Below are 57,671 nucleotides of genomic sequence, written 5' to 3' on the forward strand. Positions count from 1 at the left end.
CGGTTCCCGCATTCCGGCGCGATTCGAGACCGGCTCGCAGACCCCCTCACCCGGCCTTCGGCCACCTTCTCCCCCGCGAGCGGGGGAGAGGGTTGTGAATATTCTCAGGTGCCGGCTTGTACGGTGTTTCCGTCTCCCTCTCCCTGCTCGGGGGAGAGGGCCGGGGTGAGGGGTCCTGGCGTTCGGAGCCGAGTCTGGCGCATCGTCCGAGCCCCCCGTCATCCGGTCTTCGGCCACCCTCTCCCCCGAGAGCGAGCGGGGGCGAGGGAGCGAACGAGAGGAGCCTCGCGGGCCTCGGGATCAACCGTCGGCGCGGGCGGCACTCGGGGTTTCGGCAGAGGCGTCTGCGAGCGAGCGGCCCTGGCCGACGCCCGGCAGGTGCGGCCCCTTTCCGGCCCGACCGGCGCGGATGGTGGCGATCAGCTCGAAGTAGCGGTCGAGGTGGGCGGCCTCCGACCATTCGTTGATCCGCCTCGAAAAGCCGGTGTGCGAGAGCTCCTCGCGCAGATCGTCATCGTGGACGAGTCGGCGGATCGACCAGAGCAGCTCGGCATCGGTCCGGTAGCCGAGCCCGCCGCCACTGCCGACGGCGTTCTCATAGAGGGCGCCGCCCTCGACATCGACGATCACCGGTGTTCGCACCGAGAAGGCTTCCAGCACCACATAGCCGAACGTCTCGGGAAAGAGAGACGGCACGACTACCGCCCTCGCCCCGTGAAAGAGCCGAGCCAGGCCATCGCGACCGAGCAGGCCCTCAAACTTGACGTTCGGGAGGTCCCTGGCCAGGCTTCGCAGACGCGATTCGTACGGCCCGGTTCCCGCGATCCGCAGATCGACCTCGGGCAGATATCGCATCAACGGAATCAGGCGCTGAAATCCTTTCATGCGGACCAGTCGCCCCGCCGCCGCGACGTAGGGTCGCTCGGTCTGGGTTGGCTCCTCGTCCTCGATCCCGCCCGACCAATCATCGGGCAGGAAGTAGGGGAGGTGGACGAGCGGAGCGCCGATCCCCCTGGCTCGGTGTTCCTCCAGGGCGTGCCGACTGGGGAAGACCAGGGCATCGAGCTGCCGAAGCGATCGGTCGATCAGGCCGGTCGAGCGCCACGCCTGCGGAGGTCGTTTGCCGGCGAGGCTACATTTGATGCATTCCTGCTTATCGCAACGCCTGCGGTCGTATTTCCAGAGCAGGTGCATCGGGCAGATGAGCCAGTGCTCATGAGCCGTCATGATGCGAACCGCATGCGATCCCATCTCCAGGACCGCGGGCCCGCCGACGAGCGAGATGTTGTGGAAGTGGACGACATCGGTCTTCACGTCGTCCAGCAAGGTCTTGAGCGGCTCGGCCTTGAAGTAGGGGCGGCCGGTCACCTGGGTGGCGATCGGGGAGAGAATGCCCGCCTTGCTCTTGAGCGGGTGGACCGTGACCCCCGGCGGTGGCTCGAACGGGCGGAGCGGGTGCTTGCCCCGAACCGACTCGAACGCATCGACGCAGTGCGCGACGTGGACCTCGTGCCCCCTCCTCGCCAGCGCTCCGGCCAGACGCTCGACGTATGCCGCGTCGCCGCCGAAGCTGTGGGCGCCGAAGAAGGTGGTGACCATGCAGATCCTCATCGGCGTCCTCCCTGTCACCGGTGCGTGCCCAGGCCCTCCTGGCCCGGATCGAACCGTCGGTTTACCACGGATCGGCCGATCGGGCTACCCCGATTGCTCCGTCGATCGACGCGGGCCGAGGGCCCGTCGTAAGTCGGCCACGTCGGCCTCGGTCGTGCCGCAGCAGCCGCCGAAGTACCGGACGCCGTGATCGAGCAGGCGGGGGATTTCGTCCATCCAGCCGCCCCCTGAAGGACGGAAGATCAGAGGGAGCTTGACGGGGCGTCGAAGCCGATCGGGCAACGTGACGGCCCGCTCGGGCGGGATGCAGTTCCAGCCGATCGCCTGGAGCCCGACCTCGTTCGGATCGACGTCGAGTTCCGGCAACGGATCGTCGTCGGCCACCAGGGCGTAGGTGACGATCATCGGCAGGCCGACGACCGCGTGCAACGCTCGCAGGCGATCGCCGATGGGTTCGGCCGTGGCGTTCGTTTCCAGCAGGAGCGCATCGACCCCCGCGTCGGCGAGCAGCCGGGCCTGTTCGGCCTCGTCCTCGGTGCCGGGGGCGGTCGGGCCGATGCAGCCGAGCACGAGCCGATCGGGGCCGGCGGCCTCGCGGGCGAGGGTCGCGGCCTGGCGGTTGATCGCCGCCACGTCGGCGGCCCGGCCGTAGCGGCTCAGCCATGCTCGGTTTGCGCCGAAGGAGTTGGTTGTCAAGGCATCGGCCCCGGCCTCGACATCGAGCCGGTGGATCGCGGCCACGGCCTCCGGGTGATCGAGGTTCCAGAGGCTCGGGTCGTCTCGGGTCAGGTCGAGCCCCCGGGCGATCAGGCGGGTCCCCATCGCGGCGTCGAGCAAGAGCGGGCCGATCATCACCGATCAGCCCTTCGACCGTGGCCGCTTGCGATACTTCGTGCTGACGCGGGTGAGGAAGCGCTGTTCCTCCGGTGTCAGGGCATCGCGGCCGTGGTCGTGGATCTTGGCCAGGATCTCGTCCATCCGGCGCTCCTCGGCGGCCTCCTTGATCGACTGCCGATGCCGCCGCGCTTCCGAGCGTCGCCGACGCCAGCGGGCCAGGGCGTTCTCGCGGTACGGGCGGACCTTCGGGCCGCTGCCTTCGAGGCTCGTGTAGCCTTCCGAGAAGTCGTAGCCGAACAGGTTGTCCTCGTAGAAGCCCCCGTCTTCGAGCATCCGCATTTCGAAGCGGACCATCAGCTCGATGAGGATCGCCAGGCCGATCAGCTCGACCCCTCCGGCGTTTTCGGAGAAGAACAGCAGGCGGATCACCCCGATGATCGCCAGCAAGACGGCGAACGACCGGGCCATCCACGGCGCGATCAGGCCGTCTCGCGTGGTCGTCAGCGACGGCCCGGCCAGATACGCCCGCAAGACCCGTCCGCCATCGAGCGGCAGGGCCGGAATCAGGTTCGCCAGGAACAAAACCCAGTTGAGGTAGGCGAACCAGCCGACCAGCCAGATCGCGCCGAGCGCCTCGGCCGGCTCTCCGGCGATGGTCGGCGCCCCGCTGCCCGATCCGCCCGATCCGAAGGGGTTGAGGGTCATCCGGGCATCGGCAAAGAGCAGGCCGACGCCGAGGATCGCGGCCACACTGAGACTTGTGAGCGGGCCGGCCAGGGCCACGGCCATCGACTCTCGGGCGCGGGCGATCGACACCGGCTGCGGTCCCTGGAAGTTCCCGAGGGGCCAGAGCCGCACGTCGTCCGGCTCCAGTTCGAGCCGATAGCTGGCCGCCGCGTGCCCCAGTTCATGCACGCCGAGCGCCAGGGCCAGCAAGCCCAGCCAGGCGAGCGTTTCCAGGAGATCGACCTCCCCCTCGCCGTCGAGCAGGGTCGCCCCCAGCAGCTTCACGACCACAAAGACAATCAGCAGGAAATGCAACCGGACCGGGATACCCACCCAACGGCCCAGGCTGATCGACCAGGAGAACGGATCGGACATGGCGGTCCACTCGCGGGGGGAACCGGGCGGGATTCGGTCGATATGATCGCCACTGTCGCTTCTTGCGCACGATTCAGTCTAGCAAGTCATCCCCCGGCCTCGCAACGCAGCCCCCAACCGCCGGGCCCTGAATCGGAAACGTCCCTCACTCTGGTCGTCTCTGGTGGGACCTGGGCCCTCGGGCTCGCTAGAATGAGGATCACGACCGGCCTTCCATCCTCCGGGCAAGAGGGGGAGCGGCCTGCCCGATCCTGACCACCGCATCAGGCCCGACCCCCCTTTTTTTTGGATCTCTGGAGACGGCCCCGAATGATCGTCCCGTGGCTTCTCGTTTCGCTCGTGCTGCCGACCGTCGGCGATGGTGCGTCCGATCCGATCACCGACGACCTCCGCCTGAATCAGGTCCAGGTCATCGGCACTCACAACTCGTACCACCTCGCTCCCAGTCCCGGCGTGATGGCCTCGATCGCCACGCTCAGCCCCCGGCAAGCCGAGGCGCTCGACTACTCGCATCGTCCCCTGGCCGAGCAGTTCGGCAGGCTCCGGATCCGTCAGATCGAGCTGGACGTCTTCGCCGACCCCAATGGCGGCCTCTATGCCCGTCCGATGGCCCGCGCGGCCCTCATCGAACGCGGCGAAGACCCCGGCCCCGACCCGAACCGAAACGGAGTCCTCGACCAACCCGGCCCGAAGGTCCTCCACGTGCAGGACATCGACTACCTGACCACCGCCTCGACCCTGGCCGATGCCCTCGCTCAGGTCCGCGACTGGTCGAAGGCCAATCCCGATCACCTGCCCATCCTCATTCTCATCGAGCTGAAAGACCGCGCCGTGCCGGGTCTTTCCCCGCCGGCCCCGATCGACGCCGAGGCCCTCGACACGATCGAGCAAACCCTCCGATCGGCCTTCGAGCCCGAGCATCTGCTCACCCCCGACAACGTTCGAGGCGAGTTCGACACCCTTCCCGACGCCCTCCAGACCCGAGGCTGGCCCCGGCTGGCCGAGGTCCGCGGCCGGGTGGTCTTCGCGCTCGACAACACCGACGCGATCCGGGACCTCTATCTCGACGAGCACCCGAACCTCGCCGGGCGCGTGATGTTCGCCGACGCCGGAAGCACCGATCACCCCGCCGCCTCCTGGTTCAAGCGGAACGACCCGATCGCGCAGTTCGACGACATCCAGGCACTCGTCCGGGCCGGTTTCCTCGTCCGGACCCGAGCCGATGCCAACACCCGTCAGGCCCGATCGGGCGACACGACCCAGCGTGACCGGGCCTTCGCCAGTGGCGCTCAGTTCGTCAGCACCGATTACCCCGAGCCCGACCCCCGGTTCTCCCCTTACCGCGTCACGCTTCCCGACCAGGCCGAGGCAATTGCGAACCCGGTCGCCCTGGGACGCGGTGCCCGAGATCCAGCCGATCCCTGAGCCTGGCCGATCGATCGCAACCCCTCGCGCCTCCTCTCCCTTGTGCCTCGATTCGGAGCCCTTCATGTCCGAGCCCAGCAGCACGCCTGCCGAACCGTTGCGGATTGCCGTGCTCGGCAACGCCACCAAGCCCGATGTGATCGCGGTGTCGAAAGGACTGGTCGCGGAGGTCGAGGGGCAGCCGGGGCTGACGCTGGCCGTTTTCGATCTGGGAAGCGAGTCCGACCTCTCGGGGCTGGAGGCCGATATTGCCCTGGTTCTCGGCGGAGACGGCACCGTCTTGCACACGGCTCGACGCATGGGGGACCACCCGATCCCGGTGCTCGGCGTCAATCTCGGGCGGCTCGGCTTCCTGGCCGACCTGACCCCGACCGGTCTCCGCGATCGTCTGGGCGACCTCGCCGCGCGGCGCTTCACGGTCGAGAACCTCATGACGCTCGATTGCACCATCCGTCGGCCCGATGGCCAGACCCTCATGTTTCGCGGGCTCAACGATGTCGTCCTGCGGGCCGCGCCTCCCTTTCACCTGATCGAGCTGGGCCTGCGGATCGACGGCGAGAGCGTCATCAGCTACCGAGGGGACGGCCTGATCCTGGCCACGCCGGTCGGCTCGACCGGCCACAGCCTCTCGGCCGGCGGCCCCATCCTGCCGCCGAACGCCCAGATGTTCGTCATCACGCCGATCTGTGCTCACACGCTCACCCAGCGTCCCCTGGTCGATGCCTCGCACAAGTGGTACGAGGTCATCCCGAGGCTGACCGAGGGGCAGGCCGTCACCGCTGTCATCGACGGCCAGGTGCAGCAACCGCTCGCTCCCGGCGATCGCCTCGCCGTCCGTCGCGGCGAAACCCCGTTCCCGATGGTCCGCCTCTCCGGCCATTTGTTCTATCGGACCCTCCGCGACAAACTCGGCTGGGGGACCGACCCCGCCCTCGATCGCCGATCCGGCACCGGGGGCCTCTGAGGGTGGCCCCGTCGGGTGCCGTCGCGTCCTCGAAGACGCACCTCCCCCTCACCTGGCGTTCCCGGCGTGGCCGACGATCCAAAGTGGTTTTGATGTGTGGCTTTCGTCATGCGATCTCTCCTGCTGCTGCTCTCGCTGGTGATCCTCTCGTCCCTGGCCTATGCCTGGCCGGGGCTCTTCGGCGCTGAGGCGTTTGACCCCTTCCTCGCCAGCCGGGGGGCCTTGTGGGCCTTGATCGCGCTGGCGATGTTCGCCATCGGCTGGCGATTGCCGGGGGACGAGGTGGCTCAGGTCGCCTTGCGATGGCCAAGCGTCCTTGGCGGCACGGCGATTCAGTATGTCAGCATGCCGTTATTGGCCGTGGCCACGGCCAGCGTCGCCCGGCTCGATGCCGACGCCACGGTCGGCCTGATGCTCGTCGGCTGCGTGCCGGGGGCGATGGCCTCGAACGTCCTGACCCTGATGGCCCGAGGCAACGTCAGTTACTCCGTCGGCCTGACCACGGCGGCGACCCTCGCCTCGCCGCTGGTTGTTCCCTTGGTGCTCCGCTGGACGCTCGGCGCCGTCTCGGTCGACTTCCCGACGGTCGAGGCCATGCGGCAACTGGCCGTGTTCGTGGTTTTGCCGGTCGGCCTCGGCCACGCGATCGGCCGATCGCTGCCGCGTCGGCATCGGCTCGACGGGCCGATCGCCTCGCTGGTGGCGAACCTGGTGATCTTGTGGATCATCGCCGTCGTCGTGGCCGGTAACCGCGACCGAATTGCCGGGCCGAGTCCCCGGCTGCTGGCCGCCTTGCTCACGGTGAACCTGCTCGGCTATCTGGCCGGGAACCTGGGCGGTCGGTTGCTCCGGATCGACCCGCCGATGCGGCGTGCCCTGACCCTCGAAGTCGGCATGCAGAACGCCGGCCTGGGCACGACGATGGCCCTGACCCTCTTTCCTGACCGCCCCGCCGCGGCTATTCCGTGCGCCCTGTACACCTTCGGCTGCATGTTCACCGGCACGGCCCTGGCCTCGTGGTGGTCGCTCCGCGCCGACCGATTCCCGGCCGACCCGCGCCCGAAGCCCCCCGAGCGGGTATGATCGGATCGCCGAGGAGGTCGCGCTCCGCTCGGTCGCCGACCTGCCTTGCTAGAGCTGTCTCCCTCATCGAAAAGGAACCTTCACATGATCGCTCGGCTGCTGATTCCCGGCCTGGTGGCCATGCTCCTCGCTCCGGGGCTTGCCGGTGCGCAAGATCCGTTCGGAACCTACTCCTACGTCAAGGGCCAACGCGGCGACCAGAAAATCTCCGCCGATGAGCTGAAGGACAACACCGTCAAGATCGAGGACGGGAAGCTCTCCCTGATCGGCGCCGACGGGACCGTTCAGTTCGAGATCCGCTACGTCATCGACGACGAACCCGAAGATGGCACCTACAAGGCCACGATGGAAATCGTCAAGTCCTCGCTGATGGAAGACGCCGTCGGCGCCAAGGCCAAGGCCCTGGCCAAGTCCGACGGCACCGAGGTCACCCTCATCTACGAGTTCGGCGGCACCGACTACCCCGAATCGTTCGAGCCCAAAACCCCATCGCAGCACCTCTTTGTCCTGAAGAAAGCCCCTGTCGGCAACTGATCGACGCGACCCGCTCGCACTCGTGTGACGGTCTGATCCGACCGTGCCGACGGGGCATCTCGCCCCATCGGTACGGATCGATTCTTCCCACCGGTTCAGGGGGCATCCGTCTGCCCCGTCGCTGGGTTCAGCCTGACGGATCGCCCCGTCGTTCCTTCCTCGTTGGCGGTGATCCACGAGCCCTTTCTCGGCAAACGCATCGACAGTTTTCCGGATTTTGAGTGTACGTCTGTTGACAGATTGCCGATGGTGTGGGAGAACGTCACGAATCCGGTCGGCATCTGTTCGTGTGGACAGGTCGGGCCGGGCCCGCGTGTCCGGGAATCGCTTCGTGACGCGCTGAGCGAAGGAGGGATCGATGCAATCGGAACCCAGCCGCGAGCACCGCTGGCTCGATGCGCTCGTTGGGGAATGGTCGTATGAGATGGAGTGTCTCATGGGTCCGGACCAGCCGCCGATGACCACAAGCGGGACCGAGGTGGTCCGGTCGCTCGGGGGCCTCTGGACGGTGGCCGAGATCCAGGGCACGACGCCCGACGGTCAGCCGACGACTTCCATGATGACCCTCGGCTTCGACCCGGCGGCCGGCCGCTTCACTGGCACCTTCGTCGCCTCGGTGATGACGTACCTCTGGTCCTACCAGGGCTCCCTCGACGCCGATTCTCGTATCCTCACGCTCGATGCCGAAGGCCCGAGCTTCTCCGGCGCCGGGCTTTCGAAGTATCAGGACATCATCGAACTCGTCGACGACGATCACCGGATCATGCGATCGCAGCTCCTCTCTGACGATGGCACCTGGATCTCGTTTATGACCATGCGTTACCAGCGCCTTTCCGCCGCTCCGGGGGCCGCGCGCAGCCTGCTCTCCGCCTGAACAAAAGGGGCCGGGCCTGGAGGGATCGCATGTCCCACCCGGCCCGGCCCTTCCGATCGCATCTTAGAGTCGCTTCCACCCAGAACTCACAACACGTCCCAACGCAACAGAATTCCTTTAATACAACGGCCCTGCCGCCGGCATACGCTAAGACCTTTGCCCTCGCCGCGGCAGGAACCGTGGAGACACCGGCGATCGTCAAGCCCGCTACGCTAAGACCTCCTACACCGGCGTCTCAGTACGGGGGGGTGAGCGGGTCAGCTCGGGTTGGCCTGCCGCTGTCGTCGTCGGCGGTGCAGACCGATTCCGGCCAGCGCCACCGAGCCGATTCCGGCCATCGCCAGTGTTGACGGTTCGGGCACGACCGTTGCCGTCACCTGCTGGAACCCGACATTGAACCGCACCGTCTCGTCGCCGCCGGTCAGCAGCTTGGTGCCCGAAATCCTCCCGGTCAGGGTCCAGTCGACATTGGCCAGGTTTACGCTGGAATACAGCCGTTGATTGACAAAGCCCAGCGGATCGCCGCTGCTGGGCGTGACCGTGCCCGACAGGAAGCCGCCATCGACGAGCGACAGACCGGCGCCGGAGAAGCTCAGGTCGTCGAATGCGAACGACGAGCCCGCCTGCGTCGCCCGAGCGCTCAGCACCAGCGAGTTGAAGGCCAACGGGGGCAGCTTGCCATTCAGCGTGGCCTTGTTCGAGCCTCCCGGACTGCTGGTGAACGTGCCCCACGAGACCGTCCGATCGAGCGATCCCGGCCCGTCGAGACTGAAGACGATTCCCTCGCCGGCGCGGTGTTCCAGCAGGAAGTCGAACACCTGGCCGCTGGTCGTGGCCACGTTGCCCAGCGTGGCCGTCACCTGGTCGGCCGCGGTAACAAGGCTGGGAGCATTGTCGATGCTCACATCAAAGCCCGTGTTCGACAGGCGATACTTGGCATTGGCCACGGTGCCGCCGACCGAGTCGATCGTCACCAAGGGAGAGTTGACGTAGATTTGCCCCGCCTGAGCCTGAACGCCCAGCCCTAGCAAGGCCGCCATTCCGAGAACGATGGATCGACGAACCATGAACGTTGGTCACTCCTTCAAGGATCGAGTACCCAGGGGAGGGGCGAAGTCCCCGCAGTTGCCCGATGGGCTCCCGAGAACGCTGCTCGGACGGCGAGTTTCCCCCCGTCGTGGCTTGCGTCGAACCGAACGCCGTGGCGTCGACTCACCGAGAGTCCATCCGGCCCTCGACCTTCTCTACCCCGACCGTGTCGGCGTCGTGTCCTTCCATGCATGAAAACAACGCTGCTCGGTGAATCGAGGCAACACCCCTTGCCGATCCGCTCCCGCCCGGCCTTGCCTTGCGTCTTCGATTCCTCGAAACAAAAAGTGACTGCCGCTCCTCCCAATCACGAGATTCATAGAGAGTGACGAGGGCGCGCTTGAACCTCTCGCTCGATCCTCCGCGGCCTTCCTTTGCCGTCCGTGTTTCCTCCCGAGCCGCGAATCGCGCTCCCCTGTTTCATGCTCCTTGACAATTCGGCACACGTCCCCGATCGCCCACCCCGGCTCGTTCGAAACAAAAGCCAAGCCTCCAACCCTCGTTTCCCGAAACGAACAGCCTGGATCGCGATAACCTCTGTTTTTCAAATGGCTTGCGGCTTTGGTTCCTGGCGCACCGCCAGTGCGTCGTCGGGCGCACCTCGCCCGGCCGTCGCGTTCGAGGCGACTCGTCCGCGAGCCGGGCGCAATTCGGGCGAAGGCTGTCTCCGAATTCCCGAAACAAACGGGCGGAGGAGATGGGAAACGTCTTTCAGGGTATGGAGTTACGCGTGGTTTCGTCTGCCGATTTACGGCGCACCGAGCCGCGCATCCGAGGCGCACCGACGGTCGCCCTTACTGGCCCGAGGCGGTCGGGTCGCTCAGGATCGGCAGGACGCGGGTTTGCAAGCCGCCGGTGACGTGGACCTCACCGCCGGCGTCGATGAAAACATCGACCTCGGAGCGAACCCCGAACTCGGGCAGATAGATCCCCGGCTCGATCGAGAAACAGGTTCGAGGGAGGACCAGGCGCGTTTCGTGGGTTTCGAGGTTGTCCATGTTCGCACCGTTGCCGTGCGTTTCCTCGCCGATGCTGTGGCCGGTCCGGTGGATGAACGCCTCGCCGTAGCCGGCGGCCTCGATCTCGTGGCGAGCGGCGTCATCGACCTCGAAGCCGCGCAAGGGTGTCCTGGTCTGGAAGGCGTTCCGGACGCGGGCAATCGCGGCGTCTCGGGCCCGGGCGACGATCTGGAAAATGGTTTCGAACTGCTCGGGCACCTCGGTCCCGACGAAGCCGACGCGGGTCAGGTCGCTGTAGACGCCCCCCGGCCGGTCGCACTTGCCCCAGAGGTCGATCAGGACGAAATCCCCCTCGCGGATCTCGGCGTCCTGACCGGCCTTCGGCTCATAGTGCGGGTCGCCGCTGTGGGGCCCGACCCCGACGATCGGCGGCGAGTAGGTCGTCAGGTCGTGGCGCTCAAAGTGGTCGAGGATCAGGCGCTGGACCTCGGTCTCCCGGATCGAGCCGCCCCCGGCGGTTCGCTCGGCGATCAGGCCGAAGGCGATGTTGAAGGCCTCGGTCGTGACGCGGGTCGCCTCCTGGTGCATCGCCCATTGCTCGTCGGTCCAAGACGCCTCGAACTGCTGGATCAGGTCGCCCGAGGGCTCGACCTCGACCCCGAACGAGCGGACCAGCTCGATGACCCCGGCGTCGATCCGGGCGATGTACGGGTTTGAGACCCGAGGGGCGTATTCCATCGCCACCCGCTTCGATCCGCCGAGCATCGCCTGGACCCCGGCCTCCAGCTCCTGCCAGCGCAGGTAGACGGTCGCCTCGCCCGGCAGGTGGTCGAGGGCCCCCGGCTCGATCCGATGGACGAGCTTTTTCGGCTCCCCTTGCTTGGGGATGAAGTAGAAGAAGCGCCGCGACCCGGTCGGCCGGTGGGCCAGATCGAGGACCCGCCGGGACAGCACGTTGTTCCCCCGGAAGTCGTACAGGAGCCAGCCGTCGAAGCCGAACTGGCAGAGGGAGTCCTGAATGGCGGGCAGGTCAAACATCGGTCCGGCTCCTTCGGGAGATGACGCACAGTCGAAGAGGATCAGATGATCGTGTCGGGCTCATGGCGCCTGGCTCAGAGGCCCGGCGGCACCCGATCGGTCCAGTGGGTGGCCCCTTGGTATGCAGCCCCGACCCGCAGCAAGGTCGCCTCGTCCCACGGTCGGCCAACGAGTTGCAGGCCGATCGGCAATCCCGAGCGTGAGAACCCGCACGGGACCGACAGGGCCGGCTGGCCGGTCAGGTTAAAGGGCAACGTATGATCAAGGTAAAGTTGAACCAGGGGTGTCATTTGTCCCCCGGCCTCGACCTCTTGCACCCCGATCGGTGTGGCGACGATCGGGCTGGTCGGCGTGGCGAGCACGTCGAACGATCGCCAGAGAGTTCGGTACTCGTCGATGACCACCCGGCGCACCCGCTGACCGTCGAGGTACTGGTTGCCGGTGAAAAAGAGGCCGGCAAGCAGGAGGTTGCGGACCTCATCGCTCAGGCCATTGTTCATGTGCCTTGCGGTCGATTCGTGGGCCGCGGCGGCCTCGGTGAAGATGATCGCCCGGTGGGCCGCTCGGGCGAATTCGGGGGCGGGGAAGGGGACCTCGACGATCGCAGCCCCGAGCCCTCGTAGGACCTCGACCGCATCGCGGACCGAGGCGGCCACCTCCGGCTCGGCCACGTCGAAGAAGAAGCCCGTCGGCACGCCGATGCGAAGCCCTCGCAGGTCGCTGGCCCCGTCCGGCATGATCGGATCGGGGAGCGCCGGGGCGGGCAGGGTGGTCGGGTCCTTCGGGTCGGCCCCGGCCATGACGCTGAGCATCAGGGCCGCGTCATCGACCGTCCGGGTCATTGGGCCGACGGTGTCCATCGACCAGCTCAGGGGAATCCCGCCGTGTCGGCTGACCCGGCCGTACGTCACCTTCAGGCCGACCACTCCGCAGAGGGCCGACGGCTGACGGACCGACCCTCCCGTATCGCCGCCGACGCTCGCCAGGGCCATGCCGGTGGCCAGGGCAATCGCCCCTCCTCCGGTGCTGCCGCCGGGCACGCGAGCGGGGTCCCAGGGGTTGTGGGCGTCGCCGAAGTGGGGGTTCTGGCTGGTAAACCCATAGGCATATTCGTGCATCAAGGTCTTGCCGACCAGCAGGCAACCGGCCTTGCGCAGGCGGGCGACCGATTCGGCGTCGGCCTCGGGCACGAAGTCGAGCAGGGCGTTCGAGCCGTTGGTCGTCCGCACCCCTTCGGTCCAGAAGCCGTCCTTCACGGCCAGGGGGACCCCGGCCAGGGGGAAGGATTGGCCGGCCGCAACGGCGCGATCGACGGCCTCGGCGTCGGCCATCGCCTGCTCGGCGGTCACGGTGATGAAGGCGCGGAGGCGAGCGTTGTGGGCCTCGATCCGGTCGAGCGCGGAACGGGCCACCTCGACGGCCTTCAACTCGCCGGCGTTGACCCGACGGGCGACCTCTCGGGCGTTGGTCTGGGTGAGGTCGATCATCGGGGCCAGCCCTCCGGATCGAGCGCGAAGGCGACATCCGGCTCGATGCCGTCGAGGTCGAGCAGGGTCATCGGGGCAAGTTCCGCGGACAGGCCGTTGACGAGCGACCGCAGGGGCTCCATCTGGTCGTCCTCGATCTCCAGCCGCAGGACCTCGCGGGCGATCAAGCGAAAGGTGTCCGGGCCGAAGGTCTCGGGGACCTCCTGCAGTGAGGAGGGTCGGGGCGAGGGCGGGCGCATGGTCGGTCGCTCCAGTCCGGTCGATCGGGCCGAGGGTTGAGCCTTCGGGCCGATTGTGCATCGGCCTCCCCTGCTTGCACAATAGGCCGGTCAATCCAGGGCTTCCTCTCCCGACTTGAAGGACCATCGCACCCATGACCGACACTCCGCCCGCCCGCATCGGCATCGTGACCGTCTCCGACCGCGCCAGCCGAGGGGAATACGAGGACCGCGGCGGCCCGGCCATCCATCAGTACTTCACCGAGGTTTTGACCTCGGCCTGGGAGCCGGTTCCTCGGCTCGTCTCCGACGATCGCGAGCAGATTGCCGCGACCTTGATGGAGTTGGCCGACCGCGAAGACTGCCCCCTGATCGTCACCACCGGAGGCACCGGACCCGCTCCCCGGGACGTGACTCCTGAAGCCACGATCGACGTGGCCGAGAAGCTGATGCCCGGCTTCGGCGAGCTGATGCGGCAGGTCTCGCTCACCAAGGTGCCGACGGCCATCCTTTCGCGCCAGACGGCCGTCATTCGCGGGCGGTCGCTCATCATCAACCTGCCCGGTCAGCCCCGGGCGATCGCCGAATGCCTCGACGCTGTCATGCCCGCCGTGCCGTACTGCATCGACCTGATCGGCGGCCCCCGGCTGGAGACGAACCCCGACCGCATCGCCGCCTTCCGGCCGAAGAAGTGAGCGGATCGGCCAAGGAGGGGCGCAAACGCCCAGCCCCTCGCTGCGGAGGCTGAGGGCAGAGCTTCATGGTGTCAGAAAAAAACCAATTATCTTGCAAACCGGGTCAGGGGTCTGTTGTGATGTTTCCTCACCTCGCTCGTGAATCAGCTTCTCTTCTGAAGTCGATTGTGATCGTTTCAGGACGAACATCTTTCCCTGACAATACCTTTCAGAAAAGGCTTGTATGATGAAGCGGACGCTGCAACGCATCCCTTGTGCGCTCCTCCTCGGTCTCGGTGCCGGATTGCTGGGGCTACCGGCTCCGGAGGCGTCGGCCCAGGATGCGAAGAAGCCGAATATCGTCATCATCTGGGGCGACGACATCGGCCGCTCCAACGTCAGCGCCTACACGATGGGCCTGATGGGCTACCGCACGCCGAACATCGACCGCGTTGCCCGCGAGGGGATGATCTTCACCGATTACTACGGCGAGCAGAGCTGCACGGCCGGACGCGCTTCGTTCCTGACCGGACAGCACGGCATGCGAACCGGCCTGACCAAGGTCGGCCTCCCCGGCGCGGAGCTGGGGCTGCAGGCCGAAGACCCTTCGATCGCGACCTTGCTGAAGGCGCAGGGTTATGCCACCGGCCAGTTCGGCAAGAACCACCTGGGCGACCGCAATGCGTACCTGCCCACGGTCCACGGTTTCGACGAGTTTTACGGCAACCTCTACCACCTCAACGCCGAGGAAGAGCCCGAGCATCCCGACTACCCGAAGGACCCCGCCTTCCGGGCGAAGTACGGCCCTCGGGGGGTGCTCGACACCAAGGCGACCGATGTTGACGACCCGACGGTTGACCCTCGCTTCGGCCGCGTCGGTAAGCAGGTCATCGAGGACACTGGCCCGTTGACCAAGAAGCGGATGGAGACGATCGACGACGACATCGCCGCCCGCGCCGTGGACTTCATCGAGCGTAAGGCCGAGGGGGACGAGCCGTTCTTCGTCTGGGTCAACTTCACGCACATGCACTTCCGGACCCACCCGAAGCCCGAGAGCGTCGGCCAGGCCGGGCGCTGGATGAGCGAGTATGCCGACGTGATGATCGACCACGACAAGAACGTCGGCCAGGTGCTCGACGCGCTGGACCGCCTGGGCCTCGCCGACGACACGTTCGTGATGTACAGCACCGACAACGGCCCGCACATGAACACCTGGCCCGATGCGGCCATGACCCCGTTCCGCAACGAGAAGAACTCGAACTGGGAAGGGGCCTACCGCGTGCCGGCGATGGTCCGCTGGCCGGGCAAGATCGAGGCCGGCAGCGTCTCGAATGAGATCGTCTCGCACCTCGACTGGCTGCCGACCTTCCTGGCCATGGCCGGCGACCCGGACATCAAGGAGAAGCTCCTGGAGGGCTACGCCGTCGGCGACATGACCTACAAGGTCCACCTCGACGGCTACAACCTGGTGCCCTACCTCACCGGGGCGGAGGAGGAGGGCCCTCGCGAGTCCTTCATCTATTGCAACGACGACCAGCAGGTCACCGCGCTGCGGTTCGATAACTGGAAGATGGTCTTCCTGGAGCAGCGTGCGCCGGGCACGCTCCAGATCTGGGCCGAGCCGTTCGTCAGCCTGCGGGTCCCGAAGATCTTCAACCTGCGGACCGACCCCTACGAGCGGGCCGACATCACCTCGAACACCTACTACGACTGGCTGATCGACCGCGTCTTCCTGCTCGTCCCGGCGCAGGACTACGTGGGCAACTTCCTGAAGACCTTCATCGAGTACCCGCCCCGCCAGAAGGCGGCCAGCTTCAATCTCGACGAGGTGATGCGGAAGCTTCAGGAGGGGGGGCAGAGCAACTAGGACCGCGTCAGGCCCCGCGTGTCGAGTAGGGCTTGCGGGGCGTATTGCGGGCCTCCTGGGCGGTGAAGTGCCCATCGCCCTTCGCCTCGTCGGGGTGGCTGTCGTCATTCTGACCCCAGGGGGTGTTGCGACGGCCACCTTTCGTCTGCTGGGGTCGTACGACCCCAGCCACCCCATCCCGTATGAATTGCTGAGGTCGAAATACGAGAGCAATCGGCCCGACATCGCGGAGCGCCCGCCCAGCTTCCGTCGGAGTGCCGATTGCCGCCTCCAGGACTCGCCAGCCATGACCGCCCCTCGCCCGACCGTGTTGCTTGCGCTCGTCTTCGGTATCGGACTGGCGGCCCCGGCGCAGGCCGACGACCCGTTGCCTTCCTGGAACGATAGCCCGGCCCGAGAGGCAATCATCGCCTTTGTCGAGGCGGTGACGACCGAAGGGTCGCCCGACTTCGTCCCGCCCGGGGATCGGATCGCGGTCTTCGACAACGACGGTGCCCTCTGGTGCGAGCGCCCGGTCTACGTGCAGGCCGCCTTCATCGCCGACCGGGTCGCCGCGATGGTCGAGGATGACCCCACGCTGGCCGAGCGGCCCGGATTCAAGGCCGTCCTCGACCGCGACCTCAAGGCCCTCGCCGACCTCGGTGAGGCCGGGATCGCCGACCTTGTCGCCGCGACCCACGGTGGGATGACCCCCGAGGCGTTTGAGGCGATGGCCCGCGACTGGCTCGCCACCGCTCGGCACCCCCGCTTCGACCGACCGTACACCGAGCTGACCTACCAGCCGATGGTCGAGCTGGTCGACTTCCTGAGAGGTCACGGCTTCTCGACCTTCATCGTCACCGGAGGAGGTGTCGAGTTCGTCCGCACCTTCGCCGAGCCTGCCTACGGGATTCCGACCCAGCAGGTCGTCGGCAGCACCATCGCCCTGCGCTTCGAGATGCAGGGGGATGAGCCGACGATCGTCCGGGAGCCCCGGATCAGCTTCATCGACGACGGGCCGGGCAAGCCCGTCGGCATCCAGTCTCACATCGGCCGCAGGCCGATCCTGGCCGTCGGCAACTCCGACGGCGATTACGAGATGCTGCGCTGGACGACCGCTGGGGCCGGCCCCCGCCTCGGCCTGATCGTCCACCACACCGACGCCGACCGCGAGTATGCCTATGATCGCGAGTCCCCCGTCGGCCGCCTCGACCGGGCCCTCGACGAGGCGCCGGATCGCGGTTGGGTCGTCATCGACATGAAGCGCGACTGGGAGTCGATCTTTCCTGGCAGCTCGCGATGATCCTGAGGCACTCGGGACGCGACTCTGGCCGGTGAGCCCGTCGCCTGGACACTCACCTCGAACGAAAGGGTACCATGCACACGCGAGTTCCATGGATCGCCTTCCCGGTGGTGGCGTTGGCGACGGCCCTTGTCATGGGGGCTGGCCTTCGAGCCCAGGACGACGCCCCACGCCCTGACGGCGGGCAGCTCCCACGGCCCGACCCGGAGTTCGGCGGCAAGATCGGCCGCACGTACGAGGATTCCACTCCTGATTACCCCGAGCCGGTCAAGGCCCCGGAAGGCAGCCCGAATGTGCTGCTGATCCTCCTCGACGACGTCGGCTTCGGGATGTGCTCGACCTTCGGCGGGCCGGTGGACACGCCGAACCTTCAGAAGCTTGCCGACAACGGGATTTCCTTCACCCGGTTCCACACGACGGCCCTGTGTAGCCCGACCCGAGCGGCGCTGCTCGCCGGGCGAAACCACCACACCGTCGGCACCGGCGTCATCATCGAGATGGGCACCGGCTACCCCGGTTACACCGGCATCATCCCCCGGAGCACCGCGCTGGTCTCCGAGACCCTCAGCCAGAACGGATACGCCACCGCCGCGTTCGGCAAGTGGCACAACACCCCCGAGCCGGAGATCAGCCCGGCCGGGCCGTTCGACCGCTGGCCGACCGGCCTGGGGTTCGAGTACTTCTACGGCTTCAACCAGGGAGAGGCCCACCACTTCTACCCGACGCTCTATCGCAACACCGTCCCCGTCGCCCCCCCGAAGACCCCCGAGGAAGGCTATCACCTCACCGAGGACTTAACCGACGAAGCGATCTCCTGGACCCGGAACGTCCGCGCGGCCGACCCCGACAGGCCCTGGTTCGCCTACTTCAGCACCGGTGCTGTCCACGCTCCGCATCATGTCCCGGCCGACTGGCGGGGCAGATTCAAGGGTCAATTCGACCACGGTTGGGACAGGCAGCGCGAGCTGACGCACGCGAAGCAGCTGGAGATGAAGGTCATCCCCGAGGGGACGAAGCTCACCCCCCGACCCGAGGAGCTCCCCGCCTGGGACGAAACCCCCGAGGATGCCCGGCGGGTCTACCTCCGCCTGATGGAAAACTATGCCGAGTTCATGGCCCACACCGACCACGAGATCGGCCGGCTGATCGACAGCCTGGAAGCCTCCGGGGAGCTGGACAACACGCTGACCATCTTCATCGTCGGCGACAATGGGGCCAGCGCCGAGGGTGGGCTCGAAGGCACCTTCAGCGAGCTCGCCAGCCTGATGGGCGTCCAACTCGGCCTGGAGAGCACGATCAACCGGATCGACGAGATCGGCGGGCCGACGAGCGAGCCGCACGTCCCCGTCGGCTGGGCCTGGGCCATGGACGCCCCGTTCCAGTGGACGAAGCAGATCGCCAGCCACTTCGGCGGCACCCGCAACCCGATGGTCGTCCACTGGCCGGCGGGCCTCAAGGCGAAGGGCGAACTCCGCACGCAGTTTCACCATGTGATCGACGTGGTTCCGACGATCCTGGAGGCGTGCGAGATCCGCGAACCGGCCGAGGTCAACGGCATCCCCCAGAGGCCGATCGAGGGCATCAGCATGCTCTACTCCTTCGAAGACGCCGACGCCGAGGGCCGGCGACACACGCAGTACTTCGAGATGCTCGGCAACCGGGGGATTTATCACGACGGCTGGCTCGCCTGCAGCCGGTTCGGAGTCCCCTGGCAGACCGCGGGCCGGGAGGGCGACATCCTCGACACCCCCTGGGAGCTCTACCACATCGACGAGGACTTCAGCCAGGCCATCGACCTCGCCGCGGCCAACCCGGACAAGCTGAAGGAACTCCAGGCGCTGTTCCTCGATGAAGCCAGGAAATACAACGTCCTGCCGCTCGATTCCCGGCTGTCAGAGCGGATGGACCCGAAGCTTCGAGTCGGCGGTGAGCCTCCCACGAGCTGGACGTATTTCGGCAACAACGTCCGGCTCCCCGAGCCCATCGGGCCGCAGCTCTTCCCAAGAGGCCACGCCATCACCGCGGAGCTAACCGTCCCCGAAGGCGGCGTCGAGGGCGTGGTCACCTGCGCCGGTGCGTTCTCGGCGGGCTGGTCGCTCTACGTCAAGGATGGTAAGCCGAACTTTCGCTACACCTTTTTCGACATCGCCGATGTCAACGTCCCCGGCACAGTCGATCTTCCGGAGGGTCAGGTGACCCTCAAGGCGGAGTTCACCCCGGACGGCACCCCAGAGGGTGGCGGTACGTACAGGATGTTCGTCGATGGCCAGCCGGCCGGCGAGGGGAAGGTGGAACGGTCGCTCGTTCGCCACGGCCTGGAACCGTTCGAGGTCGGTCGCGACTCGATCACCCCGATCGACCCGGCCTACAAGGACGAGGGCGACTTCCCGTTTACCGGGACAATCGACAAGGTGATGTTCGAGCTCAAGTGATCCGAGGTCGTGCACGCCACGGCGATCCCCACCCATCATCGACCCCAGCAACATCGACCCCAACAACCACGAGAACGCCCCATGTCCCGACTGTCGACCGCTCGCGTTCCCCTCGCGATCGCCGTCTTGCTGCTGGTCCCGGCCATCGCCCCGTCGCAGGAGGTCTTGCCCCGGCCCGAGGAGCCGTTTCGGGGGAAGATCGGCCTGACGTACAAGGACTCCGAGCCGGTCAAGCCCGAGCTGAAGGTCCCGGCAACGTTCGGTCTGCAAGAGCCGCCGAACATCCTGATTGTGCTGCTCGATGACGTGGGCTACGGCCAGATGGGCACGTTCGGGGGCGGCATTCCGACCCCGACCCTGGACCGCGTCGCGGCCAACGGGCTGCGGTATACCCGGTTCCACACGACGGCCCTCTGCTCGCCGACCCGGGCGGCGCTCTTGACCGGCCGGAATCACCATTCCGTCGGCACGGGTGTCATCGGTGAGGCCGGCACAGGGTTCCCCGGCTATAGCGGGATCATCCCGGCCAGCGCGGCGACCTTCGCGGAGGTCCTGCGCGAGTACGGCTACGCCAATGCCTGGTTCGGCAAGAACCACAACGTCCCCGACTGGGAAACCAGCCTCGTCGGCCCGTTCGACCGTTGGTCCGACGGGCTGGGTTTCGATTACTTCTACGGCTTCGTCGGTGGCGATACCGACCAGTACAGCCCGGCCCTGGTCGAGGGCAGGAAGCGGATGGAGGCCCCGGAGACGAATGAGGACGGCTCGCCGTATCACCTCACCACCGACCTTGCCGATCACGCCATCCGGACCTTCCGGGCCTCCAAGGCCGTGGCACCGCAGCGTCCCGTGTTCCTCTACTTCGCCCCCGGCGCCACCCATGCCCCCCACCAGGCGCCAGAGGATTGGATCGAGAAGTTCAAGGGCCAGTTTGATCTGGGCTGGGATGCCTACCGCGAGCAGACGTTCGCCCGCCAGAAGGCGTTGGGCGTCGTCCCGCAGGACGCGAAGCTCACCCCCCGCCCGGACTCGCTCCCGGCCTGGGACGCGCTCCCCGAGAACGAACGCAAGGTCTACGCCCGCATGATGGAGGTCTTCGCCGCTTTCACCGCGCACGCGGATCACGAGGTCGGCCGGATCGTCGACGCGATTGAGCAGGCCGGGGAACTGGACAACACCCTGATCCTCTACATGGCCGGCGACAACGGCTCCAGCGCCGAGGGGGGCCTGAACGGCCTGCTCAACGAGATGACCTTCTTCAACGGCATCCCCGAGCCGCTGGAGCTGAAGCTCGCCGCCCTCGACACCCTCGGCGGCGACCTGCACTACAATCACTTCCCGGCCGCCTGGGCCTGGGCGATGGACACCCCGTTCCAGTGGACGAAGCAGATCGCCAGCCACTTCGGCGGCACCCGGAACGGCCTGGCCATCTCCTGGCCGAAGGGGATCAAGGCCCGCGGCGAGATCCGAGACCAGTTCCACCACGTCATCGACATCGCGCCGACGATCCTCGAAGTGGTGGGGGTCGAATTCCCCTCGCAGTTCAACGGTGTGGCGCAGAAGCCGATCGAGGGCGTGAGCATGGCCTACACGTTCGACGACGCCGACGCCCCCGATCGTCGAACGACCCAGTATTTCGAGATGCTCGGAAACCAGGGGATCTATCACGATGGCTGGATGGCCAGCGCGATCCGGGCCATTCCCTGGCTGAGCGAGCCCGAACCGGCCGACCTGCTCGACATGCCCTGGGAGCTTTACCACGTCGACGAGGACTTCAGCCAGGCGGTGGACCTCGCCGCCGAACACCCGGAGAAGCTCGACGAGCTGGTCAAGCTCTTCTTCGCTCAGGCGGCGCGATACGACGTTCTGCCGCTCGACGATCGCAGGACCGAACGCCTGAACGTTGCGAACCGACCGAGCCTCACGGAGGGCCGGACCTCGTTCACCTATCCGAACCTGCTCCGCCTGACCGAGGGGGCCTCTCCCGACCTCAAGCACCGGAGCCATACGATCACGGCCCGGGTGGGGATCCCCGAGGGCGGTGCCGAGGGGATGCTCTTCACCCAGGGGGGGCGTTTCGCCGGGTATGGACTGTTCGTCCAGGGCGGGAAGCTTGTCTATCACTACAACCTTGCCGGCGTCGAGCGTTACACGATTGCGTCCGACGAACCGATCCCGACGGGGGACGTCACCCTCAAGGCCGTCTACGAGACCGACGCCGACCAGCCCTTCGCCGGGGCGACCGTCAGCTTGTTTGCCGACGACCGGAAGATCGGCGAGGGCCGCGTCGAGAAGTCGATCCCGAACCGCGTGACACTCGACGAGACGCTCGACATCGGCTTCGATACGGGGACGCCGGTCACCGAGGACTATGCCGTGCCCTTCCGCTTTTCCGGAAGGCTCGACGCCGTGACCATCGAACTGAATTGAAAATGTTCGAGAAGGCCCACCCGGTCGCCTCGCGGAGTGGCAACCCGCGAGGCGACCGGACACCGGCGGAGCCCGGTCCAACCCGAATACGGCTTCTTGTCTGCGGATGGGGCTGACTTTGACGGTCTTGCCGTTTTTCCTCAATTTTGGGGCGAGTCCTCCCGATCTTTCCTGGAGTCAATCCCTCTCGATGCCGGAACGCGGGGGCTGGGGCCATTGGCGCGGCCAGACGCGTGGGGGTGCCGCACCCAATGAGGGCCGACGGGAATCGGGCTTTGCGGTGCCGGTCTGGTCAACGCTCTTCAAGAAAAGGACTCGATCATGGTCCGTTTGAGCGACCTGCGGTGCGTGGCCGTCCTCGTCCTGTTGGCCGTCTGCACGGGCCAAGCCGGGGCTCAGGGGGTGGTTTCTCCGGGGGCAGGGCCGATCAACCGCGCGATGGCCGGTGCCTCGACGGCGGCCCCTGTCGACTTCGGCGCCAGCTACTGGAACCCGGCGACGCTGAGCTTCCTGGAACGGGACGAGGTCCTGTTCGGCTCGGAGTTGATCATCCCGAGCATCCACTATTCGGGGGCCCTCCCGGCGGGATCGATCAACGGTGTCTTCCCGACGACCAGCCGTTTCGGCACCTCACGCAGCGACAGCGGGGTGGCGAGTAACATTGCGGTCGGCGGGTCGTTCCGGCTCCGCCCCGAGTCGCCGTTCACGATGGGCCTCGGGATCTTCGGTCTGGTCGGGGGGAACGTAAACTTCGCCGGGAATTACATGACCCCGCCCCTTGGCCCCCGGCAGCCCCCTGAGTACTTCGGGCTGGGGCCGATCTATGCGAATACGGCGTTGCTCGCGATCAAGCCGATGGCGTCGTACCGGGCGAGCGACCGCCTCTCGGTCGCCCTGGCTCCCGTGATCACGACCGGCACTGTCCAGTTCAGCCCGGCCTTCTTCGCGCCTGGCCCCCCGGACCAGTTCGGTGTCGCGACGTTCCCGCCCGCCACCAATGCCCGGCCCTTCTGGGGAGCCGGCTTTGAGATCGGCCTCTTTTACGAGCTGACCCCCTCGTGGAACGTCGGCTTCTCGTACAAGAGCCCGATCTGGCAGGAGAAATGGTCGTATAACAGCTTCAATCCCGACCTGTCTCCCCGCCGGATCGGCATCCAGGCCGAGGTCCCGGCCATCTACTCGTGGGGCGTTGCCTACAAGGGGATCGATCGGCTCCTGATCGATGTCGACCTGCGCTATTTCGACTACGGTAATGCCGCGCTCTGGGGGGATTCGCTCCAGAGCGGCGGTCTGAACTGGAACAGCATCTTCGCCGTCGCGGTCGGTGGGCAGTATCAGCTTACGGAACGCCTCACGCTCCGCGGCGGCTACCTGTTCAACGAGAATCCGATCAACGAGGTCCAGACGCTGTTCAATGTCCAGGCGCCGGGGTTCCTCCAGCACTCGCTGTCCCTGGGTGCCTCCCTCCGCCTGAACGAGAACATCGTCTTCTCGGCCGGCTGGGTTCATGCGTTCCGCAACGACATTGAAGGGCCAATCGCCCAGATTCCCGGCTCCAGCGCCCGGATGGATGGCCAGGTCGACTCGATCCTCGCCGGCCTGACGATCCAGTACGGGGCGCCGAAGAACCCGGCCCGAAGCGCTGCCGGAGGGGAGGCCGGATCTCCGGTTGCCGCCTCGTACTGACGCGATCAGCGTTCCGGCGCGGTCAGGTCGGCGAGGACGGCGATCAAATCGGCCTCGGTCGGGGCGTCGGTCAGTTCGACATGGCCGAGCGATCGGGGGAGGACATAACGGATGCGGCCGGCGCGGTTCTTCTTGTCGAGGGTCATGGCCTCGCGGAGGGCTGAGGGGTCGAGCCCCGGGGCCCTCGTCGGCAGGCCGAGATGATGCAAGAGGCGGGCGAGCCGATCGGTCAGGTGGGCGTCGATCCAGCCGAGCCGCTCGGCCAGCATCGCCTCGGCGACCATGCCGGCGGCGACGGCCTCGCCGTGCTGAAACTCCTGACCGTAACCGGCGACGGCCTCAATGGCGTGGCCGATGGTGTGGCCGAAGTTCAGGACGGCCCGCAGTCCGGTTTCCTCGCGCTCGTCCTGCGAGACGACCTCGGCCTTCAACTCGCAGCAGCGGGCGACGACCCGTCGGACGGTCTCGGGCTCCTGAAGCATCAGGGCCTCGGCATCGCGCTCGATCGCCTCGAAGAAGGGGAAGTCGAGGATGACGCCGTACTTGACCACCTCGGCCATCCCACAGCGCAGCTCTCGGGGGGGCAGGCTGATCAGTGTCTCGGTGTCGATCCAGACGCCGCTCGGCTGGTGGAAGCTGCCGACGATGTTCTTGGCCGCGGGGCGGTTGACGGCCACCTTGCCGCCGACGGAGCTATCGACCTGCGCCAGGAGGGTCGTCGGCACCATGAGCAACGAGATTCCTCGGGCATAGGTCGCCGCGACAAACCCGGCCAGGTCCCCCACCACGCCGCCACCGATGGCCACGACCGCCGCGTGCCGGTCGGCCCGCATGGCGATGAGGCGATCGAGCAGGGCCGCCGCCTGGTCGAGCGACTTGCTCGCCTCTCCCGGGGGGATGACGGCCGTCTCGGTAGCGATCCCCTGCGCGTTCAGGGCGGCGGCGAAGGGCTCGGCGATCGGCTCGACGTTCGTATCGGTGATGACCAGGGCGACGCGGCACCCCCGGCCCGCTCGGGTCGCCTCCAGGGCGGCTCGGGCGAAGGGGCCGAACCCTTCCGGGGCGCCGGAGACGATCCGGATGTCGTACGATCGCTCGCCCAGGGGAACGTGAACGGTTCGGGGCCTGGGTTCGGGGTCGAGCGGTGGAGGAGAGGGGGCGTCGGTCACGGCGGGGCCTCGAAGCGTTGCGGATCGCGGCGTTGAGTTGAACCGATCCCGCCGCCCGTCCGCCTGACTGTAGCGAGCGGCTCTCGGGGTGGTCAAGCAACTCGTCGGCGAGCGTGCACCGGCGGATTCTTGAGAATGGGGACGGAAAGGAGGTGACCTCGCGCAGGGCGGCAACGACCGTCCCTTTTCCCCGTTGCCATCATCCCCTGACGGACCCGCCGCGCGAGCGATCGAAGCGTTTCCACCGGGGCGCGATTGGGAGGTGGACCGACCGAGGGACGCGAATCCGGGAGAAGTTTGCGGATTGGGTCGAGACTCCGGATGTCTGGGAAGGCTGGGGGGGATTGGTCGGGGAAGATTCCTCCAGGTCAGGTCCCGCTGGCGGGTGGACAATCGAGGCACGAATGCCAACAATGTCCGGAAGCCCGCCGAACTGCGCTCCGGATGGGATCGTCGTTCCGTACAGGCGCTTTAAAGACACCAGGACCGGTCGACCGGCGGGTCGTCCCCTCTCGCTTCAGAACCTTCCGCCCATGAGTAGCCCGAGTACCGCCGTTGACCTCGCCGCGTTCCTGGTGGAGACCCGGCGGCGAGTGGACGAGGCATTGGATCGCTATCTGCCCGAAGACCCCGCGACCAGCGACGCCGAATGCCCCTCTCGGCTCTTGCTGGCCATGCGGCATAGCTTGCTGGGAGGCGGCAAGCGTCTGCGGCCGATCCTCGCCCTGATGGCGGCCGAGGCCGTGGGGGGCGACCCCGATCGGGCGATGCCCGTGGCCTGCGCCCTGGAGATGGTGCATACGTATTCCTTGATCCACGACGACCTGCCCGCGATGGATGACGACGACCTCCGCCGGGGCCGACCGACCTGCCATCGCGCCTTCGACGAAGCCACCGCGATCCTCGCCGGAGACGCCCTGCAGGCGCTCGCCTTCGAGGTCATCGCCCGAGAGATCCAGCCCGGCGAGGCCGCGGCCCGCTGCTGCCTGGAACTGGCCGAAGCCTGCGGGCCTAGCGGCATGGTCGGCGGCCAGATGGCCGACCTGGACGCCGAAGGCCGCTCCGACGCCACCGCCGAGGCCCTGGAAGCCATCCACCGCCGCAAGACCGGTGCCTTGCTTCGGGCCAGCCTTCGCATGGGGGCGATCGCCGCCGGAGCCGATGACGACGAACTGGCCGCGCTCGATCGCTACGGCCGAGGGGTTGGCCTGGCCTTCCAGATCATCGACGACCTGCTCGACGTTCAGGGAGACGAGGTCAAGCTCGGCAAACGGGTCGGCAAAGACTCCGGCCTGGGCAAGTGGACCTACCCCGGCCTGCTGGGCATTGAGGGCAGCCGAAGCCGAGCCCGCCAGGTGGCCGAGGACGCCGTTGCGGCACTGGAGCCGCTGGGCGATCGCGGCACCCGACTGAGGGCTCTGGCCCTGGATTTGCTGGAAAGGGACCGTTGACGATGAGCACCCCCCCGAGTCCGATCCTCCCCCGCATCCAATCGCCGGCCGACCTGCAAGCCTTGTCGGAGTCCGACCTTGAGCGTCTGGCCTCCGAGATGCGCGAGGAGCTGATCGGTGTCGTCGGTCGCCGCTCGGCTCACTTCGCCAGCAATCTCGGCGTCGTCGAACTGTGCCTCGCCCTGCACCTGGCCTTCGACTTCACCAAAGACCGCCTCATCTGGGACACCGGCCACCAGATCTACCCCCACAAGCTCATCACCGGGCGCGCCCATCAGATCCACTCGATCCGCACCAAGGGGGGCTTGATGGGCTACCCCAACCCGAGCGAAAGCCCCTACGACCTGTTCATGACCGGCCACGCCGGCTGCGCTCCTTCGACCGCCCTGGGCCTGCATGCCGGAGACATCGTGACCGGCCACCCGGAACGCTACAGCGTGGCCGTGATCGGCGACGGCGCGTTCCCTTCGGGCGTGGTTTACGAGGCCCTGAACAACGCCGCCGGCCACAGCCACGGCAAGCGTTATATCGTCATCTTGAATGACAACAAGATGTCGATTTGTCCCCGCGTCGGCGGCATTGCCTACTACCTCGATAAGGCCCGCATGGCCCCCGAGTACAACTGGGCCAACAAGGTCGTGCGCAAGGTCTTGCCGAGTATCCCGCTGGTGGGCGACCAGGCCGATCGGATGCTCCAGCAGTTCAAGGATGCGGTGAAGGCCAGCTTCCACGGCGGCATGATCTTCGAGGAACTCGGCTTCACCTACCTCGGCCCGGTCGATGGCCACGACCTGAAGACGCTCCATTCCTACCTTGAGAAGGTCAAGGCGATGGAGGGGCCGATCCTCCTGCACGTCCTGACCGACAAGGGCCGCGGCTTCGAGCCGGCGGAGAAGGACCCCGTCTCCTTCCACGCTCCCGCCCCTTTCCAGCGCTGCGAGGAGGGGATCATTCCCCTGAAAACCTCCTCGACCAAGGCGTACACCAACGCCGTGGCCGACGCGCTGTACAACGCCCTGGAGCGTGACCCGAAGGTCGCCGTCCTGACCGCCGCCATGTGCGAGGGGAACAAGCTCCAGAAGATCCGAGAGACCTTCCCCGATCGTTTCTTCGACACTGGCATTTGCGAGGCCCACGCCGTCACCTTCGCCGCCGGCATGGCCAAGGCCGGCGCCCGGCCGGTGGTGGACATTTACAGCACCTTCCTTCAGCGCGGTTATGACCATATCTTCCAGGAAGTCGCCCTTCAGGACCTTCCGGTCGTCTTCTGCATGGACCGCGCCGGTCTGGTCGGCTCCGACGGGCCGACGCACCACGGATCGTATGATCTTGCCTACATGCGTCCCTTCCCGAACATGGTTGTGATGGCCCCTGGCGATGCCCGGGATGTGGCCCCGATGATCGACTGGGCCCTGGCGCACGATCACCCGGTTTCGATTCGGTATCCGAAGGCCAACCTCGAAGAAGTCGAGCGCGACCCGCAGCCGATCGAGCTGGGCCAGGCCGAGGTGCTCGAATGGGAAACCGACGGCATGTTGCTGGCCCTCGGTGCCCAGGTTCCCGACTGCCTCCGCGCCGCCGAACGGCTCCGGAGCGAGCACGGCCTGCGGATCGGCGTCATCAACGCCCGCTTTGCCAAGCCGCTCGATACGGCGACCGTCTTCAAGGCCCTGGATGAATGCGGCTTTGTCCTCACCGTTGAGGAAGGCTGCCTGATGGGCGGTTTCGGTTCGGCCGTGCTGGAAGCCGCCAACGAGGCCGGGCGGAACACCTCGCACGTCCGCCGCCTCGGCTTGCCCGACCGCTTCGTCATGCACGCCGAGCGCGACGAGCAACTCGCCGAGGTCGGCCTCGACGTTGATGGCATCGTCCGCGCGTGCCTGGACCTTGCCCAGCATCTCGGCATCACTGGCGAGACCGACGAATCGACCGCCGCCCCCGGCCGCTCGGCCGGCTGATTGATCGATCCGGCTGGAGGGTGCTCCGCTCATCCTCCGTCGTCCCAAGGCATCTTCGCCCCGCCAGCCTCAGGCCGGTAGAATGGAGTGGAAGATCCGCGCCAACACAGACCGACCACCGGGGGAACCGCGATCATGGCCACCGCATCGAGTACGACTGCCAGCCATCGCCAGACCGGGGCGTCGGTCCGACCACTCCCCCCTCTGGAGAACGGTGACCGGCTCACCCGCGCCGAGTTCGAACGTCGCTACGAGGCGATGCCCGAGCTGAAGAAGGCGGAACTGATTGAGGGAGTCGTTTACATGGGGTCTCCTGTCCGCGCGCGGAAACACGGCGGCCCGCATGCCGCGATCATTACGTGGCTCGGCTCGTTCTGGGCCGCAACGCCCGGCGTCATGGTGTTCGACAACGCCACCGTCCGGCTCGACCTCGATAACGAGCCTCAACCGGACGTGGCCCTGTTGATCGACCCCGCCCGAGGGGGCCAGGCCCGGATCTCGGACGACGATTACATCGAAGGCGCACCCGAACTGGTCATCGAGATCGCCTCCAGCAGCGTGAGCCTCGATCTGAATGCCAAGCTGAACGTTTATCGTCGCAGCAACGTCCGGGAATACCTCACCTGGCGGGTGCTTGACGGTGCGATTGACTGGCGAGTCCTTCAGGACGACCGCTACGAGCTGATCTCGGCCGACGAGCAGGGCCGACTCCGAAGCGCGGTTTTCCCCGGCCTCTGGCTGGATCCCTCGGCGTTGCTGCGGGGAGACCTGAACGCCGTGCTTGCGGCGCTCGGAGCCGGCCTGGCCAGCCCCGAGCACGCGGCGTTTGTCGATCGCCTCCGCGGCTGACCGGAGTTCTTCTCAGCCCACCGTCTCGCCCGGTTCGGGTGCAAAGACCTCGGTCGAAAGGCCGAGGTGGTCGATTTGGGCTCGCAACTGGTCGGGGGTGCCGATCAGGGGGGGGAAGGTGCCGTAGTGGCACGGGATGACCGCCTTGACGCCGAGCAACCGGCAGGCGAACGCGGCGGCGCGGGGGTCCATGGTGAAGTGGTCGCCGATGGGAAGGATGGCGAGGTCGGGAGCATAAAGTTCCCGGATCAAGGACATATCGCCGAACAAACAGGTGTCTCCGGCGATGTAGATCTTGAACCCGTTGGAGAAGGTGGCCACATAGCCGGCCGCCTCGCCGAGGTAAACGATCGTGCCGTCCTGCTCGGTCCAGGAGGAGGAGTGGCGCGCGTCGGTCATCGTCAGGGCGATGTTCGGCGAGCCGAGGCAGATTGAGCCCCCTTTGTTCATGCCGAGTAGCTTGGCGCTGTCGATCCCTTTCGAGCCGAGCCAGCCGGTCAGGTCGTACATGCCGACGATCTTGCCCGAGCATCGCTTGGCCGCCGAGAAGACGTCGGCCAGGTGGTCGGCGTGGCCGTGGGTGATGGCGATCGCGTCGCAGCTCACGTCGTGGAACGGCTTCGGGCATTTCGGGTTGTTGGCCAGGAAGGGATCAACCAGCAGGGTCTGACCCTCGGGCGAGGTGAGCAGAAAGGTCGAGTGGCCGAGCCAGGTGATGCGGACGCCTTGGAAATCCATTGCTCGATGGTGCTCCTGGGAGTTGCCTGAGCGCGATTGAAGACACGGCCCGCCTCGCCCCCTGAGGCGCTCGGTGGTTCCGGCCCGTCCCGACCTGGTGGCTCCCTTGGGGTTGATCGGGGCAGGGCGGGGAACATGGCCTGGCGGGCTTGTGATCCCAACGGATCGGGAGGTTGAGGGGTGGTTGGTCCTGACGACTGCATTCTGACCGCAAGGGGCGATCGGGGCAACCGGATGCATCCGGCAACCGCGATGATCGGGAGCTGTCTGGAAACGAACAAAATTCCAGCCCATTTCGAGAAAGCCAACAGATTGGGACACCGTTTGCGTACCGGGAAGGGAGGAGAGTGGAGTCGGACTCCGGCCGTGACTCTCACGACCGCTCGTGAACCGTTCGTCACGCCCGGTCGGTTCCGGGACCCACGGCGGTCACGTTCTTCTTTGAGCCTTCGCACCAAGGAGCTGCAACGCGATGTCTACCTTCAAGACCCGACTCGCCTGGATGTCCAGCTTCGCGCTGGGTGGCGCCTTGCTCGTGACGGGTTGCGATGCTGGCCCCGGCGATGATCCCGCGATGGGCACCACGGAGCCCGCCTCGCCCGCCATGCCCGGCGACGACACCGGCGGAATGGACCGCTCCGGCCTGATGCGCGGAATGCCCGGCGACGCCGTCGCAACCCCGGGCGGTTCTTCCACCGCCCCGGCCGACGAACCGGCCCCGGCCGACGAACCGACCACGATTGAGCCGCCCGCCGATGAGCCGGCCCCGCCCGCCGAGGAACCGGCCCCGGCCGAGGAGCCGACGGACGAACCAGCCCCGGTCGAGCCTGAGCCGGCGGATCCGGGGGTCGAAGAGCCGAACTCCTAAGAGTGAGTGGATCGGTTCCGGTGCCCGGTCGGAGGGAACCGCGGGGCGGTCCCCGGTCACGGTGGATCAAGGACGCAGGGCACCGGATCTTCTCAAGAAACTCCGAGCGCTTCCCTGGAACCCTGACGGTGTTTTCAGGCACGCACGTGGGGATTGAAGGCGATTGCGGCGATGATTCACTCGGAATCGATTCAGGTTTCCACCAGAGGTCGGGGCACGGTCGAGTTGACCGACCAAATCCAGGGGATCGTTGCCCAGTCTGGGGTCGATCAGGGGCTTTGCACGGTCTTCGTGCATCATACGAGCGCTTCGCTGATCATCTGCGAGAATGCTGACCCAAGCGTCCGCTCTGACCTGGAACGCTACACGGCCCGATTGGTGCCCGATGGCGATCCGATCTTCCGCCACACACTCGAAGGTCCGGACGACATGCCGGCGCACGTCCGGTCGATTCTGACGCAGACGTCGCTCTCGATCCCCGTTGCCCGAGGCCGCTGCGACCTTGGCACCTGGCAGGGGATCTTCCTCTGGGAGCATCGGACCCATCCGCATCGCCGTCGCGTGACGGTCAGCGTGATGGGCGAACGAGACTGAGCCCTTGGTGCGCGTGGTCCGGCCGGCGCCTCACGTGCCGCACCGACGCCGTCGCATCTTCGATCAGGCCTGGACCTGCGTCGGATATCCTGGATCAACGAGCAGCACAGACAGTTGGGGTGATGCGCCAACGAGCACGGCCCGCGATCCCTCCTCTCGGAACAGGATCGCGGGCCGTTGGAAGGGGCAGCGCGGGGTTCGAACGCGAGTTCCGCGATGCTCGTCGCCTGGCTCACTCGTCCATCCATCTGCTCGCTCCCCGAGCGCGGGGATGAGGGATGGGAGGGAGGAGCCGTGCCCGGCTCGTGAGAATTCCGGTCGGCGTGAGATGACTCAGGTCACGCGGCCTTCTTCGCCCCACAGCACGCCCCGCAGGCCTTGGCCTCGTCGGCCTTGGCCTCGGCGCAGCACGCCTTGGCCTCGGCACAGCAGGTCTTCGCTTCGGCACAGCAGGTCTTCGCTTCGGCACAGCAGGTCTTCGCTTCGGCGCAGCACGCCTTCGACTCGGCGCAGCACGCCTTGGCCTCGGCGCAGCATGCCTTGGCCTCGGCACAGCATGCCTTGGCTTCAGCACAGCATGCCTTGGCTTCAGCAGCCTTCTTTGCGGTATCGCAGCAGGCCGCGCAGGCGTCGGCACAGCAGGCCTTGCAGGCTTCTTGATCCTTGCAGCAAGAGGCATCGCAGGCCTTGGCCTCGTCGGCCTTGGCTTCGGCGCAGCATGCCTTGGCTTCGGCACAGCAGGTCTTCGCTTCGGCGCAGCACGCCTTCGACTCGGCGCAGCACGCCTTGGCCTCGGCGCAGCATGCCTTGGCCTCGGCACAGCACGCCTTGGCCTCGGCGCAGCAGGCCTTGTCGTCAGTGACGGTGGTGGAGGTCAGCGTGACTTTGATCTCGGTGGCGCAACAGGCCTTCTTTGCCCCTTGGCTCAGAGCGCAGGCCGGGGAGGGGGTGTCGGCAGAGACGGGGTTTCCCGCCAGGGTGATCGCAACCAGGCAGGCACCCAGGGCGAACAGGGTCGATCGGCGCGTCATGAAAATCAACTCCTCAAAAACGTTAATGGAATTCGGTTGTGAGCATGGGCTGTGCGTGCTGGACGCTCTCCGACCGCAGACGGGACGCGGGCCGAGCCCTGCCGGGATCAACACACGGATGATCGCACGGCGAACGCGGCGGTTCGTGTCGCGGCGACAACGAGTGGTGCAAGGCGCGCCCGGTCGGGTAGCGCGCAATCACCCGCGATCCGTCAGCGTTGGTTAACGGGGCCGTGGCAGTCGGTCACAACCGCAGGCCATGTCTCACTCCGACCCTCGATCCCTGTCGGAACGACAGAGCCGATCCTGGGGCGGATCGAGAACGCCTGGCAACGGCAACCGCGGCACTGGCCTCAAGAGGCGGAGGGACGCTCCGCTAATTCCGCAACCGAGAGGTCGTGAGAATGAGGGGAACGGAGAAGGGGGCCGGCCTCGGAAGACCGGTTGCAATCAGGAGGGATGCCGAGGGTGAGGAAGGTAGCGTGACCGTCGGCTCAAACGAAAGGCGAGTCCGCGACTGGTCTCGCGAGACGCTGGAACGAACCGACCGCTCACTCACCATCTGCGAGGCGTTCGTCACGCAACAGCAGGAGGAGGTCCGCGTCCGGCAGTGACCGTCCGCCCCCGAGGAGTGAGGTGTGGGAGCCGCCGATCGGGTGGGAAGGGCGTTCAGAGGAGTCGTTTCGGAGAGGCAACACCGGGGCGTGGGTGGCTCCGGGGCATGGAAGGGCTCGCAATGATGCGTCGGGTGCGGCCCGGTGGGCAACGGGCAGGCGTCGACGGCAGGAAAGCCGCCAGCCATCAACCCGAGCAAAATGCCCAGGCCGATCCAGCCGCGTTCGCGTCTCCGGCAGCTTCGAAACATGCGAGTTACCTCGGCCAGGGCAGTGTGCCCCATCGCGTGCCCCTGGCAATACAGGATCCTATCTGTCAAGGTTGTCGGAGTCAACCGAGATCGAACTTGAGTCCCAACCAATCAATGGCCCAGTGAGAGGGGATGCCCGTGTGAGCATTAGGGGCACGATGGTGTGTTTGAGAATTCCTGGGTGGGAGGGGAAGACGGCTCGGTGCCGGTCAGTCAGTCAGTCGGTCGGTCGGGGTTTGCACACTGAGGAGGAGGGTGAAATCAAGAGACGCCGATCCGAAATCTGCCCCGGCCCCGGCGACCGAGACGCCTCGGTGGCAGGCTTCCAGGCGATTTCGTCGAGCGAGAGGCTGCCGCCTGGATCGGGATTTGCTCAGTAGTCTGGAATCACACGTTTCTCGTTGTGGCAGCCATCCTTCGCGGCTCTTGAGCCGGTAGACCTCGACGGCGTAGGCTGAAGGGGTGGTTTTCTCGCAAAAGCTGGTTTGCGAGTCGGCCGCACGGTTCTTTGAGGTCGGGAGGGAGCAGATGAAGGCAATTGTCCTCCGAGAATTTGGATCGATCGATCACTTCCACCTCGAAGATGTGCCCGACCCATCCCCCGGTCCCGGCCAGGTCGTGATCCGGCTCCGGGCCGCGGCGCTGAACCACCGCGATCTCTGGATCTCGCGGAAGATGTACCCGAACGTGAGCCTTCCCGCGATCCTTGGCTCCGACGGTGCGGGGCAGGTCGCGGCGCTGGGAGAAGGGGTCGAGGGGCTCCGGATCGGGCAGGATGTGATCATCAATCCGAGCCTTGATTGGGGCTCGGATCCGCGGGCTCAGGGCGAGCGCTTCCGCATTCTCGGCATGCCCGATCACGGCACCTTTGCCGAGCTGATCGTGGTTCCTGTCGAGAATGTCTTCGCCAAGCCGGCCGGCTTGCACTTCGAGCAGGCCGCCGCGCTGCCCCTGGCCGGTCTGACCGCATACCGGGCGGTGGTGACCAAAGCGCAGGTTCAGCCCGGAGAGGTGGTGCTGGTGACGGGCATCGGAGCCGGTACGGCAATCCATGCCCTGCTGATTGCCCGAGCCCTCGGGGCCCGCGTCTTCGTCACGTCGGGCAGTGACGCGAAACTTGACCGGGCGAAGGAACTCGGGGCCGAGGGAGGCGTCAACTATCGAGACCCGAGCTGGCCCGACAACCTTCGCAAGCTCGGCGGCACGCCCAACGTGGTCATCGACAGCGCGGGGGGAGAAATCTATGCTCATGCCATTGAGCTTCTTCGTCCCGGCGGCCGGCTTGTCAATTTCGGGGCCACGACCGGTCCGGTGCCGTCGCTCAATGTCTTCCAGGTCTTCTGGAAGCAGCTCCAGTTGCTCGGAACCACCATGGGCAGCCCGGCCGAGTTCGCCGCGTTGCTGGAACTCGTGGAAGATCGCGGGATTCAACCTGTCGTTGACCAGACCTACTTCCTCGACGATCTGCCCGACGCGCTCCGCCGCATGGAGCACTCGGAACAGTTCGGGAAGATCGTCATTAAAATTGATTGATGCCGTGATCGGTCGCCGTTGACACCACGCGACCCAGGCCCGTTCCTCGAATCTGAGCGAGGTGAGGAAGGACGGGCCTGGGGCTGGCGAGTCTTCAATCCCCGTCGTCTGAGGTCGTCAGGCCGAAGCGCCGGTCACCGCCTTCATTTTGCGAAGCCCTTCGCGGGCGACGTCGAGCGGATCGCGGGTCCAGTACTCGCGGTTGAACAGTTCGAGCGAGAAGGTGCCGTCGAATCCGATCGCATCGAGGATTTCCCTCAGACGATCGAACGGCGCGATGCCGTCTCCCGGGAAGACGCGGTCGGCATCGCTGATCGATTCCCGAGGAGGCTCGGCCGGGTAATCGTTCAGGTGGAACACGTGGATCGAGGCTCCATTGAGGTGCAAGAGCCCTTCGAGAGATGATCCACCTTTGTACAAATGATACACGTCGGGCAAGATGCAGGCGTCGGGCCGACCGCTCTCGACGGCGACGAACGCCACTTCGCCGAGCCGCTGAAAGGTGCGCGAGAAGCCCCAGACTTCCAGTTGCGGAACGACGCCGAACTCGGCCCCCAGTTCGAGCAGGGTGGCGTAGCGTTCGGCCAGGGTGAGCAAATCACCGTAACGCTGATCGGTCAGGCCGACAGGGGGGGCGGCCAGTCGGGTGCCGCCAATGGTGGAGAGCGTGTCCATGTCGCGTCGCGCTTCATCGAGGCCCGCGGCCCGTTCGGCCGGGTCGTCGACCGCCCAGCGGGCAAAGCCGATGGCGCTGGGCACGGCCAGCCCGACGTCGGCGATCTGCCGCCCGAGATCACGAAGCGATCCGCCCTCATCCTTGAATCGGTTGATGTCGCGGAGCCAGGGCTCGATGGCGTCGTAGCCGGCCTCGGCGGCGATGCGCACCTGATCGACGATGCCAACCTCGGAGTTGGTCCCCCGGATCGTGCTGGTATTCAGGCAGTAGCGAGGACGTTTCGAGGCCGGCGGGTTCTCTGCCCGGAGGCTTCGAGCCACCCCCGGAACCATCGCCGCGCCGGCGATCGCTCCGAGGGTTCCCTGAATCCAATGGCGCCGCGAAAGGGGTTTCGCCCCCGAGTGTGCCGTTGCGTCGTTGCTGGTCATGAGTTCCGGACCTTCTCCGTTGCGGTGCGAGTGCCAGCTCCGGGATTTTGAAACGCATTTTACCCATCCCCTCGCCGAGCCTCCAGCCCCGGGATCACTCCGGTGCATCGGCCAATGAGCGATGCAGCACATACGCTTGTCGGCGTTCGTCGCCCGCTCCGATCCTGACGGTTCCGACCGCCTGGTAGCCTGCGTGGAAGGCCCCTTCGAATGCCTCTCGAACTGCCAGTCGCCAGCGGTTCGCCCGCTCGGGAGCAGTGGCACGGAGCGCTCCCAGGTCGCTGGGAATTTCGAGCAAGACGAGAGGGGCCGTACCCTCGATCGGCCGCGCGGTGGGGCCGTCGGGATCAATCAGCAAGGGAAGCGCCCCGAAAGGGTGTTCCGGGAGCGACGGCCGGGGCGTCTGGTTCGGTTCCCAGACGGCGATCAGCCGATCGGTCGGAATTCCCGCGTTCAGGTCGTCGGTTCGAGGACCGTACATATCGACAAGGTAATGAGATGCCGTGGCCTGCAACGTTTCCAGATTGAACCGCGCATTGCCTGCCTGAAGCGGGTCGAAGGCCCAGGCCACGCAGGCCAGCCCTTCCGCCTCGGCGATCATGAACTGCGCCTGCTTCATCCGGCGGCCGAGCCCCCGCCCCTGGTACTCGGGAACGACGCCGGTCAACTGCGAATAGAGCCCGAGCTTCCCGTCGATCTTTCCCAGGAATGCAAACGACAATCCCGCGGCCGTGCCATCTTCCAGGAAGGCCCCCAGCACCAGTCCGCCGTGCAGGTTCGCCCCGACCAGGGTCGCCACCGGCACCACATACGACTCGTCGACCAGTCCCCACGAACGGCGTTGTGCATCCTGACAGGCGATGTAGTCGGCAGGGCTTTCGGCGCGCCGGATCACGATCGGTTCAATGGTGGGGTCACTCATCCGTCTCGTGCTCCTGAGCGCTCCGGTGAGGTGTGGCAAGGAAACCGCAAGGGGAGACTATAGGGACTGAATCAAGGTTGCGATCAAGGCGGCGCGGACGGGAAGGGAATCAACCTCGATGTGCTCGTGAACGGCGTGGGCACCCGCCCCGAGAGGACCAAGTCCGTCGAGCGTGGGCAGGCCGATGGCCGAGGTAAAGTTGGCGTCGGACCCGCCGCCGGTGGAGCCTTCGGTCAGTGACAGGCCAATCGTTTGTGCGGCCGATCGTGCGCGTTCAAAGAGTGAGGCGGTGGCGTCGGTGCGTTCCATGGGAGGGCGATTGAGACCTCCGGTCAGGGTCAGGGAAGTGCCGTCGAGGGTGGGAGTGAGGCGGTGCAAGGCCCGATCAACCCGCTCGGCCTCGGCCAGGGTCGAGACGCGCACGTCAATCTCGGCCGAGGCGAAGGCGGGAACCACGTTTACGGCCCCTCCGCCCTCGGCGCGGCCAACGGTGAGGGTGGTCCCGATCGAGGGATCGGCAATCGCGTGAATCGCGATGATTTGATGAGCGAGTTCGAGCAGGGCGCTTCGCCCTTTTTCCGGCTCGATGCCAGAATGGGCGGGAATTCCGGTCACCTTCAGGCTGTAGCGGCCCACGCCTTTGCGAGCGGTTTTCAGGCCGCCACCCGGCAAAGGGGGTTCGGGAACCAGGGCATAGGCGGCCTGGCGAGCAGTGTCTTCAATGAGTGTCCGAGAGGTCGGGCTGCCGACTTCCTCGTCGGACGTCAGCAGAAACTCGACGGGACGCGGTGGTGTCAGATTCAGGTCGCGGAGTGTCCTCAATGCGGTCAGCAGGAGAGTCAGTCCGCCCTTCATGTCGAACGTGCCGGGACCGTGGACGCGACCGTCCTCGATCCGAAACGGCATGGTGGCCAGAGTGCCAAGAGGCCACACCGTATCGAAGTGAGCCATCACGAGGGCAGGGCGGGGGGCGTCGGGGCCGGTGTGGCCGAAGGTGAAGCGGGCGTGCAGGTGATCGCCCCCGTCCGGATTGGCGATGCGATCCACCGACGATGCTCCCGCACTGTGCAGGAAGCCGGTCAGGCGATCGGCCAGCGCATCGAGTGCGGTCTTGTCCTTGCTCGGCGATTCATGCTCGACGAGTGTTCGCAGGAGGGCGACGATCTCATCGCGCTGGGAGGTCAGGTAAGGCACGAGGTCGGTGGGTGGCATGGTGTACGGTCCCGAGATGGGGTGCCTGCAATCGTCCTGCGAGTGTGGTGCGGGCCGAAACCGGGCGGGGCTTACAACGCGACCTCGTCGGCATCGAGCGTCACCTCGCGCCGCGTGTTGCCGATGATGAATTCCTCGACGGGTTCGTGACCGAGTCCGGGGCCGTTGGGTACGGGCACCTCGCCGTCGAAGGCAAGGACGGGGGGATCAACAATGTCCTGAAGGTAGTACTTGTCGGAGCCGGACACATCTCCCGGAAAGACAAACCCGGGCAAACTCGACAGCGCGACATTGGCGGCGCGGCCGATGCCGAACTCGTGCATCCCCCCGCACCAGACGGGAACCCCTCGGGTGAAGCAATAATCGTGAATGCGACGGGCCTCCATCAGGCCGCCGACCCGGCTCACCTTGATGTTGATGACCCGGCAGGCGTCGAGTTCCAGCGCCTTGCGAGCATCATCAACCGAGTGAATCGACTCGTCGAGGCAAACGGGCGTGCGCAGAGCGGCCTGAAGTCGCGCGTGGTCGATGATGTCGTCGTGAGCCAGGGGTTGCTCGATGAGCAGGAGATCGAATTCATCGAGCCGTCGCAGCATGTCGATGTCGTTGAGCGTGTACGCGGAGTTGGCATCGACCTGAAGTAAGATTCCCGGATAGACGCGGCGCACTTCTCGGACAACATTGACATCGCGCCCAGGACCGATTTTCAGCTTGATCCGTTTGTAACCGGCCGAGAGGTGCCGTTCGATCGTATCGAGCAGGGCCGTCAGGTCATCCTCGATCCCCAGGCTGACCCCCGACGAAATCTTCGGACGCACACCGCCGATGAACCGAGCCAGGGAGATCCCCTGCGATCGGGCGAGCAGATCGCAACAGGCCATTTCCAAACCGGCCTTGGCGAAGTTGTTCCCCTTCACCAGGCGGTACAGTGCGGTGAGATCGTCGATCGTCTCCCAGTCCTTGCCCAGCACGAGCGGCCCGAGAAAGTCGCGCAGCAGGTGCCAGCACGTCTCGGTGGTTTCGGGGCAGTAGTACGGATCGGACGGGCTGGCACACTCTCCCCAGCCGACGAGTCCATCCTCCGACTCCACGCGCACCAGAAGATGCGCAAGGTGATCCTTCACATGCGAACTGGTCCGGAACGGCCGGACCAGCGGAAGGCGGACAAGCTTCAGGTCGATGCGGCGGAGCTGCATGGTCGGTGCTGGCTCGGGAGAACTGCATGCGGCCATTCCGGCGGATCGAAGGCCAGCAGCAGGGTCCTGGAAGGGGTGGGGTTCACACGATCAACGCGCGTTAATCGTCCTCAAGATCGGTGTCGGTTTCGGTGGAGAGGGAGGAGGGGTCGTCGAAGGGAGCGGTCAGGGCTTCCCCGTCGTCGGAGGTTCCCGTCAGCAGGGCGACCCGACGCTCGGCCGCCTGGAGCGTGGTGCGGCACTGTGCAAGCAGGCGGACCCCGCGTTCATAACGTGCCAACGAGGCGTCGAGATCAAGCGTTCCTCGTTCGAGATCGGAGACAATCCCCTCGATCTGCCCAAGGGCGGCCTCGAACGAGGGGGTATCCTTCTCGGGAGTGTCTGGGGAGGGCTGCGGGGCGTCGGGCATCAGATCAACTCCGTTCGGGATCGGTGCGGAAGGGGCCGGAGCCTCCGGGGGCGAGGCGCTTGCGGGGGCGATCGGTCGGCACGGGGGCCACGGCTCCGGGGGCGGGGCGTCGGTCGCGCCGGGCCGGCCGTTTGGAGTCGGTGGGAGCGACCTCCTGATCGTCCGGAGGGCCTTCCCCGTGGCTCGGACCAACCTCAACCCGGCTGAGAATCGACCCCGAAGCCAGTCGCGTCCGAATCAAGGTGCCTGGCTTCGCGTCGTCGGAAGATCGTACCACGCGAGCGTCCTCGACCCGCTGCGTCAGGCTGTAACCGCGTGACAGGACCGCAAGCGGGCTCAGGGCGTCGAGCTGCCCGGCCAGGGCCGCCAGGCGATCGCGTCGGCGGTCGAGCAATCGCGACATGGCCCGATCGGCCCGATCGGCCAGCGATTCAAGCCGCGAGCGCGCGTCGCTCGCCCGGAGCGACAGGGCGCGGGCCATCCGGCCGGAGAGGGTGTCGAGCCGGTTCAGCACATCCCGAAGGTCGGGTACGGCCAGCTCGGCCGCGCCGCTGGGGGTCGGGCCGCGAAGGTCGGCCACGAGGTCCGTAATCGTCAGGTCCGTCTCGTGTCCGACTCCGGAAACAACCGGAACACGAGACGCAACGATTGCACGCGCCACCACTTCTTCATTGAAAGCCCAGAGGTCCTCCAGGCTGCCACCTCCGCGACCGACGAGGATCAGATCGACCTGGTCGAGCCGGTTGGCCAGTGCGATGGCGGCAGCAACTTCCTCGGCCGCCCCCTGGCCCTGCACCTTGGCCGGGGCGATGAGGATCTCGGCCGACGGCCAGCGCCTCCCGGTGACGGTCAGGATGTCTCGCACCGCCGCGCCGGTCGGGCTGGAGACGACAACGATCCGTTTCGGGAACCTCGGCAAGGGACGCTTGCGAGCCGGGTCGAACAGCCCTTCCAGGCGAAGGCGATCGCAGAGCTGCCGGAAGGCCAGTTCGAGCGGCCCGATTCCCTCCGGCTCGATGGTCCGCACCTGAATCTGATAGGAACCGTGGGGCGGATACAGATCAACGCTGCCCCAGGCTCGTACCGCCAGCCCGTTTTCCAGGTCGAACGGAACCCGAGCGGCCTGACTGCGCCAGAGAACGGCTCGAATTCGGGCTCCCTCGTCCTTGATGTCGAAGTAGACATGGCCCGACTTCGGGCGAGAGAGGTTCGAGATTTCGCCGCAGACCGCCACTTCGGCAAACGCCGATTCGAGCACCTCACGAATCAAGGCGGTCAACTCGGTGACACTCAGCACCGGTGGCCCGCTGGGCAGACCGACCACCCCGGCCGACACCTTTGCATCGAGGTCGTGAGGATCGGGCACGGAATCGAACAGCGACGGACCGGGCATGGCAACGACGATCCCAGACGGGCGGGGCGTTCGAGCCGGCCAGGGCCGGCCCGCTCACTCGACGATCAACGGTGCAATCAGTGTAGCGATTCACCGCGATCCGTCCCAGATCGGTTGATTGGTCCTCCAAGATGGCCTTTGCAGACGAATACGCGTGACGCACGCTGAACGACGATCGGAACCAAGAGGGGCAACGAGCCCATGACCAGCGCGTGGGAACCCTCCCGTGAGACACGGCCCGGACTGCCTCGGAGACCAGGGGGTGCCGGCCACCCCCCGGTTCCGCTCCCGGTTTGCCCGATCGTCAGGCCGCGTACTCGGAGTGTGCCGAGAGCGCCTCGCCGGTTTCCAGTTCCGATTTCGTCGCGGCAATCGAGTAGATGTACAGGCCAAACGCTGCCTTGGCCAGCACGTCGGCAATCGAGTAGCCCACCTGCAAGGCCACCTCTGCGTTCGCTCCCGAGAGGCCGATCATCGGGGCAAGGTAGGCGATCGGGTAGAACGACCAGGTGATCACAATCAAATACCGAGCAAAGCTGATTCGACCCCGAACATCCTCGGGTTGGCGTGCCAGCGAGGTCGACAGCTCGGTAAGCAACACAAACAAGATATACAAGAATGGGAGCATGCTCAGGCCCCAGAAGAGCCATCGCGTTCCGTTGTCGCTCGAAATCTCACCCGGATAACCAAGGATGATCATCAGGACCGCCGCCCCGCCCAGTCGCCAGGAGAGGGATCGAGCAATCGGAGCCGCCAGGGCCATGACGGCGATCAACTCGATCACCAGAAGCGGAACGGTCAAGATCCAGTCGGCATAGCGGTAGTAATCGTTGAACGGAGTTGCGGTTTCCTGGAAAACCACCCCCGATTCCGTCTCGGTCAGGGCGTAGGCATCGTGCCAGCTGTCGTAAATCCGGACGTAGTGGTAGCACGCCAGGGCGACCACCACCCCCGAGACCAGAACGGCCAGCCGGTACTTCGGGTGAATCTGAAAGCTGGTAAAGAAGAAGAACAGAGCCGCCGCGCCCATCGCGGCGATCGTAAAGGAGAACATGTTCGAGACCAGCTCGAACTGTGAAAGGGAAAGTTCCACGGCGTCGCTCCTCCGGGTGCGGGAAGGTGCGACCCATCACGACCTCGGCGAAAAAGCGCGGATCGAGATCGGACTGTCCGGAAATGAGGACAGTTTCATGCGTTGCCGAGATGTCGCGGGTCGCCACGGAAGGCTGCCGGCGGAGGATGATGGGCGGAACACACCCGGGGCGAGACGTTCGCCCGAGGTGGTCGCCGGGCAGACACACTTCCTACACGTTGCCATAGGCGACCGAAAACGGTCGTCAAGACAAAATCGCTGGGAAATCCTCTCCACGAACGATGTGCGGCACGTCACGGGTGAGACTCGGGAACATGTTTCTGCGTCCCTTCTGTTGAAAAGGCTCGACGAGGACTGCAGGGCGCCTACAACGGAGCCGGAGATTCGTTCATTCCCGCTCAATGATCCGATTCTCCACGGGGCGACCCAACCTGAGAGTCACATGTCATACGCATGCTCATCCATGAGCATTCTGGCGTCATTTCCTGGCGTGCTGGCCTGTGCCGCAGTGCTGGGCCTGGGCGTGATCGCCCCTGAATTCACCGAACGGCCGGAGGTGCAGTGGGCACCCTGGGCTCTGGGCCTGCTTGGCTTCGGAATTCCTCATGGTGCGCTCGATCACCAGATTCCTTACGGAAGAACTCAAGCTCGTAGCGGTATTGGGTTCCTCGTTGGCTATCTCGGCGCGATGGCCGCTGTCCTCTTGCTCTGGTGGATCATGCCCTTGGCCGCCCTGATCGGGTTCCTGATCGTGGCGGCGTTTCACTTTGGCCAGGGAGATCTCTACTGGAGTCGAGTCTCCCGGAACGAACTCCACGACGAAGCGACCGATCCGTGCGATCGCTTCGGGGCGTGGCTGGCCTGGCATTCCGCCTTGCTGCTTCTGGTGCGGGGCCTAGTGCCGGTTGCCTTGCCGGTGCTCGTGTTTGATGAGATGTTCGCCGAGGCCGCCAACGCCTTGACCGGTCGCCTCTTTGGCGACTCGGGCCAGTGGGCGATTTCGGAATTGCATCGACGGGTGGGATTGATGGTGGTGGGAGTCGTGGTCGTCTTGCATCTGGCAACGCTGGTCTTGGAAACGTTGCGGCATCCCAATCGCACAAGGATCACGCTGAGCGAAGCCGCCGGCTCGGCCCTGCTGGTTTGCCTGTTCTCGGTCGTTCCTCCGGTCCTGGCAATGGGTGTTTATTTCAATGGATGGCATGCGATTCGGCATGTGGTCCGCTTGCTGCCGATTGCCGAGCCGACTCGGGCGGCGGCCCGCTCCGGGCACTGGCTCACTGCGCTGGCTCAGTTCCATCGGGCCACCTTGCCGACCACGGTGATCGCTCTGGCGATGATGGGTTTGCTCTGGTGGTTCGTGCGGGCCAGAACCGGAGCCGTGGCCGACTTCGGCCTGGCGGCCCTGGCGATGATCAGCGCATTGACGCTTCCTCATGTCCTCGTCGTGCTGGGAATGGACCGCATGCAAGCCGTCTGGGGCCGTTCGAGGGCAGGGGAGGTGCAACTGTGATTAGCCTGTCCAGGATTCCCCAGACGTCAGTTGCCGATTCAACCGACCAGTTCTTCTTGCCCCGATGCCACCCTCGTAGGCCATCGAACATAACGTACGATCATGTTGTGCTCGGATCAGGCTGTGCCGGCCTGAGCCTGGCCTGGCACCTGCGATCGCTCGGCGATCGCGGCTCGATGGCCCTTGTCGATCGCCGAGCGGGGTACGCAAACGATCGGACCTGGTGCTACTGGGACGTGGAGCCGACCCCTTTCGACGACCTGGCCACTCACGCCTGGTCTCGCTGGGCGGTCGTGGATGAGCGGGGGACCTGGCGCGAGTCGCACTCGACGCGCTACCGCTATCGCCGCCTGCGCTCCATCGATGTCTACCGGCGTATCTTTCATCACCTGGCCGATGACGACGACGTCGAAATCTGGTTCGGAACGCCGATCCGGTCAACGACCCTCGACGCGGAAGCGGTTTCGATCGAGACGGGTCGGGGAACGCTTCGTGGTCGCCGAGCCTTCGACAGTGCTCGACCTCCTGCTGCACTGGCCCTAGCGGCTCCCAAAGGGGAGGCGGTCATGGTCCAGCACTTTCTCGGCCAGACGATTCGGGCGGAGCACGCGGTCTTTGATCCAGCTTGTCCAATTCTTATGGATTTTCGCGTTGATCAGTCTCATGGCCCTCACTTTGTCTACGTGCTTCCGCTGACCGACCGGGATGCACTGGTCGAAAACACCTATCTGTTTCCCTCCCCGGTTTCGGCGGCTCGGCACCGGAAGGAACTTGCGTCGTACCTCAATCGGTGCTTCGACGTTGATCGGTACGAGGTGATTGAAGAAGAATCCGGGCATATCCCCATGACAACCCACCGCCCGGTCGATGCGTCAGGAGGCCGCATCGTCCCCATCGGCCTGGCCGGGGCGGCGGCACGGCCCTCCAGTGGTTACGCCTTTGTTCGAATTCAAAGGCAGTGTCGGCGGATCGCGGAACAGATCGTGAGCCGTGCGGCCACCGATGCGCGGCTCGATCCGCCGATCGCGCCTCGGAAATACGCGTTTTTCGATGTGGTCTTTTTGCGAGCGCTCCGTGATCGCCCCTCCCAGGCTCCCCAACTGTTCGCTCGAATGTTCGACCGGGTCGACGCCGACGCCTTGGTCCGGTTCCTGAGCGACCAAAGCTCCCTGGCCGACGATCTCCGGCTCATCGCCGCCTTGCCGAAACTCCCCTTTCTCCGGGCTGCCCTCCGATCCTCCCGAACCTGGCTCCCAATGGCTTGAGCAGGGCAACCGCCAAGGGAGCCCAGCCTCTCCCATCGCCACCCGGCGGGAACCCGGAGGGACGATCGCCTCAAGCCGGTGACGGACCCTTGTCGATGGAGGAGGATACGGTCATGATCTTGAGTTCGTTCCCTCAACCAAGTTCACCGTGTTCGGATAGAATCACGGGTTGGAGGTTTCCTGTGGTGGACAGGAACAGGGACTGGTGATGGTCACGGATGGCCGCAAGAAGGCAAGCCCTGCGGTCCAATCGAAGGTAATGACCACGCGATCGGACGGTTCGATGCCGACACAGCGCCTTTCGGGTCGATCCGCCTTGATCGTCGCCGTCTTCGGCCTGTCGATCCTGCTGGTCAACCTGGGTCGACCCTGGACCCTGACCTTTCATGAAGTGAACTTTGCCGGCCCCGCTCGGGAGTTCCTGCACTCGGGCGATTGGCTGGTGCCTCGGATCATGGGAATGCCCCTCTGGGACAAGCCCCCGTTAATGCACTGGTCGATTGCCGCCTCGCTCCTTGTCTTCGACACCGAGGCCGAATGGGCCGCCCGGCTGCCGGCGATCCTCTCCGCCGTCCTGACCAGCCTGGCCATTGCCTGGCTCGCGGCGCGTTGGTACGGCGATCGCGTGGGCCTGGTGGCCGGTCTGATCCAGTCCAGTTCGGTCTATGCGTTTATGCAAGGGCGCCTGGCCGAAGCCGACATGCTGCTCTGCGCGCTTGTGACGATGGCGATGGCCAGCTTCGCCGCGGGGGTGATTCATCGTCCGGACGCTCGACCGCCGATCGGCTGGCGGCTGGCCTATTTCGGAGCGGCGGGGCTGGCGTTTTTGGTCAAGGGGCCGATTGGCCTGGTGCTGATTGCCGTCGGCAGCGGCCTGTTTGCAATCGTTGAGCGCAAGTGGGTCGCCTGGCGATTGCTGCTTGACCCGATCGGCTGGATGCTGATGGTCGCTCTGGTGGTCGCGTGGCCTGCGGCGGCCATGCTCCGCGAGCCGGGCCTGCTCGACGTCTGGTGGCGACACAACGTCGAGCGTTTCAGCGGCGATCTGAGCGGTGGCGGCAAGGACCCCGTTTTCTACCTCTACACTGCCGCCTGGCTCGCCTTGCCCTGGACTCCCCTGGCCGTCTTCGGCGCCCTTACGAACGCGAAGACCGCACGCGAGCAGAACCAGGACAACGCGCAAGGGCGGTTCCTCCGCTGCTGGATCTTCGGCATGATGCTCGTGCTCTCCCTTTCGGCCTGGAAGCACAAGCACTACATCATTCCGGCCTTGCCTCCGCTGTCGATCTGGGCCGCGCTCGGCCTGGTTCGTCTCATGACCGGAGAGGTTGCCGACCGGCTCCAAGGCTGGCCGCTTCTGCGAACGACCCGCGTCACCATGCCGCTGCTGGCCCTGGTCGGCATCGTGGGCGGGATCATCCTCGCCTGGACGAACGCATCAGGATTGGCCCTGGCAGCTGCGGCGATCGCCTCGCTGATCGGACTCGGCCTGACGATGGCTGAGCGGTTCTGGCGAGCCGGTCGGCCCCGAGCAACCCTTGCCGCCCTGTTTGCGATGGTCTGGGGGGCGTTCGTCCTGGTCCAGTCGCTCGCAATGCCCGAGGTGGACGATTACCGAGGGCAGTCCGAGATGGCCAAGCGGTTCGCTGCCAAGGTGCCGCCCGGCGCGGATCTGTCCGTCGTCGGAATTCCCGATCCCCAGATCACCTACTACCTGCCGATTCCGGTTCGTCGGCACGATGAGGTCGCCTCCCTCGCCGATCGGCTCGACCCCGACGCCCTCGAAAACCGGGTCTACGTCGTGGGGCCGCAATGGATTCTCAACGATCTGGAGCGTCTGGGCCGGGTCCGCCTCCTCGATCGCGCCGCAACGGTTCATCCACGAAAAGGCGAGGCCGATCGGATGCTTGCCCTCGAACTCCAGCCAGACCGCACCCGGCTTGCCTCGAAGACCCGTCCCAAGTCATCCGCCGGCCAGACCCCGTAACCCCTCCCCATCACCCGGTCGCGGCTTCGGGGTTCGGGATTCGCGGAACTTGCGAACGATCCCAAGATGGCCGAGGGGCGACCCGGTCGAGGCGATCGGTGGGCCAGAGAAGATGCGAGATCGCCTCGGCCGGTGCGGCGGCGATGGCGGCGTCGAGGCGGGCCAGGTAGCGATCCACCGCGTCCTGCTGACCGCCCGGAGCAAGGAACCGGGGGGGATCGATCGTCAGCCCGAATCGACCCCCGCGCCGGTGTTCGCAGAAGATCGGCAGAACGGGCGATCCGGTCACGACCGCCAGATCGGCCCAGGCCGACTCCACCCGAACCGGTCGCCCAAGCAATCGTCCCGGACGAGCACAGCGGGAGTCCCAGGCCACATCGCCGTGAATCAAGACCGCCAGCCCTTCGAGCAGGGCCGATCGCGCCCGAAGCACCCGCAAGACCCCTTCCCCCGCCGGCATCGACCGTCGCAGGAAAAACGCCGATTGCGGGTGACGGGCCTCTCCGTCGGGGTCGTCGGGTGTGCCGGCGCGGTTGAACCAGCGTGTCAGCTCCTCCGAGACATGCCGAGGCCGTTGCAGCATCATCCGCAAGGGCACTCGACGTCGGATGAGCCAGTGCATGGCGGCCAGGTAGCCGCCGAAGTGCGCTCCGAGCAGGATCAGACCCTTGCCGCGACCGATCGCCGCGTCGAGATGCTCGGCGCCGGTCACGTCGAACCGGCTCAGGGCGGCCTCGTCCGACAGCCCCGAAAGGAGGCAATCCCGCGCCGAGAACCGCGCGAGATTGCCCGCCAGGGCGTTTCGAGCCGTGTCGAGATCCCAGTCCGCTTCAAGCCCCTCGCGGGCGTCGGCCAGTCGAGCGGTGATCTTCCTGGCCCGCCTTGGCGAGAGGGCAACGAGACGGCCAAGGGCTTCCAGCACGGAATCCGACCGCTCGGGACCAAGCCGTTGCAGCGCCGGGATCAAGGCCCGGTAATACCAGGGCTTCCAGCTCGTCAGATGACCGGGGATCAGCCGCACGGACACCTCGGGACGTTCCGGAATCCAATGGGTGATGCACGCCTTCCGTCTTCCTTGCCGTGGTCAGGCCGCCTCGGAGGAAACCTCGCCGGACACGAGCGTGATCAGCCGAGGGTAATCAATCTTGTCGGTCGAGGTGGATGGCAGCACGGGCAGAAACCGAATGGCGTCGGGAATCATATAAGTTGGCAAGTGTGCAGTACAATGACGCTTCACGGCGATGATCGAGGCTTTTTGGCCGGGTTTCATGGCCACGAAGGCCGTGATCGTCAGGCCGGCGTCGCCCGGCACGGCCACCACCGCGGCTCGGGAGATGCCGTCGAGCCGATCGAGCGCGGCCTCGATCTCTCCCAACTCGATCCGGTAGCCTCGCTTCTTCACCATCCGGTCTCGACGCCCATGATAGGCGAAGCAACCCCCGCCGATGTCGGCGACCAGATCCCCGGTCCGATACCAGAGTGTGCCGTCGGGAGCTTCGATGAAGGCCGATTCCGTCAGGTCGTCTCGCCCGAAGTATCCGCGCATCACGCCCGGCCCGGCAATGAGCAGTTCTCCTTCGTCCCCCTCGGGCACGTCGTCCCCTTGCTCATCGACCACTCGGGCCTGAAGCGGCGGGCAGACCGGGCCGATCGGGAAGGCTTCAGTCCGGTCGTCGGCGATCGAGGCCGGAATTCGGTACGCCGTGCAGACGTTCGTCTCCGTCGGCCCGTACAGGTTCCAGAGCGTTGCCGACGGCCAGAGCTTGCGCAGCCGCTTCAACTGAGTGATCGGGAACACCTCTCCCGCAAAAAGCACGAGCGAGGGAACAGGGAACCCCGGCCGATCGAGGCGGCCGAACTCGGCCATCAGACCGAGAATCGACGGCGCAGAGTACCAGACGTCAATCTGCCGCTCGGCCAGGAAATCACCGAGCCGAACCGGATCTTTCCCCAGCCCTTCGCTCACGAGAACGAGCGTCCCGCCCGCCCGGCACGAGGCATAAAGGTCAAAGACCGACAGATCAAAATGAAACGGAGCATGCGAGGCAAACCGTCGCCCCGGCTCCTGGCCGAACTCCGATACGCACCAGTCGAGGAAACTCAAGGCATTCTGATGCGTTAGGGTCACTCCCTTGGGCGTTCCGGTCGATCCCGAGGTGTACAGGATGTACGCCACATCGCCATCGAACCGGGGGGAGGGATCGGGCGTCGGGGCCTCGTCAGCCATCACCTCGTCCCAGGTCGCGCAATCGTCGTCGGTCGTTTCTCCCACGACGATCAACTTGGGCAGGGGACCGGGGCCAGCCCAGGCGCTGCGGAGCGACTCGACCAGTGAAGCATGAATCACAATCGTCTTGACGAAGGCGTCGGCCAGAATCCCCGCTCCTCGGGCGACCGGAGCGGTGGCATCGACCGGCACATAGGCGGCACCGGCGCGAAGGATGCCGTGAATGGCCGCGACCGCCTCCAGCGATTTCGGCAGCATCAGCCCGACACGGTCCCCTCGGCCTACGCCATAGCGCGCCAGTCGGGCGTCGAGCCGATCGGCCGCGTGGTCAAGCTGGGCATAGGTCAGCGTCTGACCCGCTTCGGTTTCGACCGCGACCCGGTCGGGCCATCGGTTCGCGGCGCGATCGAGCAACTGGGCCAGGTGGATCGTCTCCCGAGGAGCCAGGACCGGCCGGTGCGCCGGATGCCCGGCATCGACCCGGCGATCGGGGTGGAAGCGAATCGACGATCCGGCCGGCGCGGAGGTCGAGCGATCGCTGGAAGTCCACGGTTGAGCGATACGGTGAGGTTGCATGGTCGTCAGTCCCTTGACGGTCATCGCAGGAAGGGTCACGAGTGGGAGATGTGAGCGAGTGGCGGTCAAGCCGATCGTTGCATGCCGATCATCCCGATCGGCAAGGGCCCAGGCACCGCGATTTCGGTCAGTTCTCGTCGAGATTGGCGAGCGGAGGCTCTGAGAGCAAACGTCCCCCGCCTTCGGCCTCGAGCAAGAGCTTCGAAAGCTCGCGATCCGCCACGAGGGCGCGGGCCAGTTCGAGGAAGATCAAGCGATGGCCTTCGGCGTTCGGGTGGTCGTCCCACGGAGCAAGCGCGAGCGAGGACGGGTCCTCGTCGTCAAACGCTCCGGTCAGGTCGAGCTGCCGAATGCCATGACGGCGGGCCATTTCGTGGTGCCGGTTCACCCCTTCGTCCCGGTCGCCGGGAAGGTCCGACAGACCGGCCCGAGGAATGATGAGGTAGACCAGGGGCACCCGCCGAGCACGACACTCGGAGGCAAGGGTGCCGACCGCGCCGTCACAGAGGGTCCAGAGGTGCGGCGCCAGTTTCGCCTTCAAGCGGCTGCGCCGCCTGAGCCGGCCCTCGGGGTCGAGGGCCAAATCGTCCTCGGTCAGGGCGGCCACGTCAAGAATCGCCCTGACGAAATCGTACGTCGGGTCGGCCCGATAGCGCAGGAGATCGCAGAGGTGAATCTCCGAGAGCCTCGGGTCGAGCATCGTGCCCGAGTAGAGCACCAGATCCGGATCGAAATCGGCCGCGAAGGTGCGGAATCGTTCCAGCCGTTGGGCCGGTCCATGCGCGGCCATGGCGAAATTGAGAACCTCGAACTTGCGATCCAACCCAATCTTCACCGCGCGAGCGTTGAGCCATTCTTCCAGCCAGTTTTCGTAGGTCCCCGCCACATCGACGCCCCAGCCCATATCGATCGATGAGCCCAGCAGGACGATTCGGAATGTTCCGGGAGGCTTGCTGACCTGATAGCCTTCCAGATCCCGCAATCCATGCTCATTCGTGGTGAACACATGGTCGAAAACCGGCTTGCGGATATTCGGATAGAGCTGGAACTGAATGAACGAGTCGGGAATGTAGTGGGTGGCTCCCATGTCGTGAAAGCTGACCCATCGACCGGGCTTGCCCAGCAGGCGCAAGGCGACCTCGTCCGTGGCCCGGTCTTCGGGATCACCACGGTTGATCAGCCCTTCGTAATAGCCGCCCGCGTTGGCTTCGCGGTCGGCCCGATTGGCCTCGGCCGATCGCAAGCTCTGCATGGCGGTGCGCGCTCGACCCACCGGCCAGTCGATCAGGCCCAGGGTGAGCAGGGCAGCCGAGACAAGCAGGGCCGACAGCAAGGGGGCTCGAACGGCGAGGTTCCGGGTCATCGGTGAACGGCTCCCCCGGCCGATCCGGGCCGGCTCGGTTGGGTCCAGGGGACACCCGGCCGGTCGGCCAGGGCCTCCTCCAGGTGTCGGGCGAGGATGGCGTGCCCTTCGGCGTTCGGGTGGTAGTCGTCCGGCCCGATGGCCAGGAGGTTCGGGTCGAGGCCGTCGAAGGCGTCGGACAGGTCGATCACCGGATCAAATCCCGACGCGATCGCCAGGTCCACCAGTGACCGACGTTCCGACTCGCTCAGCGATCGACCCACCCGGGGCAGCAAGATCCAGGCGACCGGAACCCCTCGGCCGCGGCAATCCGCGGCCAGCGTCTGATACACGTCGGAGAGAATCCGAAATCGCTCGGATTCCAGGCCGTTCTTGATCTGCCTGGCGCTCGCTCCTGGTTTTAGCCCGGCAGAGTTGATGGCGTCTTGATAAATCGGGATGTCCCAGCCGAACCCCGCGGTCATCAACCGTCGGAGCCGCCGCTCGTCCCAGTCAAGGTCGGCGGCGGTCGCTTGCACGATCACCAGGTCGGGCGCGAGCAGCCAGCCGAGGCGCTCCAGATGCTCGCGCCGTTGGCCCGGCGAGTAGCCGGGAACGCAGAGGTTCAGGATCTCAATCCGAGGGCCGCCGACCACGGTCGATCGAGCGTTCAGGGCCTGTTCCAGCCTCGGCTCGAACCCTTCGCCATCATGCACGCCCCAGCCGACGCCGATGGAATCGCCGATCAGAACCGCTCGAACGGTCCCCTCCGGCTTCTCGGCGTCGTACTCCTGGTCGCGTAGGCCAAGGGCATTGGTCGTCCAGTGGGCCTGTTGAAAGATGGTCGTGAACGACGGCGTCAGGACGCACTCACGCATATCCTCAACCGGTTGCGCCAGGTCCGTCGCCTTGAACGGCGGTGGTTTGGCCGGAGCGGACGCAAGCGACTGACCGTCGAGCCGTCGTCCCGTATCGAGCAGGTGCTCATAGTAGCCGGCCTCCATGCGGTCGAGGTCGACCGAATTCTTCCCGGCAAGCAAGAACGAATCGGTCACGCCGGGGCGGAACGAATCGGGGGCCAATCCCCAGCAGAGCAGGGCCGCTGCCAGCGCGAACTGGCGACGAAGGGAACGAGTCCCCGTCGAGATTGCACCGGCAGGGCGAGGAGTTGCGCTCACGATCCCAACCCCCGGCGCAGCATGGCCAACCAGGCGTCGAGGCTCGGGCTGGTCCAGAGCGACCAGAGCAAGGAGATGGTGACGAACGTCGCCGCCACCTTCGCCGAGCGGACCAGGCCGTCTTGCACGCGGGACGAGGTCGAAGGTGCTGTCACCACCTTGCGGCGAACCCGCGAGCGCCGGGCGTCGAGCTGCACGTTGATCAGCACAAAGACGCCCAGGATGCTCCAGAACAGGGCATCCGGCACGCTGAAGTGCCACGATCCGCTCAGCCAGAACGACTGGTACGCATGCAAGAACCACGTGGCGACGAACACCACGGTCGTTGCCGCCGCCAGCGCCTGCCATTGCGGCCGGCGCTTCAGGCGGAACGCCACCGGATTGAAGAAGACGCGGACCATGAAGTCTTTCCAGTAGATGTTGATCCGTCGCCAGTAGTCGGTGAAGCTCGTCGCCAGCAAGTAATGATGATGCGTCTCGGGCAGCTTGAACCCGAACAGGTGCAGCATGCCGCACGCAATGTGAAACTGCCCCGATACGTGCAGGTAAAGCAGATAATTGCACGAGAGGAACCGTGCCAGGCTACCGGGTCCAGCCACCTGATCGGGGCTGATCAACAACTCGTGGTAGACGAGACGATAGAGCAGCAAATGAACGAATCCCCGCAGCATCATCTTCAGGCCGTCACGCTGAACCGCGTGAATCTCTCCCGAGAAATACCCGCGCTGCATCGTCCGGTAGTCAACGACCGGAAAATGCAGGAAGCAGTAATTCGGCAGCAGGAAGAAATAGCTCAGCACATCGCTCGTGGGCTCGGCCTTCTGCGCATGCTTCAACTCATATAGGAAAATGATCAGCCGAAACATGAACATAGTGCCGAGAATCGGCAGGACCGGCGACGGCAAGCTCGACTCGATCACCCCCGCCTGAATCAGACCCAGGCCAATCCCCACGCCCAGCACGCCGGCCACCTTGGCCAGCCAGGGCAGGGGAGTCAGGCAGAGGCCGATCAGACCCAGAGCAATCGGCAGGACCACCACCGCCGTCGAGACACCGAAGACCCACACCAGGCCCACGATCGAGGCGCCGATGAAGAAGGGTTTCTTCCACCGAAACGGCAAGAGGTAGTGAACCGGAAGGGCCGCGGCCGCAATCGCCAGCAAGAGGTGAAAGCCTCGCCCCTCAAGGTTGTACACATGGGCAAGCCCCACCAGCAGCCCAAGCTGAAGCATCACCGGCAGAAAGTGCCGAAGGCTTCGGCGGCAGGTCTCCGGCTCGCCGGGAAAGAGTCCGGGCGTTCGGGGAAGGGGTTGGGTCTCGGTGCGCTCGCGAACGAACCGACGATGAGGCGCGCGAGGTGGCGCGACAATCCTGGTCATGGCGAGCCGCATGGGGCCATCCCCCTTCCATGGCGGACGAATGATTCGGCTTCGGGTGCGTCGGGATCGGCCGGAATGGGCGATCATCACAGACGCTCGACGCAACGGGTCGATGCTCGAAAAAACGGCGAGCGGTGTGTCGGGCCGCGATCCCCGTTTGCAAAAAGACCTTGAAAGACGTGGACAGGTGCCGTGATGCAAGGGGGCCGGGCCATCCCTGTGCCCGTTGGTGCCCCCTTGCCATCGCATCCGTGCGTCCTTCCGACACCCTTCGACGAACCGCGGTACACCGAGAACATCGACGTGCGCGGCCCAGGGCGTCGTCAACCTGATCGGTCGCGTCCTGCCTCGTCGAAAAAGCGGCGAGACGCGGATCAGGTTGATTGGGGCTGGGATATACCCGAAGTTCCGCGACCCTGTCAACACGGGCCGCGCGACTTGTCTTCCCGGTTTTTTTTCTTCAATCGGCGCAATGCGAGACAGGCAAAGCGAGTGGAGCGCTTCACTGACACTCGAATTGCCGACCCCTCGTGCTCCCCTCCTTTTTGCCGAAGCGGTTCGCCTTGTCCGAGGCGATGGCTTGGGCTATTGTGCCTCAATCATCACAGAGAAACCGGCACGCTTCGCGCCTTGTCGGCGGGCGGCAGGTTGAGCAGCGTCTGCGACGGCCAGGGAGGGCGAGTCACGATGCCGCTTCGTCGTTTATCGCGTGGAATCCGTTCACGAGGCCCGGAACTGGTGCTGGCCTTCGCCTCGTTGGTGACCTTTTTGGGGTTGCTCGGCGCCGTCGATCTCTGGGGAAAACGTGAACAACGGGCCGCGGCCGAGGCGCTCGACACCGTCGAGCACGGCCACTGGTTGATCGCTGAGATTCAAAGCCGTCCCCGGCTCGAAAAGCCTCCCCTACCTCGCTGGGTCAGCGGTAGCCTGATGCTCGTGAGTGGCCGGAGCGACGAGATGATGGTCCGGCTCCCCTCGGCCCTGTCGGCCGTCGGGGTGACCTTGCTCGTCTACGGGCTGGGCCGTCGGATGGGCGGCCGATCGGTCGGCCTTGCCGCAGGGCTAGCGTATTGCACCACCTTCTATGTGATCAGCGAGCATCGCCAGGCCGGCAACGACGGACCGCTTGCCTTTTTCACCACGCTCGCCCTCTATGCTGCCTGGCGACGCCTGCACGGCGATCGGGAGGGGGCCGAACTGGCCTCTCCGGCCGATGAGCCGGGGTCGTCCCGATGGACTCTGGCCATGTACGCGGCGCTCGGGCTCGGGTTTCTCACCAAGGGGCCGGTCATTCTGGTCCTGGTCGGCCTGACCGTCTTGCCCTATCTGATGCTGGCCCGCCGCTTCGGGCCGGGCATGCGATTGCTGGCCGACTGGCGAGGGATCCTGTTGATGCTGGGCCTCTGCCTCGCCTGGCCCGTGCCGGTCGTCCTGGCTCGGTTCGATGCCCTCAGCGTCTGGTGGCTGGAGATTGGGCAGAAGGTCGGTTCGGCCGGTGTGATGCACCACAGCCGTCGGACCCCCTTGGTGGCCGAGTGGTTCTGGATGGCGATGCCCTGGACCCCTCTGGCCCTGGTGGCGCTCGCCCTCCCCTTCACGGCCCGCGGTCGATCGGCCCGACCAACCATCTGGTTCGCCTGGCTCTGGGCCTTTGCCAACCTGCTGATGTTCAGCACCTGGTCGGTGGCCAAGCCGAATTACTACGTTCCTTGCCTGCCCGCCGTGGCCCTGCTGGCCGGTTCGGAATGGGTGCGATTGGCCCGAGCGGCCCGGACCGGAGCCGTTGCCCCCAGGCTCATGGTGCAGTCGACCTGGGTGGTTTTGTTCGTGATCGCCTGCGCCGCCCCGGTGGTCATCTCGCAGCGAGCCCCCGACCTGCTCGTTCCGGCGGTCGGCCTGGCGGTGGTGGTCAGCCTCGGAGTCTTCGGCTCGGCCTGGTCCTGGCGTCGAGGGGCCGAAGGAATGGCCCTGGCCCCAATCGCCGGGGCGGTCTCGTGCAGTGTCCTCATTATCTATGGAGCCATTGCCCGGCCGGTCGTCTCGAATCAGAGTCATCGTCCGCTGGCCGCAACCATCAACCGGATCGTTCCCGACGACGCGTCGACCGTCATGTTCTTTCACGAGCTGGATGAGGGGCTCTGGTTCTACCTCCGCAATCGGAACCTCGCCCCGGTTCCCGGAAGCCAGCCTGAAACCAACGACGCGCACGATCTGCTCATGGAAGCCCGACGCGGTGATCTGATCCAGGACCCCCAGCTTCGCATTCAGCGCGATCTCGACACGTTGCTCAGCTGGATTGCCGACCCCGGCCGATCGACCAGCTACATGCTCATCCGCGACCGTGTCTACGATCACTTCTCCCCCGCCTTGCAGGGTAAGGTCACCGAGCTTTACCGCGAACCCGAACTCCATCGGAACGAGCTGATCTTACTCCGGGTCGATCCGGTCAATGAGCTTGCCTCGGCCGAAACCGGCGACGGCCGACGGGGATCACCTGCGCCCCGCCGTTGATCTCTCCTGCTCCCACGCCTCCAGACCCGACCAGACCAATCCGCTCTACCCTCGGCCCTTTGATCTCACAAGACGCTCGCCATCGCGAGTGACAGTGAGGTCGGGGCCGATCGTTTGCGCGGCCCCCTCGCCACGGTTCCCGATCCGCGGACGAAATCCACGGACGAATCTGGCCTCTCCTGGCTGGGAGAAGATCAACGGATCGGCGAAAGACGACCGGTCGCGACAGCGAAGCCGTTCCGGTCCAAGCGGTCGTTTCGGTTGGTTGGGCGTCACAGTTTGCCTAGGCGGAAGCGGCTTTCGGACCGCGACGACCGGCATCTCCGTTCGCCCTAAACCCTTATCAGAAAAGGGCGAAGGACCTCAAGGGACTGCCCGGGGATGACGATACAACGGGTGGCTCGCCAAGGGATCGCCGCGGCGAGGACTCGGGAGCATCGAGACCCCAGGGGGTGACCTTCATCACGGTCGGGCCGGTCGGCCCCAGACGCCGGGAACGTCTGCCGGAGTGAGGTCCCAGTCCATCTCGAACCGAATTGCAACGCGATCGTGCCGACCGACCGATCGGCATTGTTCGATTGCGTGCAGACTGAATTCTTGAGGAGATTGTTCTCCCATGTCGAAGATTTTGACCTTGAGCGTCTGCCTGGCCCTCGCTCTCGCCTCCACGAGTGGCGTCGCACTGGCTGGCGGCCACGGCGGCCTGATGCCTTCTCCGCAGGTCGTGGCTGCTCCTCAGCACGTTGCCCCCAGCGGACAGGGTGTTCTGCCCACCGCCCAGGGCTATGTCGATCACTGCGCTCCGGCCCCCAAGCACTGCGGGCTGAAGCTCCCTCACCTCAGCATGCCGAAAATCTGCCTGCCCAAGATTTCTCTCCCGAAGATCCCGCCCAAGTGCTACGAGTACGAGTGGGTTCTGAAGAAGAAGCGCGTTGGTGGCGGCCTGCTCGGCATGCTCCACCACGACAAGGGCTGCGCGACCGACGTGGTTGACTACGGTCATCACGATGTCTATGCGACCGGCCAGGGCTATGTCACCCCGACCGCCCAGTACACCGGCGCCGTCTACGGCACCGGCCAGGCCTATGGCTCCGGCCAGGCTGTTCCTGCCGCTCCTGGCGTCATGGAACCCGCTCCGGTCGAAACCGACGAAGCCCCCGAGGCCCCGGTTGTCCCCAGCGCCTACGGCCGTCTCGGCTCCTCGCTGTTCGGCACCACCCGCTAATCGCGTGGCGCCTGCTTTCGGGCGATCGCATCGAGATGCTCTGGAACCAGTGCCTCTCGCTGTGTGATCGAGCATGACGCGACCCACTCTTGATTCCGCACCTACGGGGCGGCCTTCCTGACCGGGAGGCCGCCCCGCCCGCATTTGCCCCCAGGCTGCTCCCGCGATTGACAAGACCCGGGGTTTGTCGGATAACTCGCTCCGCTCGGACCAGATCGTGCTCGGTCGGCGCTTGCCGGTCACCGTCAGCGCGATCGACACCGAGGCATCGCGATGGTCGCATCCGATCGGAGGGTTCGGCTCCGAATCGGTTCGATTCGAGCCGCGCACGCCGCGGATCGGGCAAACAGGGGGGCGGGGCGATTATGCGGAGCGAAGATCGCGAGCCGGGCGGGGCCAGGTCTGCTCCGGGGTCCGGAAGGGGTCGGCTAGGGGAGCGGCTCCAGACGCTCTCGGGCTGGCTCCGCGATCGACAGCAGGCACCTCGCCGCG

The 57,671-nt window shown here is 65.9% G+C and carries 46 protein-coding genes (1 of these 46 running past the window's edge); 24 read left to right on the forward strand and 22 right to left on the reverse strand.

All coding sequences use genetic code 11. The features are described 5' to 3' along the window. Positions 1–300 precede the first annotated feature (300 nt). The 3 genes from GA615_RS00475 to GA615_RS00485 all read right to left on the reverse strand — a co-directional run bounded on the left by GA615_RS00475 (position 301) and on the right by GA615_RS00485 (position 3,549). Positions 301–1,611 (reverse strand): glycosyltransferase family 4 protein, encoded by a 1,311-nt coding sequence (locus tag GA615_RS00475; RefSeq protein WP_152049296.1) that lies wholly within the window; start codon positions 1,609–1,611, stop codon positions 301–303. Between the two features lie 84 nt (positions 1,612–1,695). Then, the gene (locus tag GA615_RS00480) at positions 1,696–2,463 is read right to left on the reverse strand and encodes a homocysteine S-methyltransferase family protein (RefSeq protein WP_152049297.1); all 768 of its coding nucleotides are present in this window, start codon (positions 2,461–2,463) and stop codon (positions 1,696–1,698) included. A gap of 6 nt (positions 2,464–2,469) precedes the next feature. Continuing rightward, positions 2,470–3,549 carry a site-2 protease family protein gene (locus GA615_RS00485; RefSeq protein WP_152049298.1) on the reverse strand — a complete coding sequence of 360 codons (1,080 nt, stop codon included), beginning with the start codon at positions 3,547–3,549 and terminating at the stop codon, positions 2,470–2,472. A 309-nt stretch (positions 3,550–3,858) separates the two neighbouring features. Between GA615_RS00485 and GA615_RS00490 the strand changes: the two genes are divergently transcribed. The 5 genes from GA615_RS00490 to GA615_RS00510 all read left to right on the forward strand — a co-directional run bounded on the left by GA615_RS00490 (position 3,859) and on the right by GA615_RS00510 (position 8,429). Beyond that, positions 3,859–4,974: a Ca2+-dependent phosphoinositide-specific phospholipase C gene (locus GA615_RS00490; RefSeq protein WP_152049299.1), complete on the forward strand. Its 1,116-nt coding sequence runs from the start codon at positions 3,859–3,861 to the stop codon at positions 4,972–4,974. Between the two features lie 64 nt (positions 4,975–5,038). After that, the gene (locus tag GA615_RS00495) at positions 5,039–5,938 is read left to right on the forward strand and encodes an NAD(+)/NADH kinase (protein ID WP_152049300.1); all 900 of its coding nucleotides are present in this window, start codon (positions 5,039–5,041) and stop codon (positions 5,936–5,938) included. Positions 5,939–6,046: 108 nt separating this feature from the next. Then, positions 6,047–7,021 carry a bile acid:sodium symporter family protein gene (locus tag GA615_RS00500; RefSeq protein ID WP_152049301.1) on the forward strand — a complete coding sequence of 325 codons (975 nt, stop codon included), beginning with the start codon at positions 6,047–6,049 and terminating at the stop codon, positions 7,019–7,021. Positions 7,022–7,105: 84 nt separating this feature from the next. Then, on the forward strand, positions 7,106–7,555 hold the full coding sequence (locus GA615_RS00505; RefSeq protein ID WP_152049302.1) for a hypothetical protein: 450 nt from the start codon (positions 7,106–7,108) through the stop codon (positions 7,553–7,555). A 358-nt stretch (positions 7,556–7,913) separates the two neighbouring features. Continuing rightward, entirely contained in the window at positions 7,914–8,429 is a 516-nt protein-coding gene (locus GA615_RS00510; RefSeq protein ID WP_152049303.1) for a DUF1579 domain-containing protein, read from the forward strand. A 257-nt stretch (positions 8,430–8,686) separates the two neighbouring features. Here the strand turns inward: GA615_RS00510 and GA615_RS00515 are convergent, their stop codons facing one another. From GA615_RS00515 to GA615_RS27295, 4 genes are all read right to left on the reverse strand, one after another. Continuing rightward, positions 8,687–9,496 carry a PEP-CTERM sorting domain-containing protein gene (locus tag GA615_RS00515; RefSeq protein ID WP_152049304.1) on the reverse strand — a complete coding sequence of 270 codons (810 nt, stop codon included), beginning with the start codon at positions 9,494–9,496 and terminating at the stop codon, positions 8,687–8,689. 816 nt (positions 9,497–10,312) lie between these two features. Continuing rightward, positions 10,313–11,515 carry a M24 family metallopeptidase gene (locus tag GA615_RS00520; RefSeq protein ID WP_152049305.1) on the reverse strand — a complete coding sequence of 401 codons (1,203 nt, stop codon included), beginning with the start codon at positions 11,513–11,515 and terminating at the stop codon, positions 10,313–10,315. A gap of 74 nt (positions 11,516–11,589) precedes the next feature. After that, a complete protein-coding gene (locus GA615_RS00525; RefSeq protein ID WP_161602082.1) occupies positions 11,590–13,002 on the reverse strand; it encodes an amidase in 1,413 nt (470 codons plus the stop codon). Next, a complete protein-coding gene (locus tag GA615_RS27295; protein ID WP_161602083.1) occupies positions 12,999–13,241 on the reverse strand; it encodes a hypothetical protein in 243 nt (80 codons plus the stop codon). The genes GA615_RS00525 and GA615_RS27295 overlap by 4 nt, the downstream gene beginning before the upstream one ends. Positions 13,242–13,375: 134 nt before the next feature. Here GA615_RS27295 and mog point away from each other — a divergent pair, with 134 nt between their 5' ends. The 6 genes from mog (at position 13,376) to GA615_RS00555 (ending at position 23,591) form a co-directional block, all read left to right on the forward strand. Continuing rightward, complete coding sequence (gene mog / locus GA615_RS00530; RefSeq protein ID WP_152049307.1) at positions 13,376–13,915, forward strand: molybdopterin adenylyltransferase; 540 nt, start codon at positions 13,376–13,378, stop codon at positions 13,913–13,915. Positions 13,916–14,138: 223 nt separating this feature from the next. Further along, complete coding sequence (locus GA615_RS00535; RefSeq protein WP_201750066.1) at positions 14,139–15,761, forward strand: arylsulfatase; 1,623 nt, start codon at positions 14,139–14,141, stop codon at positions 15,759–15,761. Between the two features lie 286 nt (positions 15,762–16,047). Beyond that, positions 16,048–17,043 carry an HAD family hydrolase gene (locus GA615_RS00540; protein WP_152049308.1) on the forward strand — a complete coding sequence of 332 codons (996 nt, stop codon included), beginning with the start codon at positions 16,048–16,050 and terminating at the stop codon, positions 17,041–17,043. Between the two features lie 74 nt (positions 17,044–17,117). Next, complete coding sequence (locus tag GA615_RS00545) at positions 17,118–19,475, forward strand: arylsulfatase (protein WP_201750067.1); 2,358 nt, start codon at positions 17,118–17,120, stop codon at positions 19,473–19,475. An 81-nt stretch (positions 19,476–19,556) separates the two neighbouring features. Continuing rightward, entirely contained in the window at positions 19,557–21,905 is a 2,349-nt protein-coding gene (locus tag GA615_RS00550) for an arylsulfatase (RefSeq protein ID WP_152049309.1), read from the forward strand. Positions 21,906–22,226: 321 nt separating this feature from the next. Continuing rightward, positions 22,227–23,591 (forward strand): OmpP1/FadL family transporter, encoded by a 1,365-nt coding sequence (locus tag GA615_RS00555; protein WP_152049310.1) that lies wholly within the window; start codon positions 22,227–22,229, stop codon positions 23,589–23,591. Between the two features lie 5 nt (positions 23,592–23,596). Here the strand turns inward: GA615_RS00555 and aroB are convergent, their stop codons facing one another. Then, positions 23,597–24,760, reverse strand: a complete 1,164-nt coding sequence (gene aroB / locus GA615_RS00560) for a 3-dehydroquinate synthase (protein WP_152049311.1) — start codon at positions 24,758–24,760, stop codon at positions 23,597–23,599. A gap of 533 nt (positions 24,761–25,293) precedes the next feature. Here aroB and GA615_RS00565 point away from each other — a divergent pair. The 3 genes from GA615_RS00565 (at position 25,294) to GA615_RS00575 (ending at position 29,018) form a co-directional block, all read left to right on the forward strand. Next, entirely contained in the window at positions 25,294–26,211 is a 918-nt protein-coding gene (locus tag GA615_RS00565) for a polyprenyl synthetase family protein (RefSeq protein ID WP_152049312.1), read from the forward strand. A 2-nt stretch (positions 26,212–26,213) separates the two neighbouring features. Further along, positions 26,214–28,169, forward strand: a complete 1,956-nt coding sequence (dxs, locus tag GA615_RS00570; RefSeq protein WP_152049313.1) for a 1-deoxy-D-xylulose-5-phosphate synthase — start codon at positions 26,214–26,216, stop codon at positions 28,167–28,169. A gap of 135 nt (positions 28,170–28,304) precedes the next feature. Continuing rightward, positions 28,305–29,018, forward strand: coding sequence for a Uma2 family endonuclease (locus GA615_RS00575; protein WP_152049314.1), 714 nt, complete (start codon positions 28,305–28,307; stop codon positions 29,016–29,018). 12 nt (positions 29,019–29,030) lie between these two features. Here the strand turns inward: GA615_RS00575 and GA615_RS00580 are convergent, their stop codons facing one another. Next, a complete protein-coding gene (locus GA615_RS00580; RefSeq protein ID WP_152049315.1) occupies positions 29,031–29,756 on the reverse strand; it encodes a metal-dependent hydrolase in 726 nt (241 codons plus the stop codon). Between the two features lie 472 nt (positions 29,757–30,228). Between GA615_RS00580 and GA615_RS00585 the strand changes: the two genes are divergently transcribed. Both GA615_RS00585 and GA615_RS00590 read left to right on the forward strand, forming a co-directional pair. Then, positions 30,229–30,624, forward strand: coding sequence for a hypothetical protein (locus GA615_RS00585; RefSeq protein WP_152049316.1), 396 nt, complete (start codon positions 30,229–30,231; stop codon positions 30,622–30,624). A 171-nt stretch (positions 30,625–30,795) separates the two neighbouring features. Further along, positions 30,796–31,218, forward strand: a complete 423-nt coding sequence (locus tag GA615_RS00590) for a secondary thiamine-phosphate synthase enzyme YjbQ (protein WP_152049317.1) — start codon at positions 30,796–30,798, stop codon at positions 31,216–31,218. Between the two features lie 338 nt (positions 31,219–31,556). Here the strand turns inward: GA615_RS00590 and GA615_RS00595 are convergent, their stop codons facing one another. Beyond that, positions 31,557–32,249: a hypothetical protein gene (locus tag GA615_RS00595; protein ID WP_152049318.1), complete on the reverse strand. Its 693-nt coding sequence runs from the start codon at positions 32,247–32,249 to the stop codon at positions 31,557–31,559. Positions 32,250–32,731: 482 nt separating this feature from the next. On the opposite strand from GA615_RS00595, the gene GA615_RS28395 reads away from it, so the two are divergent. Together GA615_RS28395 and GA615_RS00600 are read left to right on the forward strand one after the other, a co-directional pair. Continuing rightward, positions 32,732–32,863 (forward strand): hypothetical protein, encoded by a 132-nt coding sequence (locus tag GA615_RS28395; RefSeq protein WP_261343904.1) that lies wholly within the window; start codon positions 32,732–32,734, stop codon positions 32,861–32,863. Between the two features lie 779 nt (positions 32,864–33,642). Next, the gene (locus tag GA615_RS00600) at positions 33,643–34,647 is read left to right on the forward strand and encodes a zinc-binding dehydrogenase (protein ID WP_152049319.1); all 1,005 of its coding nucleotides are present in this window, start codon (positions 33,643–33,645) and stop codon (positions 34,645–34,647) included. 117 nt (positions 34,648–34,764) lie between these two features. Here the strand turns inward: GA615_RS00600 and GA615_RS00605 are convergent, their stop codons facing one another. From GA615_RS00605 to GA615_RS00635, 7 genes are all read right to left on the reverse strand, one after another. Next, a complete protein-coding gene (locus GA615_RS00605; RefSeq protein ID WP_152049320.1) occupies positions 34,765–35,751 on the reverse strand; it encodes a sugar phosphate isomerase/epimerase family protein in 987 nt (328 codons plus the stop codon). 94 nt (positions 35,752–35,845) lie between these two features. Then, on the reverse strand, positions 35,846–36,673 hold the full coding sequence (locus tag GA615_RS00610) for a hypothetical protein (RefSeq protein ID WP_152049321.1): 828 nt from the start codon (positions 36,671–36,673) through the stop codon (positions 35,846–35,848). Positions 36,674–36,730: 57 nt separating this feature from the next. After that, the gene (locus GA615_RS00615) at positions 36,731–37,885 is read right to left on the reverse strand and encodes a M20 family metallopeptidase (protein WP_152049322.1); all 1,155 of its coding nucleotides are present in this window, start codon (positions 37,883–37,885) and stop codon (positions 36,731–36,733) included. Between the two features lie 71 nt (positions 37,886–37,956). After that, the gene (menC, locus tag GA615_RS00620; RefSeq protein WP_235904960.1) at positions 37,957–39,117 is read right to left on the reverse strand and encodes an o-succinylbenzoate synthase; all 1,161 of its coding nucleotides are present in this window, start codon (positions 39,115–39,117) and stop codon (positions 37,957–37,959) included. 64 nt (positions 39,118–39,181) lie between these two features. After that, on the reverse strand, positions 39,182–39,490 hold the full coding sequence (xseB, locus tag GA615_RS00625; protein WP_152049323.1) for an exodeoxyribonuclease VII small subunit: 309 nt from the start codon (positions 39,488–39,490) through the stop codon (positions 39,182–39,184). Positions 39,491–39,494: 4 nt separating this feature from the next. Next, entirely contained in the window at positions 39,495–40,883 is a 1,389-nt protein-coding gene (gene xseA / locus GA615_RS00630; RefSeq protein WP_152049324.1) for an exodeoxyribonuclease VII large subunit, read from the reverse strand. Positions 40,884–41,187: 304 nt separating this feature from the next. Then, positions 41,188–41,976, reverse strand: a complete 789-nt coding sequence (locus GA615_RS00635; protein WP_235904961.1) for a bacteriorhodopsin-like — start codon at positions 41,974–41,976, stop codon at positions 41,188–41,190. Between the two features lie 442 nt (positions 41,977–42,418). Here GA615_RS00635 and GA615_RS00640 point away from each other — a divergent pair, with 442 nt between their 5' ends. The 3 genes from GA615_RS00640 to GA615_RS00650 all read left to right on the forward strand — a co-directional run bounded on the left by GA615_RS00640 (position 42,419) and on the right by GA615_RS00650 (position 46,741). Then, positions 42,419–43,489, forward strand: coding sequence for a Brp/Blh family beta-carotene 15,15'-dioxygenase (locus tag GA615_RS00640; protein WP_161602084.1), 1,071 nt, complete (start codon positions 42,419–42,421; stop codon positions 43,487–43,489). A gap of 107 nt (positions 43,490–43,596) precedes the next feature. Next, entirely contained in the window at positions 43,597–44,754 is a 1,158-nt protein-coding gene (locus GA615_RS00645; protein ID WP_161602085.1) for a lycopene cyclase family protein, read from the forward strand. A gap of 283 nt (positions 44,755–45,037) precedes the next feature. Beyond that, the gene (locus tag GA615_RS00650) at positions 45,038–46,741 is read left to right on the forward strand and encodes an ArnT family glycosyltransferase (protein ID WP_161602086.1); all 1,704 of its coding nucleotides are present in this window, start codon (positions 45,038–45,040) and stop codon (positions 46,739–46,741) included. A gap of 10 nt (positions 46,742–46,751) precedes the next feature. On the opposite strand, the gene GA615_RS00655 is transcribed toward GA615_RS00650, so the two are convergent. From GA615_RS00655 to GA615_RS00675, 5 genes are all read right to left on the reverse strand, one after another. After that, entirely contained in the window at positions 46,752–47,768 is a 1,017-nt protein-coding gene (locus tag GA615_RS00655) for a hypothetical protein (RefSeq protein ID WP_152049328.1), read from the reverse strand. Positions 47,769–47,825: 57 nt separating this feature from the next. Beyond that, positions 47,826–49,544, reverse strand: a complete 1,719-nt coding sequence (locus GA615_RS00660; RefSeq protein ID WP_152049329.1) for an amino acid adenylation domain-containing protein — start codon at positions 49,542–49,544, stop codon at positions 47,826–47,828. Positions 49,545–49,671: 127 nt separating this feature from the next. Next, the gene (locus tag GA615_RS00665; protein WP_152049330.1) at positions 49,672–50,907 is read right to left on the reverse strand and encodes an SGNH/GDSL hydrolase family protein; all 1,236 of its coding nucleotides are present in this window, start codon (positions 50,905–50,907) and stop codon (positions 49,672–49,674) included. Further along, positions 50,904–52,064 carry an SGNH/GDSL hydrolase family protein gene (locus tag GA615_RS00670; protein WP_152049331.1) on the reverse strand — a complete coding sequence of 387 codons (1,161 nt, stop codon included), beginning with the start codon at positions 52,062–52,064 and terminating at the stop codon, positions 50,904–50,906. Before GA615_RS00670 ends, GA615_RS00665 begins: the two co-directional genes overlap by 4 nt. Then, positions 52,061–53,455: a hypothetical protein gene (locus tag GA615_RS00675; protein ID WP_152049332.1), complete on the reverse strand. Its 1,395-nt coding sequence runs from the start codon at positions 53,453–53,455 to the stop codon at positions 52,061–52,063. Before GA615_RS00675 ends, GA615_RS00670 begins: the two co-directional genes overlap by 4 nt. 675 nt (positions 53,456–54,130) lie before the next feature. Here GA615_RS00675 and GA615_RS00680 point away from each other — a divergent pair. The 3 genes from GA615_RS00680 to GA615_RS00690 all read left to right on the forward strand — a co-directional run. Continuing rightward, the gene (locus GA615_RS00680; protein ID WP_161602087.1) at positions 54,131–55,954 is read left to right on the forward strand and encodes an ArnT family glycosyltransferase; all 1,824 of its coding nucleotides are present in this window, start codon (positions 54,131–54,133) and stop codon (positions 55,952–55,954) included. Between the two features lie 616 nt (positions 55,955–56,570). Further along, positions 56,571–57,179, forward strand: a complete 609-nt coding sequence (locus GA615_RS00685; protein WP_152049334.1) for a hypothetical protein — start codon at positions 56,571–56,573, stop codon at positions 57,177–57,179. A gap of 365 nt (positions 57,180–57,544) precedes the next feature. After that, a protein-coding gene (locus tag GA615_RS00690) for a hypothetical protein (RefSeq protein ID WP_152049335.1) crosses the window boundary here: on the forward strand, positions 57,545–57,671 show its 5' end (the start). 1,418 nt of this gene lie beyond the right edge of the window; the window shows 127 of its 1,545 coding nt (coding positions 1–127); its start codon is at positions 57,545–57,547; its stop codon lies off the right edge, out of view.

The organism is Tautonia marina (genome assembly GCF_009177065.1).
Classification (GTDB): Bacteria; Planctomycetota; Planctomycetia; order Isosphaerales; family Isosphaeraceae; genus Tautonia; species Tautonia marina.

Coding starts and splice junctions, on each gene's coding strand:
- GA615_RS00475 (WP_152049296.1), bottom strand. CDS start 1,611: ATGAGGATCTGCATGGTCACCACCTTCTTCGGCGCCCACAGCTTCGGC.
- GA615_RS00480 (WP_152049297.1), bottom strand. CDS start 2,463: ATGATCGGCCCGCTCTTGCTCGACGCCGCGATGGGGACCCGCCTGATC.
- GA615_RS00485 (WP_152049298.1), bottom strand. CDS start 3,549: ATGTCCGATCCGTTCTCCTGGTCGATCAGCCTGGGCCGTTGGGTGGGT.
- GA615_RS00490 (WP_152049299.1), top strand. CDS start 3,859: ATGATCGTCCCGTGGCTTCTCGTTTCGCTCGTGCTGCCGACCGTCGGC.
- GA615_RS00495 (WP_152049300.1), top strand. CDS start 5,039: ATGTCCGAGCCCAGCAGCACGCCTGCCGAACCGTTGCGGATTGCCGTG.
- GA615_RS00500 (WP_152049301.1), top strand. CDS start 6,047: ATGCGATCTCTCCTGCTGCTGCTCTCGCTGGTGATCCTCTCGTCCCTG.
- GA615_RS00505 (WP_152049302.1), top strand. CDS start 7,106: ATGATCGCTCGGCTGCTGATTCCCGGCCTGGTGGCCATGCTCCTCGCT.
- GA615_RS00510 (WP_152049303.1), top strand. CDS start 7,914: ATGCAATCGGAACCCAGCCGCGAGCACCGCTGGCTCGATGCGCTCGTT.
- GA615_RS00515 (WP_152049304.1), bottom strand. CDS start 9,496: ATGGTTCGTCGATCCATCGTTCTCGGAATGGCGGCCTTGCTAGGGCTG.
- GA615_RS00520 (WP_152049305.1), bottom strand. CDS start 11,515: ATGTTTGACCTGCCCGCCATTCAGGACTCCCTCTGCCAGTTCGGCTTC.
- GA615_RS00525 (WP_161602082.1), bottom strand. CDS start 13,002: ATGATCGACCTCACCCAGACCAACGCCCGAGAGGTCGCCCGTCGGGTC.
- GA615_RS27295 (WP_161602083.1), bottom strand. CDS start 13,241: ATGCGCCCGCCCTCGCCCCGACCCTCCTCACTGCAGGAGGTCCCCGAG.
- mog (WP_152049307.1), top strand. CDS start 13,376: ATGACCGACACTCCGCCCGCCCGCATCGGCATCGTGACCGTCTCCGAC.
- GA615_RS00535 (WP_201750066.1), top strand. CDS start 14,139: ATGATGAAGCGGACGCTGCAACGCATCCCTTGTGCGCTCCTCCTCGGT.
- GA615_RS00540 (WP_152049308.1), top strand. CDS start 16,048: ATGACCGCCCCTCGCCCGACCGTGTTGCTTGCGCTCGTCTTCGGTATC.
- GA615_RS00545 (WP_201750067.1), top strand. CDS start 17,118: ATGCACACGCGAGTTCCATGGATCGCCTTCCCGGTGGTGGCGTTGGCG.
- GA615_RS00550 (WP_152049309.1), top strand. CDS start 19,557: ATGTCCCGACTGTCGACCGCTCGCGTTCCCCTCGCGATCGCCGTCTTG.
- GA615_RS00555 (WP_152049310.1), top strand. CDS start 22,227: ATGGTCCGTTTGAGCGACCTGCGGTGCGTGGCCGTCCTCGTCCTGTTG.
- GA615_RS00565 (WP_152049312.1), top strand. CDS start 25,294: ATGAGTAGCCCGAGTACCGCCGTTGACCTCGCCGCGTTCCTGGTGGAG.
- dxs (WP_152049313.1), top strand. CDS start 26,214: ATGAGCACCCCCCCGAGTCCGATCCTCCCCCGCATCCAATCGCCGGCC.
- GA615_RS00575 (WP_152049314.1), top strand. CDS start 28,305: ATGGCCACCGCATCGAGTACGACTGCCAGCCATCGCCAGACCGGGGCG.
- GA615_RS00580 (WP_152049315.1), bottom strand. CDS start 29,756: ATGGATTTCCAAGGCGTCCGCATCACCTGGCTCGGCCACTCGACCTTT.
- GA615_RS00585 (WP_152049316.1), top strand. CDS start 30,229: ATGTCTACCTTCAAGACCCGACTCGCCTGGATGTCCAGCTTCGCGCTG.
- GA615_RS00590 (WP_152049317.1), top strand. CDS start 30,796: ATGATTCACTCGGAATCGATTCAGGTTTCCACCAGAGGTCGGGGCACG.
- GA615_RS00595 (WP_152049318.1), bottom strand. CDS start 32,249: ATGACGCGCCGATCGACCCTGTTCGCCCTGGGTGCCTGCCTGGTTGCG.
- GA615_RS00600 (WP_152049319.1), top strand. CDS start 33,643: ATGAAGGCAATTGTCCTCCGAGAATTTGGATCGATCGATCACTTCCAC.
- GA615_RS00605 (WP_152049320.1), bottom strand. CDS start 35,751: ATGACCAGCAACGACGCAACGGCACACTCGGGGGCGAAACCCCTTTCG.
- GA615_RS00610 (WP_152049321.1), bottom strand. CDS start 36,673: ATGAGTGACCCCACCATTGAACCGATCGTGATCCGGCGCGCCGAAAGC.
- GA615_RS00615 (WP_152049322.1), bottom strand. CDS start 37,885: ATGCCACCCACCGACCTCGTGCCTTACCTGACCTCCCAGCGCGATGAG.
- menC (WP_235904960.1), bottom strand. CDS start 39,117: ATGGCCGCATGCAGTTCTCCCGAGCCAGCACCGACCATGCAGCTCCGC.
- xseB (WP_152049323.1), bottom strand. CDS start 39,490: ATGCCCGACGCCCCGCAGCCCTCCCCAGACACTCCCGAGAAGGATACC.
- xseA (WP_152049324.1), bottom strand. CDS start 40,883: ATGCCCGGTCCGTCGCTGTTCGATTCCGTGCCCGATCCTCACGACCTC.
- GA615_RS00640 (WP_161602084.1), top strand. CDS start 42,419: ATGTCATACGCATGCTCATCCATGAGCATTCTGGCGTCATTTCCTGGC.
- GA615_RS00650 (WP_161602086.1), top strand. CDS start 45,038: ATGCCGACACAGCGCCTTTCGGGTCGATCCGCCTTGATCGTCGCCGTC.
- GA615_RS00660 (WP_152049329.1), bottom strand. CDS start 49,544: ATGCAACCTCACCGTATCGCTCAACCGTGGACTTCCAGCGATCGCTCG.
- GA615_RS00665 (WP_152049330.1), bottom strand. CDS start 50,907: ATGACCCGGAACCTCGCCGTTCGAGCCCCCTTGCTGTCGGCCCTGCTT.
- GA615_RS00675 (WP_152049332.1), bottom strand. CDS start 53,455: ATGCGGCTCGCCATGACCAGGATTGTCGCGCCACCTCGCGCGCCTCAT.
- GA615_RS00680 (WP_161602087.1), top strand. CDS start 54,131: ATGCCGCTTCGTCGTTTATCGCGTGGAATCCGTTCACGAGGCCCGGAA.
- GA615_RS00685 (WP_152049334.1), top strand. CDS start 56,571: ATGTCGAAGATTTTGACCTTGAGCGTCTGCCTGGCCCTCGCTCTCGCC.